Origin of the sequence: Absiella sp. AM09-50 (assembly GCF_003433845.1) — a bacterium.
GTDB lineage: Bacteria > Bacillota_I > Bacilli_A > Erysipelotrichales > Erysipelotrichaceae > Hoskinsella > Hoskinsella hominis.
Window position 1 is genome coordinate 1 of record NZ_QVFI01000017.1, and the last position, 57671, is coordinate 57671.

Annotated in this window: 49 protein-coding genes and 1 riboswitch (1 of these 50 running past the window's edge); of the genes, 33 read left to right on the plus strand and 16 right to left on the minus strand. The window is 34.6% G+C overall.

From position 1 onward, the window contains the following. Positions 1-69 precede the first annotated feature (69 nt). A complete protein-coding gene (locus DW114_RS13765; protein ID WP_117454315.1) occupies positions 70-1194 on the minus strand; it encodes a GntR family transcriptional regulator in 1125 nt (374 codons plus the stop codon). Between the two features lie 57 nt (positions 1195-1251). After that, complete coding sequence (locus DW114_RS13770; RefSeq protein ID WP_117454316.1) at positions 1252-2406, minus strand: iron-containing alcohol dehydrogenase; 1155 nt, start codon at positions 2404-2406, stop codon at positions 1252-1254. Between the two features lie 193 nt (positions 2407-2599). Here DW114_RS13770 and ilvD point away from each other — a divergent pair, with 193 nt between their 5' ends. From ilvD to DW114_RS13815, 9 genes are all read left to right on the plus strand, one after another. Then, positions 2600-4321, plus strand: a complete 1722-nt coding sequence (gene ilvD / locus DW114_RS13775; protein ID WP_117454394.1) for a dihydroxy-acid dehydratase — start codon at positions 2600-2602, stop codon at positions 4319-4321. Between the two features lie 79 nt (positions 4322-4400). Then, positions 4401-6356: a BglG family transcription antiterminator gene (locus DW114_RS13780; protein ID WP_117454317.1), complete on the plus strand. Its 1956-nt coding sequence runs from the start codon at positions 4401-4403 to the stop codon at positions 6354-6356. A 14-nt stretch (positions 6357-6370) separates the two neighbouring features. Further along, positions 6371-6814 (plus strand): PTS sugar transporter subunit IIA, encoded by a 444-nt coding sequence (locus DW114_RS13785; RefSeq protein ID WP_199483601.1) that lies wholly within the window; start codon positions 6371-6373, stop codon positions 6812-6814. Between the two features lie 16 nt (positions 6815-6830). Then, a complete protein-coding gene (locus DW114_RS13790; protein ID WP_117454319.1) occupies positions 6831-7145 on the plus strand; it encodes a PTS fructose transporter subunit IIB in 315 nt (104 codons plus the stop codon). 18 nt (positions 7146-7163) lie between these two features. After that, on the plus strand, positions 7164-8261 hold the full coding sequence (locus DW114_RS13795) for a PTS fructose transporter subunit IIC (protein WP_117454320.1): 1098 nt from the start codon (positions 7164-7166) through the stop codon (positions 8259-8261). Between the two features lie 39 nt (positions 8262-8300). Next, positions 8301-9164: a ketose-bisphosphate aldolase gene (locus tag DW114_RS13800; protein WP_117454321.1), complete on the plus strand. Its 864-nt coding sequence runs from the start codon at positions 8301-8303 to the stop codon at positions 9162-9164. Positions 9165-9177: 13 nt separating this feature from the next. After that, positions 9178-10353, plus strand: a complete 1176-nt coding sequence (locus DW114_RS13805) for an iron-containing alcohol dehydrogenase (protein ID WP_117454322.1) — start codon at positions 9178-9180, stop codon at positions 10351-10353. Between the two features lie 214 nt (positions 10354-10567). After that, positions 10568-11797 (plus strand): ATP-binding protein, encoded by a 1230-nt coding sequence (locus DW114_RS13810; RefSeq protein ID WP_117454323.1) that lies wholly within the window; start codon positions 10568-10570, stop codon positions 11795-11797. A 69-nt stretch (positions 11798-11866) separates the two neighbouring features. Continuing rightward, entirely contained in the window at positions 11867-12481 is a 615-nt protein-coding gene (locus DW114_RS13815) for an HD domain-containing protein (protein WP_117454324.1), read from the plus strand. Between the two features lie 89 nt (positions 12482-12570). Here the strand turns inward: DW114_RS13815 and DW114_RS13820 are convergent, their stop codons facing one another. Next, complete coding sequence (locus tag DW114_RS13820; RefSeq protein WP_147322636.1) at positions 12571-13302, minus strand: hypothetical protein; 732 nt, start codon at positions 13300-13302, stop codon at positions 12571-12573. Positions 13303-13417: 115 nt separating this feature from the next. Here DW114_RS13820 and DW114_RS13825 point away from each other — a divergent pair, with 115 nt between their 5' ends. The 17 genes from DW114_RS13825 to DW114_RS13905 all read left to right on the plus strand — a co-directional run bounded on the left by DW114_RS13825 (position 13418) and on the right by DW114_RS13905 (position 35042). Continuing rightward, positions 13418-13954, plus strand: a complete 537-nt coding sequence (locus tag DW114_RS13825) for a flavodoxin family protein (RefSeq protein WP_117454326.1) — start codon at positions 13418-13420, stop codon at positions 13952-13954. Positions 13955-14220: 266 nt separating this feature from the next. Beyond that, positions 14221-15654, plus strand: a complete 1434-nt coding sequence (locus DW114_RS13830; protein WP_117454327.1) for a PTS ascorbate transporter subunit IIC — start codon at positions 14221-14223, stop codon at positions 15652-15654. Positions 15655-15658: 4 nt separating this feature from the next. Further along, positions 15659-15943 carry a PTS sugar transporter subunit IIB gene (locus tag DW114_RS13835; RefSeq protein WP_117454328.1) on the plus strand — a complete coding sequence of 95 codons (285 nt, stop codon included), beginning with the start codon at positions 15659-15661 and terminating at the stop codon, positions 15941-15943. Beyond that, the gene (locus DW114_RS13840; RefSeq protein ID WP_117454329.1) at positions 15940-17298 is read left to right on the plus strand and encodes a sulfatase; all 1359 of its coding nucleotides are present in this window, start codon (positions 15940-15942) and stop codon (positions 17296-17298) included. The genes DW114_RS13835 and DW114_RS13840 overlap by 4 nt, the downstream gene beginning before the upstream one ends. Before the next feature lie 59 nt (positions 17299-17357). Then, positions 17358-18326, plus strand: coding sequence for a sugar-binding transcriptional regulator (locus DW114_RS13845; protein WP_158552282.1), 969 nt, complete (start codon positions 17358-17360; stop codon positions 18324-18326). 208 nt (positions 18327-18534) lie between these two features. After that, positions 18535-19620 (plus strand): bifunctional chorismate mutase/prephenate dehydratase, encoded by a 1086-nt coding sequence (locus tag DW114_RS13850; RefSeq protein ID WP_117454331.1) that lies wholly within the window; start codon positions 18535-18537, stop codon positions 19618-19620. Beyond that, positions 19617-20849, plus strand: coding sequence for a pyridoxal phosphate-dependent aminotransferase (locus DW114_RS13855; protein ID WP_117454332.1), 1233 nt, complete (start codon positions 19617-19619; stop codon positions 20847-20849). The genes DW114_RS13850 and DW114_RS13855 overlap by 4 nt, the downstream gene beginning before the upstream one ends. 142 nt (positions 20850-20991) lie before the next feature. Next, positions 20992-21453, plus strand: coding sequence for a hypothetical protein (locus DW114_RS13860; RefSeq protein WP_117454333.1), 462 nt, complete (start codon positions 20992-20994; stop codon positions 21451-21453). 165 nt (positions 21454-21618) lie between these two features. Next, positions 21619-22548: a DUF1848 domain-containing protein gene (locus tag DW114_RS13865; RefSeq protein ID WP_117454334.1), complete on the plus strand. Its 930-nt coding sequence runs from the start codon at positions 21619-21621 to the stop codon at positions 22546-22548. Positions 22549-22703: 155 nt separating this feature from the next. Then, positions 22704-23159: a DUF1307 domain-containing protein gene (locus DW114_RS13870; protein ID WP_158552281.1), complete on the plus strand. Its 456-nt coding sequence runs from the start codon at positions 22704-22706 to the stop codon at positions 23157-23159. Positions 23160-23212: 53 nt separating this feature from the next. Next, positions 23213-23692 (plus strand): hypothetical protein, encoded by a 480-nt coding sequence (locus DW114_RS13875; RefSeq protein ID WP_117454336.1) that lies wholly within the window; start codon positions 23213-23215, stop codon positions 23690-23692. Positions 23693-23708: 16 nt separating this feature from the next. Then, positions 23709-24155, plus strand: coding sequence for a hypothetical protein (locus tag DW114_RS13880; protein ID WP_117454337.1), 447 nt, complete (start codon positions 23709-23711; stop codon positions 24153-24155). Positions 24156-24279: 124 nt separating this feature from the next. After that, on the plus strand, positions 24280-25116 hold the full coding sequence (locus DW114_RS13885; protein ID WP_158552280.1) for a Cof-type HAD-IIB family hydrolase: 837 nt from the start codon (positions 24280-24282) through the stop codon (positions 25114-25116). Positions 25117-25347: 231 nt separating this feature from the next. Next, positions 25348-30660, plus strand: a complete 5313-nt coding sequence (locus DW114_RS13890) for a glycosyl hydrolase family 95 catalytic domain-containing protein (protein ID WP_117454339.1) — start codon at positions 25348-25350, stop codon at positions 30658-30660. Between the two features lie 271 nt (positions 30661-30931). Continuing rightward, the gene (locus DW114_RS13895; protein ID WP_117454340.1) at positions 30932-31774 is read left to right on the plus strand and encodes a PRD domain-containing protein; all 843 of its coding nucleotides are present in this window, start codon (positions 30932-30934) and stop codon (positions 31772-31774) included. A 5-nt stretch (positions 31775-31779) separates the two neighbouring features. Beyond that, complete coding sequence (locus DW114_RS13900; RefSeq protein WP_117454341.1) at positions 31780-33603, plus strand: beta-glucoside-specific PTS transporter subunit IIABC; 1824 nt, start codon at positions 31780-31782, stop codon at positions 33601-33603. An 11-nt stretch (positions 33604-33614) separates the two neighbouring features. Then, positions 33615-35042 (plus strand): glycoside hydrolase family 1 protein, encoded by a 1428-nt coding sequence (locus DW114_RS13905; RefSeq protein ID WP_117454342.1) that lies wholly within the window; start codon positions 33615-33617, stop codon positions 35040-35042. Positions 35043-35098: 56 nt separating this feature from the next. Here DW114_RS13905 and DW114_RS13910 read toward each other — a convergent pair whose 3' ends face one another. The 4 genes from DW114_RS13910 to DW114_RS13925 all read right to left on the minus strand — a co-directional run bounded on the left by DW114_RS13910 (position 35099) and on the right by DW114_RS13925 (position 39476). Beyond that, positions 35099-35896, minus strand: a complete 798-nt coding sequence (locus tag DW114_RS13910) for a hypothetical protein (protein ID WP_117454343.1) — start codon at positions 35894-35896, stop codon at positions 35099-35101. 160 nt (positions 35897-36056) lie between these two features. Further along, positions 36057-37526, minus strand: coding sequence for an RNA-guided endonuclease InsQ/TnpB family protein (locus DW114_RS21755; protein ID WP_233509575.1), 1470 nt, complete (start codon positions 37524-37526; stop codon positions 36057-36059). Positions 37527-37705: 179 nt separating this feature from the next. Next, entirely contained in the window at positions 37706-37933 is a 228-nt protein-coding gene (locus tag DW114_RS13920; RefSeq protein WP_117454344.1) for a hypothetical protein, read from the minus strand. 262 nt (positions 37934-38195) lie between these two features. After that, positions 38196-39476, minus strand: a complete 1281-nt coding sequence (locus tag DW114_RS13925; RefSeq protein ID WP_117454345.1) for an amidohydrolase family protein — start codon at positions 39474-39476, stop codon at positions 38196-38198. Between the two features lie 334 nt (positions 39477-39810). Beyond that, positions 39811-39912: riboswitch (purine riboswitch) on the plus strand. Between the two features lie 180 nt (positions 39913-40092). On the opposite strand from DW114_RS13925, the gene purE reads away from it, so the two are divergent. From purE to purH, 6 genes are read left to right on the plus strand one after another with little or no spacing between them, the layout of a single operon-like run. Further along, entirely contained in the window at positions 40093-40596 is a 504-nt protein-coding gene (gene purE / locus DW114_RS13930) for a 5-(carboxyamino)imidazole ribonucleotide mutase (protein ID WP_117454346.1), read from the plus strand. A 31-nt stretch (positions 40597-40627) separates the two neighbouring features. After that, complete coding sequence (locus tag DW114_RS13935; RefSeq protein WP_117454347.1) at positions 40628-44320, plus strand: phosphoribosylformylglycinamidine synthase; 3693 nt, start codon at positions 40628-40630, stop codon at positions 44318-44320. A 14-nt stretch (positions 44321-44334) separates the two neighbouring features. Then, positions 44335-45933: a flotillin family protein gene (locus tag DW114_RS13940; RefSeq protein ID WP_117454348.1), complete on the plus strand. Its 1599-nt coding sequence runs from the start codon at positions 44335-44337 to the stop codon at positions 45931-45933. Positions 45934-45958: 25 nt separating this feature from the next. Next, entirely contained in the window at positions 45959-46990 is a 1032-nt protein-coding gene (gene purM, locus DW114_RS13945; RefSeq protein WP_117454349.1) for a phosphoribosylformylglycinamidine cyclo-ligase, read from the plus strand. Continuing rightward, positions 46984-47577, plus strand: a complete 594-nt coding sequence (gene purN, locus DW114_RS13950; protein WP_117454350.1) for a phosphoribosylglycinamide formyltransferase — start codon at positions 46984-46986, stop codon at positions 47575-47577. The genes purM and purN overlap by 7 nt, the downstream gene beginning before the upstream one ends. Position 47578: 1 nt before the next feature. Further along, a complete protein-coding gene (gene purH, locus DW114_RS13955) occupies positions 47579-49111 on the plus strand; it encodes a bifunctional phosphoribosylaminoimidazolecarboxamide formyltransferase/IMP cyclohydrolase (protein WP_117454351.1) in 1533 nt (510 codons plus the stop codon). Between the two features lie 70 nt (positions 49112-49181). Here purH and DW114_RS13960 read toward each other — a convergent pair whose 3' ends face one another. Together DW114_RS13960 and DW114_RS13965 are read right to left on the minus strand one after the other, a co-directional pair. Continuing rightward, the gene (locus DW114_RS13960; RefSeq protein ID WP_117454352.1) at positions 49182-50639 is read right to left on the minus strand and encodes an ATP-binding protein; all 1458 of its coding nucleotides are present in this window, start codon (positions 50637-50639) and stop codon (positions 49182-49184) included. Positions 50640-50739: 100 nt separating this feature from the next. Continuing rightward, positions 50740-51399, minus strand: a complete 660-nt coding sequence (locus DW114_RS13965) for a YczE/YyaS/YitT family protein (protein WP_117454353.1) — start codon at positions 51397-51399, stop codon at positions 50740-50742. A 185-nt stretch (positions 51400-51584) separates the two neighbouring features. On the opposite strand from DW114_RS13965, the gene DW114_RS13970 reads away from it, so the two are divergent. Then, entirely contained in the window at positions 51585-52805 is a 1221-nt protein-coding gene (locus DW114_RS13970; RefSeq protein WP_117454354.1) for an AAA family ATPase, read from the plus strand. 126 nt (positions 52806-52931) lie between these two features. Here DW114_RS13970 and DW114_RS21200 read toward each other — a convergent pair whose 3' ends face one another. The 7 genes from DW114_RS21200 to celB all read right to left on the minus strand — a co-directional run. Then, a complete protein-coding gene (locus DW114_RS21200) occupies positions 52932-53282 on the minus strand; it encodes a hypothetical protein (RefSeq protein ID WP_147322635.1) in 351 nt (116 codons plus the stop codon). 137 nt (positions 53283-53419) lie between these two features. Further along, positions 53420-54208, minus strand: coding sequence for an alpha/beta fold hydrolase (locus tag DW114_RS13975; protein ID WP_117454355.1), 789 nt, complete (start codon positions 54206-54208; stop codon positions 53420-53422). After that, positions 54205-54744 (minus strand): PadR family transcriptional regulator, encoded by a 540-nt coding sequence (locus tag DW114_RS13980; protein ID WP_117454356.1) that lies wholly within the window; start codon positions 54742-54744, stop codon positions 54205-54207. Before DW114_RS13980 ends, DW114_RS13975 begins: the two co-directional genes overlap by 4 nt. Before the next feature lie 61 nt (positions 54745-54805). Next, on the minus strand, positions 54806-54958 hold the full coding sequence (locus DW114_RS22215; protein ID WP_158552838.1) for a hypothetical protein: 153 nt from the start codon (positions 54956-54958) through the stop codon (positions 54806-54808). Continuing rightward, positions 54955-55107, minus strand: coding sequence for a hypothetical protein (locus tag DW114_RS22220; RefSeq protein ID WP_158552279.1), 153 nt, complete (start codon positions 55105-55107; stop codon positions 54955-54957). Before DW114_RS22220 ends, DW114_RS22215 begins: the two co-directional genes overlap by 4 nt. Before the next feature lie 84 nt (positions 55108-55191). Further along, the gene (locus DW114_RS13985; protein WP_117454357.1) at positions 55192-56610 is read right to left on the minus strand and encodes a glycoside hydrolase family 1 protein; all 1419 of its coding nucleotides are present in this window, start codon (positions 56608-56610) and stop codon (positions 55192-55194) included. 59 nt (positions 56611-56669) lie between these two features. After that, positions 56670-57671, minus strand: the 3' portion of a protein-coding gene (gene celB / locus DW114_RS13990; protein WP_117454358.1) for a PTS cellobiose transporter subunit IIC. 360 nt of this gene lie beyond the right edge of the window; the window shows 1002 of its 1362 coding nt (coding positions 361-1362); its start codon lies off the right edge, out of view — the gene reads right to left on this strand; it ends in the stop codon at positions 56670-56672.

Sequence of the window (57671 nt, forward strand, 5' to 3'; positions counted from 1 at the left end):
TATTCAGTACGTTTTAATTATTTGTACTGTCTACTTTTGAGAATCGTATCAGTTAATGTGGCTTTTTAGTTAATTTATTTCTATAATAGACTCTCTTTCAATTAATTGAATAGGAATTAATATTTTAATTGGTAAAGATTGATAATAATTCATTTGTTGAAGTAATGTAAAGACGGAAGCGGATCCCATAATTGATACATTAATTTCTATTGAAGATAATCTAGGATAGATTAATTTAGATTGCTCTGAATTATCATAACCTATGATACTTATATCTTTAGGAACATTTAAGCCAGCTTGCTGAATAGCTTGCATAGCCCCTAAAGCTAATCGATCATTAAATGCAAAGACAGCAGTAGGAAGTTGATTTGCTGTTTGTAAAAAGTTTTTCATAACTTTAAAACCATCGTCAAATTCCCATGAGTTTTCACCTAGAATATAGGATGATTGAATTGGAATATTAAATTCTCTTAATGCAGAAAGACTTCCTCTTAGTCGTTCTTTATTTGTTGTGTAATTTTCTTCACCTTTAATAATTGCGATTTTTTTATGTCCTTTTTTTATCAATTCTTTACATGCTTGATATGCTCCTTGAAAATTATCTGATAATACAGAAGGCATTTCAGGATGAAAAGAGTTAATTAAAACAGCAGGTATTTTCTTCTCTATTGCATAGGAAAGATGCTGTTTGCTTACATTACTTACAAAGAAAACACCAGAAAACCTTCTGCTACTTAGTATTTTCTCTAAATCGTCATCTTCATCTAAAGTTAAATAGATGAGTGAAAAACCCAACTTTTGACATTCTTCTTGAATAACATAGAATAATTGAGAATAAAAAGGCTGCCGTATTCGATCACTGTTTTGAGCATTACGGGGAAGAAAAAATGCAATTTCTTTATCATATATGCTTGTTTTTGGTAAAGGATCTGGTATATTTTCTGATTCTTTTGTAGGAAATATGGTTGTATCATTTAAGTCTTTTACAACAGTTCCCTTTCCAGCTTTTTTTTCAACTAAGCTTTCATTTACCAGAACCTGTAGCGCTTTTCTTACAGTTGTTCTATCAACATTGTAAGTTTCACCTATTTCTCGCTCTGAAGGAAGTAGACTTCCTGGTGGATAGGTGCCATCAAAAATTTTTTCTTTGAGTTTTTTTGCCGTCATATCGTAAAGAAATACCTTTTTAGGCATAAAATCCCCCCTTGCTTTTTGCTTTTACATTATATCACGCTTTTTTGTCCTAAACAATTACTTGCTTTTATCACAAGCCATACGGAAGGCATCAAAGATTAATTGTTCGTTCAAAGGTTTAGGATTACATGTAATATGACCAGTTGTACGTTTCACTATGTCAATGATTTCATCTATTGTAGGACTGTTCTTTATATAAGGTGTTAAACAATTAGGTGCATCAATGGCGGCACGAATCTCTTTTACGCGTTGAATAGCGTTCATTGCATTTTTTTGATTAGATGCAGTAGAATCATAAACATGAAGGGCCTCTGCTATTTTGGCATATTTCTTTGTTGCATAAGGTAAATTAAGTTCCATTGCAATAGGTAAGAAAATAGAACAAGCATCCCCATGAGGAATATGATAAATAGCGCCAAGTGGCTGAGCCATAATATGAGCGATGCCTATACCAGCTGTTATAGCACATCCCCCTAAATAGCTGGCAAGCATCATTCCACCGCGTGCTTCTAAATTATCTGGTTTGTGATATGCTTTTTCCAAATACTGATTAATCAGTTCAATTGATTTTAAACCAAACATTTCAGTCATTGGAGATGCATTCAATGATACATAGGATTCAATAGCGTGGCTTAAGGCATCCATACCTGTTGCTGCTGTTAGTCTTTTTGGTAGACCTAAAGTTAAATTTGGATCTAATATGACGATATCGGCAATCATTGATGTGTGATATAAACTTTTTTTCAAACCATTATCATTATTTGTAACAACACTTGTTTTTGTTGCTTCTGCACCTGTTCCAGAAGTTGTAGGAATGGCAATAAATAAAGGTGGTTCTTTTTTTACTTCTTTACCATGCATCTGATAATCATCAACATTACCTTCATTTACTGCCAGCATACCAACAGTTTTAGCAGTGTCAATTACGCTACCTCCACCGATAGCAATGGTACAATCACAATTTTCAAGTTTAAAAAGATCACGACCTTCATGAATGATATGCATATCAGGTTCTTTACCTACTTTATAAAAACTAATTGATGCAATACCTTCTTCTTCAAGCAATGATTTGACTTTGTTATATACATGCTCACCTTCTGGATAAACAGCACAAAACGCTTTTTTACACCCATACCATTTTATAAGTTTTCCTACTTCATTGATCTTATTTTCTCCAAAAATAAGTTGACGGTTGTTAACTAATTCAAACATAATATATCCTCCTGTTTTGATATCCACTTTAAAAACCAACATGTTGTTTTCAAAAACAAGGATAATGCATACATGTTTAAATGTCAATAGTGAATTTAAAATAAAACATGTTGTATTTTAAATGTTGACAACTGGTTTCCTTAATGATATGTTTGAAATAAAGAAGCGTAAAGCGAAAGGAGAAAAAAGTAATATGCAATTTAAAAGTCAAACAATAAGGGCAATTGCCCCTGAAATGGATCCATTGAGAATTGGAATGGGGTGGACACTGGAAGATTTAGATAAACCACAGATTATGATAGAAAGCACATATGGACAAAGTCATCCCGGAAGTGCACATCTAAATTGGTTCGTAGAAGAAGCGGCATCAGGAATCAAAGAAAATGGCGGAAAAGAAGCACGATATTATGTAACAGATATTTGCGATGGAATGGCACAAGGACATGATGGCATCAATTATTCTTTACCAAGTCGTGACATGATAGCGAATATGATAGAAATACATGGAAATGCGACAACTTTTGATGCAGGGGTTTTTATTGCAAGTTGTGATAAAAGTATGCCAGCAATTTTGATGGGAATTGGAAGGCTAAATATTCCAAGTATCGTGATAACAGGGGGCGTTATGGAAGCTGGGCCTAATTTATTAACGTTAGAACAAATAGGCATGTATAGCGCTCAATATGAAAGAAATGAGATAACGAAAGAACAATTAGATTATTATAAACACCATGCTTGTCCTACATGTGGTGCATGCTCATTTATGGGAACAGCAAGTACTATGCAAATCATGGCTGAAGCATTAGGACTTATGATACCGGGTAGTGCATTAATGCCTGCAACAAGTCATGAATTAAAAGATATGGCTCATAAAGCAGGTATGCTTGCAGTAGAATTAGCGAAAAAAGGCATGAAAGCAAGCGATATTGTAACAAAAAGAAGTTTTGAAAATGCGATAATGGTGCATGCAGCAATCTCAGGATCAACTAATTCATTACTGCATTTACCTTCAATAGCAAAGGAATTTGGGATTCAGTTAGAAGCAGATGATTTTGATCGAATTCATCGAAATGCTCATTATTTATTGGATATTCGTCCAGCGGGGAAATGGCCAGCACAATTTTTCTATTATGCAGGTGGTGTACCTAGGGTAATGGAAGAAATTAGATCTATGCTTTATTTAGACGAAAAAACAGTTACTGGTAAAACAATTGGAGAAAATTTAGATGACTTAAAAGCTTCAGGATTTTATGAAAAATCTGAGTCTTATTTAGATAAATGGGGAATAAAAGCGATTGATGTGATTCGTCCATTTGATAATCCAATTGGTAAAAATGGAACTATTGCAATATTAAAGGGAAATTTAGCACCTGAAGGGGCAGTGGTAAAACATTCAGCTGTGGCAAAAGAGATGTTTCATGCGACACTATATGCAAAACCGTTTGATTGTGAAGAAGATGCAATATATGCTATTTTACATCATGAAATACATCCCAATGATGCAGTAATCATTCGTTATGAAGGACCAAAAGGAAGTGGAATGCCTGAAATGTTTTACACAACGGAAGCAATTTCTTCTGATGAAGAATTAAATAAATCAATTGCTCTAATTACAGATGGGCGTTTCTCAGGAGCTAGTAAAGGACCAGCGATTGGACATGTTTCACCAGAAGCAGCTGAGGGTGGACCAATCGCATTAATTGAAGAAGGCGATTTAATACGGTTTGATATAGAAAAAAGAGAAATTAATATCATTGGCTTTAAAGGTGAAGAAAAAAGCGATGAAGAAGTTAAAAAAGAACTTAAAAGAAGGAAAGAACTTTGGATACCTAAAAAACCAAAATATACAACAGGTGTTATATCATTGTATTCTAAACATGCAGTTTCGCCTATGAAAGGTGGATATATGGAATAAAAAAGTACCGTTATTAAATACCACATGTTTTTATTTGTAAAACTTACAATTACTATAAAATATAGTCAGGAGGTAAAACATGACACAGAAAGTTGATAGTAATAACAGAAAAATTTTGGAGTTACTTCTTAATACTGAAACGGTAACAGTGGCATGGTTATCTCAGGAAATAGGGATCTCCGAAAAAAGCGTTAGAACGAAAATCGATATTGTAGATGTATTCTTACAAGAAAATGGTTTAGGCACGATTCAGAAAAAAAGACATTTCGGTATTTGGTTAGAAGCAAATGAAGAACAAAGGTTTCAAATACATCAAATTATACAAAAAGATCAAGATGTAGAGACGAAAGTAGGTAAAGATCAACGTGTATACAATGTATTAAGAGTTCTTTTGAAAAATGCGGATAAAGCTTATATTAGTACAAAGGCTTTATCTGATCGATTATATTTGAGTTTACCAACTACTCTAAAAGTTGTTCAAGAAGTTAAAGAATGGCTATCTAAATACCATGTTCGTATGATTAGTAATCGCAATTTAGGATTAACCTTAGCTTTTGAAGAGGTTGATTATCGATTGGCAGTTAGAAACTTTATTTCAAAATATGCTGCAGCAAATTATCAAGCAGAACTAACATTTATTTGCCCTGGAATTGATGTAACTGTGATAACAGAGATTATTTTGCAAAGTGAACGTAAATGGAATTTTGAATTTGCTGAAGACTCATTCCAAGATGTAGCAATATATATTTCCTTAGCCCTTCATCGAAATGCATTTCAATCTATGCCAGTATTCAAGCAACACGACATAGAACAATTGCAAGAACATACAGAATATGAATTCGCAAAATATGTATTGGATAGTGTATTTACACATTTTCATCAAGTTGCTATAGAGGAGGATATTGCTTTTCTTACTATACAATTATTATGTTCTAGATTAACAGATATTGGAGATATTACAGACACACAAAAGTTCTTCTTTGAGTTTAATACAAAAGTTGAAGATTTTGTACATAAGATTATGGAAGTCTTAAGCGATGTTTTGGATATGGATTTAATGAAAGATGAAACATTATTTACAGCATTAAAATTACATTTAAAACCATGTTTATTTCGATTGAAATATAAACGTGAATCTGGATCCCGGATGACAGCATATCTGAAAAAAGAATTTCCTGATACATTCCGTGTGGTATGGATTGTAAGTATGTTGATAGAGGAATATTTCGATTTGAAAATTACTGAAGATGAATTGAGTTACATTGTAATTTATATTCAGGCGGCGATAGATAGAAATGCTGAAAATATCAATACAGTTTTGGTTTCTTCTAGTGGTTTTGGAATCAATATGATGTTAAAAGAAAAAATTATGCGAACATTTCCTAAAATTAACATCATAGATATTATTACTGTTCATGAGTTTCGATTTAAAAAATATAAAAATGTTGAGATGATCTTGACTCTTTCAAATCTTGAAAACGAAAGCAGAGCTGTAGAAATTGATGGATTATTATCAGAAAGTAGTATGAAAGCTATTAATACAAAGTTATTAGAAATTAATAGAAAAAAAGAAGAACAAGTTCATTTTGATAAAATTTGTCATCAATTATTTGATCCAGATTTAATATTTACTCGCGTCAAAGGAAAAAGTAAAAAAGAAGTATTACGACAAGTACATAAGCAATTAGTGAAAAAAGGATATGCGAAAGAGAACTTCTTAATGACTTTATTAGACAGAGAAGAAAAAACTCCAACTTCTATAGGGAATGGAGTCGCTATACCACATGGTTCACAAACTGAAATTTATATTTCAAAAGTATGTTTTGTGACATTAGAGACTCCCATCCAATGGGATGTTAAAGAAAAAGTAGATTTTATTGCAGTCTTAGTCTTAAAAGCTGATTGTGATATAGAAATCAGAAAAATGCGTTCGTTTTATAAGTCATTTTTAGAGCTGGTAGATACAAGAGAACGTGTTGAAAATCTTGTAGCACTACAAAGTCCTATGGACTTTTATAAGTGCCTGATTCAATAGGAGGAATGGGTAGTATGAAAATTTCAGATGTAATGGACGAATCAAGGATTGATTTAAAACTAAAAGGGAAAACAAAAGATGAAATCATTGAAGAAATGGTTGATTTATTTGACAGAAGCGGCGTTTTGTGTGATAGAGAACAATTTAAAAAAGATGTTTACTTTAGAGAATCTGAGGGTGTAACTGGAATGGGTGATGGCTTAGCTATACCACATGGAAAGTCTAAAGGTGTTGAGAAAACATGTATCGCTATTGGAAGATCACAAACGCCAATTGAATGGGAGTCTCTTGATGATAAACCAATTGAAGTATTCGTTATGATGGCAGTTAAAGATACAGATAAATCAGAGTTAGTATCACTGCTTTCACAAATAGCTATTGCACTATGTGATGAAAATGTTACAAAAAAATTATTTGTAACAGAAAGTCCTAGTGAAGTAATAGATTTATTTAAATAGGAAGGGAGGTGCCAAGATGAAGATTGTTGGTGTAGCAGCATGTACTGCAGGAATTGCGCATACTTACATGGCCAAAGAAAAACTTATGAAAGGAGCAAAGGCCCGTGGGCATGAAGTGAAAGTTGAAACTCAGGGAACAATAGGTATAGAAGACGAGTTAACAGAAGAAGACATTAGAAATGCAGATGTTGTGATTTTAGCAGTAGATGTGAAAATTTCAGGTGAGGAACGGTTTAAAGGAAAGCCCCTTATCAGAGTAGGTACAAATACTGTTTTGAAAAATCCAGTAGGTTTAATTGAAAAAGTGGAGAAAGCTTTAGCTAAAAAATAAAGCGGGAGAGGAAGAAATATGGAAAAGACAAGAAAAAAATTTGAGATTAAAAAACATATTCTAACAGGAATCAGCTACATGATTCCATTGGTAGTAGCAGCCGGTCTTTGTATGGCATTAGGGCAGGTTATCGATTCAGATGTTCGTAATTCAACTGCAGGTATTGGGTATTATTTGTATCAAGCTGGTAGCTTTGGTATGTCAGCTGTAGTTCCAGTAATTACAGCAGGTGTAGCTTATTCCATTGGTGATAGACCAGGAATTGCTCCAGGTTTGATTATTGGTTTTATCTGTTCAGCAATTAAAGCAGGATTTATTGGTGGTTTAGTTGGCGGTTTCTTAGTGGGTTATTTGGTATTAGCATGTAAAAAATATATTCGCGTACCAAAAGCTATTCAGGGATTAATGCCAATTATGATTATTCCTGTTTTAGTAACTGCAGTTAGTGCAATCTTAATGTATACATTGTTAGGACAACCATTTGTTTGGTTAATGAATGTCTTAACTGAGTGGATTACTGGTTTACAATCAGGAAGTAAATTTGTATTCGGTGCTGTTTTAGGTGGTATGGCTTGTTTCGATTTTGGAGGCCCTGTGAACAAAACAATGTCAACGTTCGTTAATGGTTTGATGATTGATGGTGTTATTGGCCCTGAATCAGTTAAATTCGTTGGTTCAATGATTCCACCATTTGGTATTGCAATTTCATGCTTATTAACAAGAAATAAATATACAAAAGCAGAAAAAGAACAATTAAAAGCAGCAGTTCCAATGGGCATTTGTATGATTACTGAAGGTGTTATACCTATTGCAGCTCGTGATTTATTCCGCGTAGTATTTGCATGCGTTTGCGGTTCAGCTGTAGCTGGTGGATTATGCATGGTTTGGGGTACAGGATCTCCAATTCCACATGGTGGAATGTTAACAGTTCCTTTATTTACGAATCCTATGATGTTCTGTGTGGCATTAGCTATTGGTTCTATAATTACTGGTGTTATTTTATCATTAATTAAAAAACCTGTAACTGAAGAAGATGAAATCGCTGATTTAAACGATATTGATTTTGGTGCGAATACAGATATTAATGATGATGAAATAAAGATTGAAAATATTTAATGGATAGATAACGGGAAGAATCGTGAAGGAGAAGATGATATGTTATTAACAATGAAAGAATTACTAGATGTAGCACATGAAAATGGTTTTGCAGTAGGAGCATATAATGCAACAGAAAGCTGTTTGTTTCGCGCGGTTGTAGAGGAAGCAGAACGTTTAAATGCACCAGCTATTATTCAAGTTTCACCAGGTGAATTTAATTTTGCTACACCTGAATTTTATGAATATGTGAGAATGCGTTTAGCGAACAGTAAAGTACCATTTGCCTTACATTTAGATCATGGAAAAACATTAGAGGAAATCATGAGAGCTATTAAAGCAGGTTTTACATCTGTAATGATTGATGGATCTATGTTGACATATGAAGAAAATGTAGCATTAAGTAAAAAAGTAACAGAATTAGCTCATGCAGCAAATGTTACTGTTGAAGGTGAAATCGGAACAATTGGAGCAATTGGAAATTCAGATGAAGGTGGCGTGGATAACATTACATATACTGATCCAAATGAAGTTGTAGATTTTGTCACAAAAACAGGTGTTGATTGTTTAGCAATTGCCATTGGAACTGCACATGGCATTTATCCAAAAGGATATGTTCCAAAATTACAATTAGAATTATTGAAAGAAATTAAGAAAGTTGCGCCTGTACCATTGGTATTACATGGTGGAAGTAATAATCCTGATGATGAAATTGCTGAATCTTGTAGAATCGGTATTTCTAAAATTAATATTTCAAGCGATTTTAAGAGTGCATATTTTGCTAAAGTAAAAGAGGTTTTGGATACAACAGGAGGATTTGTGCCTGCAAAAGTATTAGATCCAGCCATTCAAGAAGCCAAAAAGGTTATAGCACAAAAAATGGAATTATTCAGTTCCATTGATAAGGCAAAACTTTATTGGTAATTGAGGATAAAATATGGATAGATTTGAATTCTACGCTCCTACTAAAGTGTATTTTGGAAAGAAACAAGAAACAAAAGTAGGAGAAATATTAGAAAAAAGTTGTTATAAAAAAGTACTAGTACATTATGGAGGTAATAGTGCTAAAAAAAGTGGTTTATTAGACATTGTATGTAATTCATTAAAAGAACACAACGTTGATTATGTTACGTTAGGAGGAGTTGTATCCAATCCAGTATTATCTAAAGTAAGAGAAGGTATTTCAATATGTAAGGAAGAAAATATTGATTTTATTCTAGCTGTAGGTGGAGGAAGTGTTCTTGATTCCGCTAAAGCAATTGGATATGGCGTTATGAATGAAGGGGATGTATGGGATTATTATTTAGGCAAGAAAGAGCCAAAAGCATGTTTACCTGTTGGTGTTGTATTAACTATAGCTGCAACAGGAAGTGAAATGAGTAATTCTAGTGTGATCACAAATGAAGAAGGTGGCTATAAACGTGCATTAAACCATGAATTAGGTATTTGCAAGTTTGCTATACTTAATCCAGAATTGACATACACATTACCTAATTATCAAACAGAAAGTGGTTGTACCGATATTCTGATGCATACAATGGAAAGATATTTTAATAAAGTGAAAACATTAGAATTAAATGATCAATTTGCAGAAAGTTTGATGCGAGTAGTCATTATGAATGCTAAAATACTGAAAGATCATCCTAATGATTATGATGCACGAGCTGAGGTAATGTGGGCTGCAAGTTTATCTCATAATGACATAACAGGCAGCAGGACATATGGCGATTGGGCTTGTCATCAATTGGAACATGAATTAGGTGGGATGTTCCAGGTTGCACATGGAGCAGGATTAGCAGCAATTTGGGCAAGTTGGGCAAGATATGTATATCAAGAAAAACCTGAACGATTTGCTAGATACGCTAGAAATGTTTGGGATATTCGTGAAGCTGATGATATAAAGGCTGCTTTGGCTGGAATTGATGCTACCGAAAAATTCTTTAAAGAAATTGACATGCCAATTAATCTTCATGAACTTTTAAATAGAGATATTACTGATAAGGAAATCAAAGAGCTTTCATATAAATGTAGTTTTGAAGAAAATCGTACAATTGGAAAGTTTAAAGTGCTAACCATTGAAGATATGGAAAAGATTTATATGATGGCGAAATAAGGGATAGAAAATTTTCAATATACAAAAAGTGCTTATTTTTTAACTAAAGCACTTTTTTTGGCAGGTAATTAAAATTGAATTTTTATCTTATCACGATGAATCATGAAATAAAAGTGTGTGACTTTTTTTGGAAGAAAATATTAGTATACAAAGACCTAATAAAGTGTTAAAATGAAGTTGCACTTCATAATTGTATGAAAAGGAGGCGCTTTTTATGTATCAAAGAGCTATAAAAAAACAGGTAGAAATTGCATTAAATAATTATCCTGTTGTCATTATTACAGGAGCAAGACAAGTTGGAAAGTCAACTCTTGCATATGAATTTGTAAAAGACAAAAACTTCGATTATGTATCATTAGATAACATTGATCAAAGAAAAATAGCGATAAAAGATCCTAAATATTTCTTACAACAATTCCATTTTCCATTGATCATTGACGAGGTCCAATATGCTCCAATATTATTTGAAGTGATTGAAGAAATCGTCAACATGAAAAGATTAGAAACAGGCGAAGCAAATGGAATGTTTTTACTAACAGGTTCACAAGCATTCCACCTTATGAAAAATGTAACACAATCTTTAGCAGGTCGCGCTAGTATTATACAAATGGAGCCATTAGGGCTAGATGAAATAATGCAAAGAAAAACAGAAATTTACATTCCAACACAAAATAGGGCATGTTTATATCAAAATGATAATCCTTTAGACGTAAAAGAAATCTTTCAATTGATATGCAAGGGGATGTATCCTGAATTATATCGAAGTGAAAAAGTAATCAATGATTATTATGAGAATTATATCTCAACTTATGTGGATCGTGATATTACGGAATTCATCAATGTCAAAGATAAAATAAAATTCCACGATTTTCTTGAATATTTAGCCGCAATGACATCCCAGCAGGTTAATGCTGCTGATTTGGGAAGAAGACTTGGAATCAGTGGTAAAACAATTCAGAATTGGTTATCCATCTTGGAGGCTACAGGACTTATATATTTTTTACAGCCATATAATGATCATTCTATCGCAAAAAGAATTGTAAGAACGAGTAAGATGTATTTTAGTGATACAGGTTTAGCAACTTTTTTGATTAAAATGAACCATCCTGAAACTCTACGTATTTCAAATTTATCAGGGGCTTTTTTTGAAACGTTTGTGGTCAATGAAATAAGAAAAACATTTTTGAATAATAAGCAACCATTCCAGGCTTATTACTATCGTGATAATAATCAAAATGAAGTTGATCTGGTATTACTATATGAAGGGAAAATGTCTTTAATAGAAATTAAACAAGGTGTATCATTTCATCTGGGAAGTGTGAAAGGCTTTAAACAATTAGAGGGTTCTATGTATCCAATTGAAAATCGAGTGATTGTATGTAATACACTAAAAAGCTATCCTTTAAACAGAGATATACAAGTTGTGCCTGTATCAAGTATATAAACAATTCCTTCTTGATTATGTGGGAAATGTCGCCTATAATCAAACTAACAGTAAAAAGGAGTGTATCTCATGGATAAAGAAAGAATAGAGAAACAATTTGCATTTTGTAGAGAAATTGATAAAGAAAAATTTATTGGTCGTCAAACGTATTTGACTGGCGCAAAACGTAAAGAAAACGATGCGGAGCATGCCTGGCATATGGCAATCATGACACTGTTATTAAGCGAATATGCAAATGAAAAAATTGATGTATTAAAAACCATCAGTATGTTATTGATTCATGACTTAGTGGAAATTGATGCAGGTGATACCTTTGCATATGATGAAGAAGCAAAGAAAACACAGCGAGAACGTGAATTAATGGCGGCTGATCGTATTTTTGGTTTATTGCCAAGTGATCAAGGAGATAAGTTAAGAGCACTTTGGGATGAATTTGAGGAAGGTACTACACCGGAAGCAAAGTTTGCGCATACCATGGATAATATTCAACCTACCATGTTAAATGCCGCAACGAATGGCAAGTCCTGGAAAGAAAAAGGAGTGCAATTAAGCCAGATATTAAATAGAAACAGCAATACGGCAGATGGTTCTCAAACACTTTGGGAATATTCTTTACAACATTTTATTGAACCAAATATAGAAAAAGGAAATATCATAGAAGATACAGAAATAAAGAAAGTTTAAACATTATGAAAGTTATATCAATCAAATGAAAGGCACAATTTGAAGTGCCTTTTATTTACTATAAAGATATGCAATGATAATACGATTGTTTATTTTCTGTTTAATAGATTTTCAAAGAAAAATGGATTTTCTATTTGATTTTCCCATTTCAAACAACCTAATTTATACAAAGCCTTGGCATGAATTCGATCATGCCATATAAATCTTCTTAATATTTTAGATATGGTCCATGCTTCACCACGAACTGTTTTGACGATTCCATTGAAAGATTTAAAATTTTCATCTAATAGTTTCATTGCGAGAACACGATTAGTATACAGATCATGCTGATCATCAATTTGTAAATGAAATCCATTCAAATAAAAATTTGTGACACCATTTGTATGTTCATACATTTCTTTTGCAGTTCTTGGGACTAATCCATAAAATGTTTTCCTTACAGGATTACGATAATAATTTTTGTCAGGAATGCTTTCATATAATGTTTGAAAATCTTTTGCGGAACGAAGTACTAGCTCTTTCATATATTCATATTCTGCATATGTCAACGGTTCTAATTCCTTATGGAATAATATTTCAGTGTCACCATCACAGACTTTTGCATTACTTTTTTCTTTTTGTGTAACAATAATATTTTTCATTTGGATAGATTCAGTTAATTGTTGATGATCTCTCCACAATAGATAAGTATTAAGTTCTTTTTCTACTTTTTGTAAAGCCTCTGCAACATATTTCCCTCTTGTAAATGCACCTGTAAAATCCTCTAAAAATATCATGCAGCCATCTTGATGATGTTCAATTATAATATTTATATTCATCATGATCTCTCCTATTCCAAGTTAAGTATAACAATCTATTTCAGAAAATAAAAGAGATACCTTGTAAAGGAACTAAAAAATGTTATGATAAAATTAAGAAGAAAGGTAAGTGATACTTATGAAAATATTAATGATAAATGGCAGCCCTCATAAAATGGGCACCACCGCCTTAATGATGGAAAAATTTATGCAAGGTGCGAAGGAAGCAGGCCATGAAATCAACGTATATGATGCAGCAGAGGAACTGGTGCATCCATGTATTGCATGTGATGCATGTCGAAAAGGAAATGATGGATGTGTATTCAAAGATGGTATGGAAATATTAAATCCCATGTTGTTTCAATCAGATATTGTCGTGTTTGTGACACCATTATACTACTTTGGAATGAGTACACAAATCAAAGCCGTTATCGATCGTTTCTATGCCAATAATACCAAACTTAGAGAAATGCCTAAGAAAGTAATTGTTTTAGCATCTTGTGGGGATACGGATGATGATACCTTTGATGCACTGAAGCATCACTTTGAAGCGATATGGAAATATCTGCACTGGACACAAATTGGCAGTGTTTATGCATTGGGCATGTATTTGCGTGAAGATATAGAAGCATCAAATTATCCAGCACAGGCATACGAATTAGGAAAACGTTTATAAAAGCAAGAAGATCAGTTGCATAAACTGGTCTTTTTTAGTGCCGTCTAACCAGGATGTGCCAGCTGAAAAATTCAATTTCCTATAGGTATATCCTTCTTTATAAATGGGAATATTTGCAGTTATATATCCAATATAAGAAAAATTTCACGATAATAAAAACAGAAAATGAAATTAATTGCAAAAATTATAAAAATATTGCTTTATTTGAATTAAATTTTATAATTAGAATCAGATAAGCGCTTACAATATTGAAAGGAGAAATATCTATGTTAGATATCGTAAATCAAATCTGGGTGGTTATTTTTAACAACATCTTATCTCGCCCGGCAATCTTTATCGGATTGATCGTCATGATAGGATACATTCTGTTAAAGAGGAAATGGTATGAGGTGCTGGCAGGTTTCATTAAGGCAGTTGTTGGATATATGATCCTTCAAGTTGGAGCAAAAGCACTTGCAGGAACCATTACACCAATTCTTACAGGAATTCAACAAAAATTTGAACTAAAAGCAGCCGTTATAGATCCTAATATCGCATATATTGCCGCAAACAGCGCATTAGAAAGTATTGGAGTCGTTACATCATTCGCAATGTTGACATTGCTTGTCGCATTTATCTGGAATATCGTTCTGGTATTCTTCCGTAAATTCACAAAAGTCAGAACACTATTCACAACCGGACACATTATGGTTACACAAACTGCAGTAGCAACATGGATTGTATATTATCTAATTCCATCTCTGCAAAACTTTGTGGGTATTGTCGCAGTTGGATTATTAATTGGTACATATTGGGCAGTATTCTCTAATATGACAGTCGAAGCAACACAGGAATTAACCGAAAATGCAGGATTTGCCGTAGGTCACCAGCAGATGCTTGGTATCTGGATTGCACATAAATTTGGCGCAAAACTGGGTGATAAAAATAAAGGCGTTGACAGTATGAATATGGGAGGCGCCTTAAAGATTTTAGAAGATTATGTTGTATCCACAACACTGTTGATGTTGATCTTCTTTGGCATCATTCTATGTATCATTGGTGAGCCTTTATTGAGAAGTGTAGATACTGCCGCATTCCCGGCTAATATTTCCTTCATTGTGTATATCTTTGAAAAATGTGCATCCTTCGCAGTCAATCTGGTTATCCTTCGTACAGGTGTCAGAATGTTCGTTGGTGAAATGATTGAATCATTCAATGGTATCTCAAATTCAGTATTAAAAGGTTCTTTACCAGCAGTCGATTGTGCTGCCACATATGCATTCGGTTCACCAAATGCTGTTGTATTAGGCTTCTTATTTGGTGCAGTTGGACAGATGATTGCCATCGCAGGATTATTGATCTTTAAATCTCCATTGATGATTATTCCAGGCTTCGTTCCATTATTCTATGACAATGCAACGATTGGTTTATATGCGAATATGAAGGGTGGATACAAAGCGTTGATCATCCTTTGTGTAGGATCTGGATTACTACAAATCTTAGGAAGTGCCGGAGCTTTATATCTATTCGATATGGCAAAATTCGGTGGTTATGTAGGAAATCTTGACTGGGCAACCTTATGGCCTGCACTTGGTATCTTAATGAAATATTTAGCAGTTCCAGGATTGATCTTAGGCGTCGTATTGATGCTGGCAATTCCACAAATTCAATATAGAAAAAATAAAGAACATTACTTTGATTTAGAAGTAGAGGAGGAATAAACATATGTTAAAAGTTATGGTAGCGTGTGGCTGTGGTATGGGAACAAGTCAGATTATGAAAACCAGAGCACAACAGGTATTAAAAGAATTAGGTATACAGGCAACGATTCATCACACAAGTCTTGATGAAGCTCAATCAATCGCAAATGATTTTGATTTGATTATCATCAGTGAAGCATTTGTTAAAAACTTTAAAGTACGTGAAAAGACCAAAGTTGTCGGTTTAAAAAATCTTCTTTCAAAAACAGAATTAAAAGAGAAAATACAAGCATTAGGAATTAGTGAATGAGAAAGAATGTCCTATACATTCATACACATGACAGCGGTATCTATTTTCAACCCTATGATATCCATATCCATACACCAAACTTAGATGCCTTTGCGAAAGATGCCGTGTGCTTTGATGAAGCATATTGCTGTTCTCCAACATGTTCTCCAAGTCGTGCTTCTTTATTGACTGGTCGATATCCGCATACCAATGGTATGCTGGGGCTTGGAAATAGAGGATTTGAGATACACGATTATGGAAATCATATCGTACAACGTTTAAATCATGAAGGATATCATACAGTGTTGTGTGGTATCCAGCATGAATACGGCCGTTATAAAGATCATCAATTAGGTGCAGATAAAATTGGTTATCAGGAAAATATCACAACCAGCTGCAGCGAATATAAAGATAAAGATCTGGTGGAATGGGATGCCCATAATACAGATGCCTTATGCCAATGGCTGAAAACAGAAAAAAAAGAACCATTCTTTGTGTCCATGGGTTTCTTTAGTACACATCGTGAATATCCGGATATAGATATGAGTGAAGAAGAACTACGAGCACTTCATCTACCAGAGTTTTTAAAGGATACCATGGAAGTAAGGAAAGATTATGCAGGACATATGCGTTCAGTGGAAATGTTTGATCAAAACTTTGGGAAAATCATTCATATGTTGAAAGAAACAGGTCATTATGATGATACTCTGATTATGTTTACCACTGATCATGGGGTACCTTATCCATTCGCAAAATGTACACTGTTTGATTCAGGTATTCATGTGGCATTGATTATGCGAGATCCTAAACCTATAGTCAAAGGCGTACATATAAAGGGATTGGTATCTCAAATTGATGTTGCGCCAACGATATGTGACTTATTAGGAATAGAAAAAGATGATGGCTATCAGGGAAAAAGTTTTGCGAAAGTATTTTCCAATCTACATGAAGAAATGGATGAAGCAGTATTTGCGGAAATCAACTTCCATACATCCTATGAACCAGCAAGATGTGTTCGTACAAAAGATTATAAGCTGATTTGTTACTATGGAGATTATGAAAAAATTAATAGATCAAATATCGATAATTCTCCAACCAAACAGTATTATATGGAGCATGGCATGTTGGATAAGGAGAAATGTATGCTGGCATTATATGATTTAGCAAACGATCCGCTGGAGCAACACAATGTAATACAGGAAAAAGAATATCAGGAAGTTTATCAAATGATGAAACAAAAACTGGAAACATGGCGAAAGGAAACTGGCGATATGGCACTGCCATTAACAGAAGATAAATGGGAAAAAGCGTGGCAGGTCAATCAGCCGGCTTGTATTGATCCAAAAAGCAAACGAGAAGAAGATTTTATTCAATGAGAGGCAGCTGCCTCTTTTTGTGCTCGTTATGTTACAATATAACTAAAGGGGAAATCATTATGAAAGAGAAATATTCAGAAAGTGAAATGAACATGATTGCGGAAGTTGCACGTATGTATTATGAAGAAAATCTGCCACAAACAACCATTGCGAAACGTATGTTTTTTTCTAAATCAAAAGTGTGCCGCTATTTACAAAAAGCAAAGGAATTAAAGATTGTTGAGATACAAATCAATTATCCTTTGAAACAATCCACCACACTGGAAACGATGCTGAAGGAGAAATATCAGCTGAAAGATGCCATTGTCATTACAGATTCATCCAATGATGAAAATAAAGATTTTATTATCAAGCGTTTAGGAGAACAGGCTGCTAAATACATAGATGGATTGATTAAAGATGGTGATTCTGTAGGTATTTCCTGGGGAAGAACATTGAATCAGATGGTGCAGCAGATGAAACCTAAAACCAGTAAAAAGGTAAGATTTGTACAATTAACTGGAGGTTCTGCGGAGGGATATCATAATGGATTAGATACCGCTAATCTGGTACGTAAGATGACAGAAAAATATAATGGTACCCAGACGATGTTGTATGCCCCATTATATGTAGAAAGCGATATTGTAAGAGAAGAACTGATGAAAGAGCCTATCATACGTCAAGCATTTAAGGAAATTAATCATTTAAATTATATCATTACCGGAATTGCTAGTATCCGTGCAAAAGAATTATCTGGAACATGGGCAGGTTTTCTAAATGATCAGTCAAAAGAAGCGATGATTAAAAAAGGTGCGATTGGTTATATGTGTGGGCATTTCTTCGATGTGGCAGGCAACCCAATTGACGATCATCTTGAAAAAAATATCATTGGTATCCAGCTTGACCAGATACGAAAAAATCAGAATGTGATCGCAATTGCTGGTGGCGTAGATAAAGCAAGAGCGATTCATGCAGCTTTGGTAGGCGGTTATATTAACTATTTGATTACAGATAGCAAGATAGCGGAAAAGATATTATCATTTCATTAATGTAAAAGAAGTATAACGAAAAACTATTTCTCAGATCATCGGGAAATAGTTTTTTAGAATCGTAAAAGGTAAATATCAACTACACATATCCTATGTGTTTACAAGCCATTGAAATTTATCAAATATATTTTTCATAAATTTTCTGAAAATTGTATGAATACCCATGGAATTATTGTATAATAGGGTGGAAAAAAGGGAGTGAAGTATAATGAGCCTTCTGGATGATGCTAGAAAGCGAATCAATGAAGTAGATGCGCAAATGGCTGATCTTTTTGAACAGCGGATGCAGGCTGTAGAAGATGTCATACGATATAAAGTGGAGCATCAAATGGATGTTCTGGATACAGGCAGAGAAAAAGATGTATTAAAGCGTAATATGGGCCTGATCAAACAAGATAAATATAAGGATAGTTATTTAGCGTTCATGGAGGATATGTTGAAGATCAGTAAGGATTATCAAAAATCTGTCATCTACCATGATACAGTAGGATATCAGGGCGTACAGGGAGCATTTTCCCATATCGCCAGTGAAAAAGTATTTCCTTATCGAAAGAAAAGAAATTTTGCGTCTTTTGAAGATGTATTTCAGGCAGTATGTCAAAATGAAATAGCTTATGGTGTCATTCCTTTTGAAAATTCATTTACTGGAGAGGTTGGGGAAGTGCTGGATCTTTTACTTCGTTATGATGTGTATATCCAACAGATCTATGATTTGAAAATATCGCAAAATCTATTGGGTGTGAAAGGGGCTACCTTGCAGGATATCAAACAAGTATATTCTAAAGATCAGGCAATTTACCAGTCTAAACAGTTTTTAGAGGGACGTGGATATGAGTTGATTCCATATCCAAACACAGCACTTGCGGCAGAATATGTCGCAAAGCAAAATGATAAAACCAAAGCAGCAATCGCCGCTAAAGAAAATGCGGAATTATATGGGCTGGATATATTAGCTGAGGATATCAATACCAGTGAACAAAATACAACAAGGTTTATTATTATTGGAAAAAAACTTGTGAAAGAGGGAAATCGTTTCTCCATGATCTTTACCGCAAAGCATGAAGCCGGTGCACTTGTAAAGGCAATGGAAGTGATTTCCAAACATGGATTCAATATGGAAAGCATCAAATCCAGATCCATCAAAAACAAGCCATGGGCTTATTATTTCTATGTGGAAATTGACGGCAATTTACAGGATACGAAAGTAGTGGAGCTGTTGATGGAAATGAATGAAGTTTGTGAAGATGTTAAATTATTAGGCGCATATACAAAAGAAAGCAGGGATGAAAAATGAGTTTTGTGAAAAGTAAGGTAAACACAACACCAATCGAGGATACAGTATTTGCGATTGTGAAAAAAGCGAAAGAAGCAAAAGCAGCCGTAGGAGCTGAAAATGTAGTGGATGCGACCATTGGTTCTTTATATAACGAAGAAGGAACAATTGTTGCATTTGACAGTGTATTTACACCATACAACAATATTCCAAAAGAAACTAAAGCCGCATATGCTGGTAGTTTTGTAGGAAATGACAGTTTCCGTGATCAGGTATATAACTGGGTGGTAAAACCTAGTGGATGCAGCTTAGCACATAGTGTCATCGCAACACCTGGAGGAACTGGTGCTGTCGCAATCACGTTGAGTGAAATTCTGGATGAAGGAGAAACTGTAATCCTTCCAGAAATCGCATGGGGTTCTTATAAATTAATGGCAACCATGGATAATCTGAATGTAAAAACTTATTCATTATTTGAAGGAGATCATTTTAATCTAACAAGCTTCAAAGAAACTTGTAAGGAAGTCATGAAAACACAGAAGAAACTTTTAATGATCATCAATGATCCATGTCACAATCCTACAGGGTATTCACTCACGATAGAGGAATGGAAAGAAGTTGTGGCATTCTTAAATGAATGTGGAAAACAGGTACCAGTGGTATTATTAAATGATATCGCATATATCGATTATGCATATGATTTACCTCATTCAAGAGATTATATGGCAACATTTGATGCATTCAGCGAAAATGTAATGGCAGTCATTGCGTTCAGTTGTAGTAAGGCGTTAACATCTTATGGCTTGCGTTGTGGTGCGGCAGTATTGTTGGGAAAAACCCAGGAAATTGTCAGAGGTGTAGAAATCGTATTTGAAAAAGCAGCTCGTGCAACATGGAGTAATGTTCCAAATGCTGCTATGGACAACTTCACATATGTCACAACAGAGAACTATGATACGTATATGAAGGAAAAAGCATATTATGTGGACTTACTGAAACAAAGAAGTGATATCTTTACATCAGAAGCAGATGCTTGTGGACTGGCATATTATCCTTATAAGGAAGGATTCTTTGTTACCGTGAAGATTGAAGATAATGCATTACGTGATCGTTATCATGAAGCATTGATGGCACAGCATATTTATACTGTAAAAGTCAATAAAGGTATTCGTGTTGCGGTATGCTCCTTAAGCGTTGATAAGACAAAAGGTCTTGCGAAACGTATGAAAGATATTCTTAATTCATTATAAAATAGAAATTGGGTCTAAAAATGGTACGAATTGTACAGTTTTTAGACCCTTTTTACAAAGTTTCCTCTAACTGATATGTGATACGCATTCTAAAACTATTTATGGTATAATGCATACGTAGTAAAGAAAGAGAGGAACCTAAATGAAAAGAGTTTTTAAGAATTTATTTTTCTGTATGCTTATTCTGGCAGGACTAAGTGCATGTGATGTGACAACAAGTTTTTGTTATACGTTTAACATCGATAATGGTGATAAAGTTGATGTCACATTGGATACGTCAGATGGACATAAAATAAGCCAAAAAGACGGTGAGTTCTTTATCAAAAAAGATGATAAAACGTTATTAAAGGGAAATTTTATGAGGCAATCGGATTATGAAAATTTTCGTGATCGTGCATTAAATATGGAGGGCGTAACCATTAAAGAGGATCATTCTAAAGATGAAGTACCATCTATTCGTTTTAACGCAAATTCTGATGGAGATAAGGTATTCTTTATCCAAAAAGTAAAAGATACCAACACTTTTATTGGAATTTCCAGTCCTCTATCCGATGATGAGGCAGTAAAGGCATTTTCTTATCTGACATTTCAAAAGCATGAGTGATTTATAAAAGGGATACACCTGCCAGATATCCCTTCTCATTATAAAATAAACATATTATAAGGCTCTCTCTTTCAGCATCACATTCGAGATGCTTTTCTCTTTTTTATAATCCAATCATTTGTATTCTGTATCAAACTTTTGTATAGTAATACCAGAGGTGATGATATGATTTTATTCGTAAGTGGACGATGTGACATCCCGGCATATTTTAGTAACTGGTTTTTTAACCGCTTAAAAGAAGGCTATGTGGATGTAAGAAACCCATTTAATCCACATCAGATATCCAGAATCATATTGAATGAAGCCAATATTGATGTCATTATTTTCTGTACAAAGAATCCTTTGCCTATGTTGCCAAGATTAAAAGAAATCCCTTTTCCCTATATATTTCATGTCACATTAACTGGATATCATAAGGATATTGAACAGGCAGTACCTGATAAAAAAGCGATTATCGAAGGTATAAAGAAGATGTCAAGTCAACTGGGCTCTAAACGTGTAATTGTCAGATATGATCCCATCTTATTAAACGATGTATATACCATAGAGTATCATTGCCGTGCATTTGAACGATTGTGTAAACAATTAGAAGGCTATGTAGAAACGGTGATTATCTCCTTTGTGGATATGTATAAAAATACGCGTAAGAACATGGCTAAAATGAAGCTTCAGCCATTAGAAGAAGCACAGATGAAGATGATTGGAAAAGCTTTTGGGGAAATTGCCCATAAGTATCATATGCATATACAAAGCTGTGCAGAAAAAGTAGATTTATCCATGTACGGCATTGAAGCAAGACCGTGTATGAATATGGAAGATATTACCCAGGCAATCGGATATTCATTTGAAAAGCCAAAAGGTAAAGGTGTCAGAGAACAAGTCTGTGGCTGTATTGCCAGTGTAGATATCGGGGATTATAATTGTTGTCCTCATGAGTGTTTATATTGTTACGCCAATTATGATGCAAAATCAATTAAAGAGAGAATCAAATTGCATGATGAACATAGCAGTGTTTTATTAGGCCATTTGACAGAAGAGGACCATATTACTATTAGAGGTAATAAAAACGTGACACAAAAGGCATTTAATTTATAGAAAAAAATAGAAAAGACGTATATGTGACAGCATTTTTTACCACTTTTTGATATGGATTTCCAATTTTCGACAATTTTGAAGATATTTCAAGAGCCCTTTGGTATAATAAATGTGTATAGAAAGGGACAGATTAAAATACTGTCAGAGGGATGGTTATGAAAAAGTTTTTAGCATTCGCATGTGCAGCAGTTTTATTAGCAGGTTGTGGTTCATCTGAACCAAAAAAAGAAACAAAAACATGTTCCATGGAAGAAGCAGGAATGAAAATGTCTATTAAGATGGATGCAGAAGATGATGTAATTAAAAAGATGGAAATGTCTTATGTTTTCCCTGGATCTATGTTAGGTGGAGATGTTTCTAAATTAAAAGAAGATGATTTAAAAACAATGGGAGATGCTGTATTATCTCAATTAGGCATTAAGGAAGGTGAAGGTATTGCCGCAGTATTCAAAGCTGATGGAAAAGATTTAAAAGCGACAATCAATATTGACCTAACAAAAGCAGATACTGATATTTTGAAGAAACAATTCAAGATGGAAGGCAACACAAAAAATATTAAGTTAAGTGAAACAGTTAAAAGTGGAGAAGCAGACGGCGCTACATGTAAATAAGTTTCATGATTATAAATGAAAAATATTATATTTAGAAGATGGAGAAATACATAATGAAACATAAACAAATAATGGCATTTCTTTTTGCGGCAGTTTTATTAACCGGTTGTGGTTCTAGCTCAAAAGAAGTAAAAAAAGAAACTAAAACATGTACAACCGAATATCAGGGCATGCGCATGTCTATGAAAATGAATGCGGAAGATGATGTCATTAAAACAATGGATATCCAATATCTTTATTCAGAAGAAATGCTTGGTTTTGATGCTTCCAAAGTAGATAAAGACCAGTTAAAAGTGATGGAAGATACCGTGATGACACAGTTAGGCTTAAGCGGTGATGAAGAAGGCGTTAAAGCAACCGTGAAAGTTGATGGTACCGGCATGAAAATGGATATCCATGTCGATTTGATGAAAGCTGATTCTAAAGTGCTAAACAAATTCAGTATCACAGGAAATACGAAAAACGTAAAACTTAGTGAAACGGTAGAAAACGCAGAAAAGGGTCAGGAAGGTATTAAATTTACTTGTAAATAAATGAGGAGAGAAAACTATGAAAAAATTATTCGCAATCGCATGTGCTGCTTTATTATTGGCAGGATGCTCATCAGAACCTAAAAAAGAATCAAAAACCTGTTCTATGGAAGTTTATGGAATGAAAGCAAGTATCAAACTTGATGCAACAGATAACAAAATTACCGCAATGGAATTGGTATATGATGTTCCAGAAAGTGTATCACAAAAAGATGCTTCTCAAATGACACAGGAAGATTTGGACAAAGAAGGAAAAGCAATGTTAAGCAGAATGGGCGTTGATGGTAAAAAAGGTGTTAGCGCAGAATATAAAGCAAATGGAAAAGATTTAAAAGTAGTTGTTAAAATTGATATGGCAACGGTAGAAGGTTCTACACTTAGTACATTAGGCTTTGGTGATTCTAAAGATGCACCATTTGATAAAACAATCGAATTATCAGAAAAACAGGGAATGACTTGTAAATAAGCAAACAGAAAACGTATTGGCATCATACTGATACGTTTTTTTGTATGGAATTTTCTTCCTTTTGAAAATAATATTATATAGAAAAGTGATATAATTGCTCTGAATGAAAAGGAGGAAGGATGTTATGGTAAAGCTTTTTGCGTGCGATTTAGATGGCACTTTACTAAATAAATATCATGAAACAGATGATGTGATTTTGGATGCTGTGGATCAAGTTATAAAAAATAACCGCTATTTTGCGATTGCGACAGGTCGTCATATGCATGAAAATCAGAAAGAAAAATTAGGAATGTATCATCGAGGTGTATATACGATTTGTATGAATGGGGCGTTGATATTTGATCCAAAAGGGAACTCTATTTATGAAAATTATCTCAATCAGGATTTTCTAGCAAAGGTATTAAAGACATTTCCTACCATTGATTTTGAGTGTATCGGAAAAGATCATACATTTCTTAGAATCTCCAAGGACCAACATATAAAAGAATTCGAGAAGCGCAGTATCTGGAAAAAGGTGTTACGTAAAACAGATATTCATGAATTTATGAAAGATTGTTTATATGAACAAAGTGATGAGGAAATCTTAAAACAGGGGATTATGAAAATCAATTGTCGGGTAGAGGATGAAGCGTTGCATCATGATTTAACTGCATTTATCCAAGCGCATAGCGATATCGTCGTCAACGCACCTTTTCAGGATGAAATCTTTGAAATCACAGATAAAAGTGTAAATAAAGGCGAAGCAGTCGCAAAGCTTGCCCAGCTTTTGAATATCGCAGAAGATGAAGTTGCTGTTTATGGTGATGGAGGAAATGACTTGGAAATGTTAAGTAGATTTACCCATGCGTACGCAACAGAAAATGCAAGTGATGCTGCGAAGAAAGCCGCAGGGAATGTGATTGGACATTGTGATGATCATGCAGTGCCAAAACATATTTTAGAGATAATATATAAATCTTAAGATGAATCCAGGCTTTATATGTAGTCTGCTTTAGATACATAGAAGGCTGGGATTTTTATAATATATTGTTATATTGTGCGATAAATATATATAAAAAATAATATTAATATTTTAGAGATATAGTTTTATTTTACATATGGATTGCTTAATCATATCAGAAATACATACAAGTATTCTTTCATTTGTTATAATCCAATTTGAGAACGGTTACATTTAAGAGAGGAGAACATAATGAAAGGTATAACAAGATATGTAAAAAAAGCAGCGCCAAGTTTTTTATTGGCTTGTGCCATGGTATGCACATATATACCAGTAAGCAGTATGCGAATACTTGCAACAGATAATCAGACTACACCGGATTTAAAAATCAATTTTGATGAACCAGTGAGTGAGGGAACACTCATACCCGGAAGAAGCGGTGGTTTTAACACAACAGAGGAAAATGATCGATGGCAACAGTTATCTTTACCGATTGGCAATTCCAGAATGGGCGCCAATGTGTATGGTGAAATTAGCAAAGAGCACTTAACATTTAACCAAAAAACATTATGGACAGGCGGACCAAGTGATTCTCGCAAAGATTACAATGGTGGAAATGTCACAACCGTTGATGGAATGCCAATGGCAGACTATGTGAAAAAAGTCCAGGATATGTTTTTAAATGGTGACCCGGATGCTGCAAATGCTTGTGGAAAAATCGTTGGTAGTCATGATGGATATGGCTCTTATCAGGCATTTGGCGATATCTATTTAGATTTCGGTTTAAATGGGACACCATCTGATTATGAACGTGCATTGGATTTAAATGATGCGTTGGCAACTGTGGACTTTACATTAAATGGCACAGATTATCATCGTGAATATCTGGCAAGTTATCCAGATGATGTAATTGCGATGAAAGTAAGCGCAAAAGGTAATGATAAACTAAACTTTCATGTATCATTTCCTGTAAAAAATGAAACAAGCGAGAATTTACAAAAAGATGTTGTCACAACAGTGAAAGATAATACCATTGTCGTTCAAGGAAAAATGAAAGACAATCAGCTGAAGCTAAATGGACAATTAGCTGTAACAACACAGGATGGAAGTATAGAAGCAGCAGATGATCAATTATATGTAAAAAATGCATCAGAAGCAACGATTTTTGTAAGTGCATCAACGGACTATAAAAACGATTATCCTGCATATCGTACAGGAGAAAGTGATGATCAATTAAATCAACGTGTAAAAAATGTAATTGATGCAGCCGTAAAAAAAGGCTATGCTCAAGTCAAACAAACAGGAATAGAAGATTATCAGAATATATTCCAACGTGTTCATCTTGACTTAGGACAGACAATGCCAGATTTAACTACAGATGAACTATTGACTGCCTACAACAATGGAAATGCAGATGCAGGAAATCGCCGTTATATAGAAACTTTATTATTTCAATATGGCCGATATTTACAGATTTCTTCATCCAGAGGAGATGATTTACCTGCCAATTTACAAGGTGTATGGAATGATCGTGTAGGAAATGAAAACGAAGTTCCATGGGGCTCTGATTATCATATGAATGTAAATCTGCAAATGAATTATTGGCCAACGTATGTTACCAATATGGCAGAATGTGGCATACCTTTAATAAAATATGTGGATAGTCTTCGTGAACCAGGTAGAGTAACGGCTGAAACTTATTTTGGCGTAAAAAGTGACGCAGAACATCCGGAAAATGGATTTAGTGCACATACCCAGAATACACCATTTGGCTGGACATGTCCGGGCTGGGCATTCAGCTGGGGATGGTCACCAGCGGCAGTTCCTTGGATTCTTCAAAATTGTTACGAATACTACGAATACACGCAGGATAAAGAATTCTTACATAATGAAATTTATCCAATGTTGAAAGAAGAAGCTACATTATATAAACAAATATTACGGGAAGATCCTGAAACAGGCAGACTTGTGACAGTACCAGCGTATTCACCTGAACAAGGTCCATATACAGCAGGAAATACCTATGAACAATCACTGATCTGGCAATTATATAAAGACAGCATTGAAGCCGCAGAGGCATTGGATGTTGATCAGGATTTAGTAAAAGAATGGAAAGATATCCAGTCAAAATTAAACCCAATCGAAATCGGCGATAGTGGACAAATTAAAGAATGGTATAGTGAAACAACACTGGGAAGTGTTCCTAATACGGATTTACACCACCGTCATATGTCACATCTATTAGGCTTATTTCCTGGAGATTTGATCAATGTAGATAATGAAAAGTACCTGGATGCTGCCATTGTTTCTTTAACATCAAGAGGTGATGATGCGACTGGCTGGGGAATGGAACAACGATTAAATTCATGGGCACGTGTTGGTGATGGCAATCATGCATATGAAATTATCAAAGCATTCTTTAAAGCAGGTGCATATCAAAATCTTTGGGATGCACATCCACCATTTCAGATTGATGGAAACTTTGGCTATACTTCTGGTGTAGCGGAGATGCTCATACAAAGCAATATGGGATATATCAATTTATTGCCTGCATTAGCTGATGAATGGCAGGATGGACATGTGGATGGATTAGTTGCTCGTGGCAACTTTGAAGTAAGTATGGATTGGAAATCTTCCAATCTGTATAGTGCTTCCATCTTATCAAAGAGTGGAAACGAATGTACAATTGCATATCCAAATATTGATCAGGCAGTGGTAAAACATAATGGAGATATCGTAAAAACAACACAAAAAGATGGAAAAATCAGTTTCCAAACAGTCGCAAATGAAACATATACTATCGAAAATATTCCTAATCGACCTTTAAAAGCTGTGGAAAATGTAAAAGCTTATACAGATGGGAATAAAATACTCATTGACTTTGATGAAATGCCATCCGCAACACGTTATGATATTTATCAAAAAGATGAGAACGAACAATATAAAAAAATTGGTGAAACAGCACATGCACCATATCAAATGGATGGAAACAGTGGCTTTTATAAAGTCGCTGCTGTGGATACTGATGGTAGAAGTGGTACATTAAGCAAAGAAATAAAACCAGAGGATATCTATCATATCGTAAAAATGGATGATCGTGATCCAATGATAAATTATTCCTCTGGCTGGGGTGATTGGACAGATGGTGGACAGTATATGTCCACAGAAAAATACACAGACCAGGATGGAAGCTCTTTAGATTTCTATTTCTCAGGAAATGGTTTAAAAGTCATAGGCATGAAAGCTGGGAATACCCATACGTTTGACTTATATATCGATGGTAAAAAAGTAGGAGAAAACATAGATACCAATAGTACAGAAACATTGCGTCAACAAGTGTTTTATGAAGTGAAAAATCTTCCAGAAGGCATTCATCATGCACAGCTTGTAGTCACAAAAGCGAAGATTTCCTTAGATGCATTTGAAATACTCCGTCAAGGAAACCCAACAAATATGAGTATCATAAGTGATGATCAAATAGATCTATCTAAACAAACAAGTATTCCATTAAGCGTAATGACAACACCATCAGGAACAAGTGCAGGGGATATCACCTGGTCTGTGGAAAATGATTTAAAACTGCCTAGCAATATCGCAACCATCGATGAAAAGGGAGTATTAACATGTACACATCCAGGAACAATTATCGTCAAAGCGGAAGATAAAGAGCATCATTTATATGCACAGAAAACGATAGAAATCGTTATGCCACAGAATTGTGTAAAAGTAGATGATCGTGATCAAAGTATTACATATTCTGATGGCTGGACAACATGGGATGAAGGAAAACATGAGTTTGGCACAATCAGTGAAACAATCCAAAAAGGCAGCAGCTTCTCATTTGAATTTACGGGAAATAAACTTGCCTTATATTTCATGAAATTAGAAGCATCAGGTGGTTATGCTGGTGCGAATATCGATGTCATCATAGATGGTGTAAATCAAGGAACATTCTCTACTTTTACCAAAGTCAGTGGCAGTGAACCAAAAAGTAAAGTGTTTGAAAGTAAGCCATTATCTAATGAGAAACATAAAGTAGAAGTGGTTGTGAAAGATTGTCCAAGTGATGCTCCTGAAGGCAGTAAACCTAAAGTATCATTTGATTATTATGAGATTACGACAGAACCACAAAAAGCATTAAGTTATGATGCATTGAAGAAAGAAATGGAAACGTATTTGAATATGAATCTTGATGCTTATCAAGAAGAAAGTGTAAAGGCATATCAAGCAGCATTCCAAAATGCCTCTAAAATTTATGAAATCGCAGATACACAACAACAAATTGATGATGCGACATCTTTACTGGAAAAGGCAAAAAATGCACTACAGTTAGTGATTGATAAAACAAAACTGGCTGCGGAAATTGCGGAAGGCATAAAGCTTCAGGAAGATGATTATACACCAGACAGCTGGATAGAATTTAAAAAAGTACTTGAATCAGCACAGGGTGTATTGAAAAATGAACAGGCAGATCAAACATTGATCAATGATACATTAACAAGCCTTCAGAAGGCAAAAACATTACTTGAACCAAAACATACGCCCGTTCTTGATAAAACAAAATTACAAAAAGCACTACAATCCGCACTTGAAAAAGAAGCACAGGGTTATACAAAAAACAGTGTCACAAAGATGAGCTGGGAGCCTTATAAGAAAGCATATGAGGACGCAGATGCGCTGCTTCAAACAACAGAGGTTGAACAAAAAGTCATAGATGATACTGTTGAAAAACTTCTACAAGCTATGGATCAGTTAGAAAAACGAGCATCTTCAAATAGCTTATCAAAGCTTGGACAGATCACAAAAGAAGTAAAAGATTTAAATCAATCAAAAGATGAAGCAATAAATACAATGATTACATCAGCATATCAATTGAGCGCAAATCCAGAAAATGCCAGCGAACAGGCAGTATCTGATTTATACAAACAGCTACAACAGGCTCGCTCACAACTATTGATTCAACAGGCGAAAGCACAGGCTCAAGAGTTATTGCCATCATTATCTTCTCTTGTGAAAAATCAATACACAGTGGATAGCTGGAATGCACTAGAAGAAGCAAAAACACAGCTAGATAGCATTCTACAATCAGATAAAGCAACGCTAGATGAAATCAATACTGCTTATCAAAGACTATTTGATGCGAAAGAAAATCTGAAAGTAAAGGAGCTTAAGCCAGATACAGATAAACATGAATTGAATACAATCATTAAACAGGCACAAGAGCTTATCAAGAACCCTTCTATTTATACAGAAAAATCTTTAAAAGAATTACAGAATGCATTATCACAAGCTATCTTAATATCTCAAAATAATAAAACAAATGATGCTGAGGTAAAAACAGCTGTTACTAATTTACGACAGGCAATCAAACAACTTCAAAAACAAGAAGCAAATGCGGTTATGGATAAGGAACAAAAGAATGATAAACAAACAGAAGATAAAAATTCATCTTCCGTTGATACAAGCGATCATAGTCATGTTGTATTCTTCTCTTTCTTAACATGTGTAACAGGATTTGTTGTAATCAAAGGTATTAGAAAAAGTAAAAAAACGAAAAAATCTTAAAACAATATTGTGAAGGCTAATGATATATTAATTGTATGATTAGCCTTTCTTTTAGTATTTTATATCCATAAAAATACCATGGTAAATGGTAAATTAATTATGTAAGCGCTTGAAATAGAGCTTTTGTTTGATATAATGGATTTAGAAAAAAACTTCTATAGCAAGCTGCTATAGATTGAGTATGTTACTGATATGCAGGCAGAACTCAAATTACTTGGAATGGCTTTTCCTATGTAATTTGAGTTTTTTTCTGGAAAGGAGGAGCTGCAATATGAAAATCAGCCAGATATTGAACAATAATGTTGCTATCGTAAAGAGAGGATCAAATGAGATTATTGTATATTCCAAAGGCGTCGCATTTAAAAAGAAACCAGGACAGGAAATCACCAGTGAAGAAATACAGAAAACCTATGTACTGGATTCCCACGATAAACTGGAACACTTTAGCTTTCTTTTATCCAATACCAAAGATGAGTACTTGCAAATGGTAAATCAAATCATTGCCTATGGAGAAGAAAAACTAAAAACATGTGTATCTGATTATCTTTACTTAACATTATTGGATCATTTAGATTTCACAATTAAGCGCATCAAAAAGAATCAGTTTATTAAAAGTCCGCTTAGCTGGGAAGTCAAAAAGTTTTATCCAGAGCATTATCAAATTGGTTTATATGCAGTATCCATTATTCAGAAAACGATGGATATCGAGTGTCCTACAGATGAAGCTGTCGCAATTGCGCTTCATTTCATCAATCTGCAAAATGACACAAACAACGCAAATCATCAGATAAAAGCAATGGAAACAGTAAGAGATATTCTGGCAATTATCAAGTATCATTTTCATATAAACTTCGATGAAGATTCTATGAACTATATACGCTTAGTCACACACTTACAATACTTTGTGACAAGGTTGTTAAAACATGATGTATACGATTCAGATGAGCAAGAATTAAATAATCAAATCAGAAGTTTATATCCAGAAGCGTACAGTTGTGTAAACAAAATCAGAGTTTATGTACGCGATGCATTTCAAAGTGAATTAACAAATGATGAAGAAACATATCTTATGCTTCATATTCATCGTGTAACCCAAAGAGAAGAAAGGAATTAATTTATATGAAATATAAAGAATTTTGTGAACAGATCATTGAATTGGTTGGTGGAAAAAATAATATTGAAGCAGTTGTCCACTGTATGACACGTTTACGTTTTACATTAAAAGACAGAAATAAAGCAAAAACAGAAGATATCAAAGCATTGAAAGATGTCATTGATGTTGTATCCAATGAAGTAGCTTATCAGATTATCATAGGAACACAAGTAGCACAGATTCATGAAGAATTATTACAATTATTAGGAATGGAAACAAGCGTAGAAAAAAAGGTAAAAAAGAATCCTGTCAAAGCTGTACTTGATGTACTGTCAGAATGTATGAATCCAATTCTTGAACCTATGATGGCCGCAGGTATTATCGCAGGACTACTTTCTATTGTTTCATTAACTGGGTTAATTTCTCCGGAAAGTTCTACCTACTTCATTTATGATACACTTAGACAAGCTGTTTTCTATTTCTTGCCTGTTTATATGGCAATGGCTTTCGCAAAAAGATTACATGCAAGTCCTTATTTGGCAGTAACAATTGCTGTTACCTTATTATCAGTTGGTATCAATGGTGTTGAAGGGTTAAATGTATTTGGTATAAATCTTCCAACAATTACATATTCTAATTCATTCTTTCCAATATTGCTTGGCGTATGGTTTATGGGATATGTAACAAAAGCATTAGAAAAATTGATGCCACAAGCCTTACAATATTTCTTTAATCCAGTTTTAACACTTGTTATTTGTCTGCCTATTACTTTGGCTTTATTTGGACCTATTGGCACATGGTTAAGTGATTTATTGAATCTGGTATTCCAGTTCTTGATGAATACATTTGGAAATTGGAGCGCAGTCATGTTATATGCCGCATGCCAGCCATTCTTGATTATGATGGGCGCTGGAAACTTTATCATACCAATCTATATGAATTTCTATGCAACGCAAGGATATGATCCAATATTTACTTTAGCATGGATTGTATCAGATATTGCAGTGTGTGGTGCTGTACTTGGATACTTTTTCAAAGCAAAAGATGCAAAACAAAAACAATTATTTGGAACGACAGCTTTTAGTGCATTCATGGGAATTACAGAACCTGCTGTTTATGGAGTATTTGTGAAATATAGAAGACCATTTGTTGCTGTCATGATTGGTGGTGGTCTTGGAGGATTATTTGGTGGATTAATGGGCGTCAAATCCTATGCACCAGTAACATTATTTGGGATTACTTCTTTTATTGGAAACAATGAATATATGAATTTCTATTGTGCAGTAGGGGCAGTAATTATTGGCTTTATTGGGGCATTTATTGCTGCTTATCTATTGGGTATTCCACAAGAAGAACATGTGCAAGAAGAACCAAAACGTATGAACTCTACATTCACAAAAACCGAAATTGGTGTACCTGTCAAAGGCAGAGCGGTTGCATTGGCACAGGTAAATGATAAAGCATTCTCCACAGGCGCATTAGGTAAAGGCATTGCCATTCAACCAGAAGAAAATATCATTCATTCACCAGTAGAAGGAGAAGTTGTTAGCTTATTTCCTACAAACCATGCCATTGGTATCAAGACGTCTTATGGGATAGAAGTATTGATTCATATTGGTATTGATACCGTAGAATTAGAAGGAAAATATTTTGAAGGAATGGTAAAACAAGGAGATCATGTAAAGGTTGGAGAACCATTAATTAAAGCGGATTTTGAAGCAATTACAAAAGAAGGTTATGACACAACGGTGATTATGGTTATCACAAATACAGCAGATTATCTGGATGTGTTACCATCTACTGAAACGATATTTACAGGAAAGGAAAACTGTTTAACAGTGATTGTATAGAGGTGAATCATATGGAATTAAATGAAAACTTTTTATGGGGTGGCAGTATTGCGGCTCATCAATGTGAAGGCGCATGGAATGAAGATGGCAAAGGCTTGGCCATGATGGATGTTGCGACATCAGGTGATGTACACCATGACCGTTTGATTCATGATGAAAAACTCCCTGGATACACATATCCATCAGAAACAGGTATTGATTTTTATCATCGCTATAAAGAAGATATTGCGTTATTTAAAGAAATGGGATTTAAAACATTGCGAATATCTGTGGACTGGTCAAGAATCTATCCAAACGGGGACGATGAACAGCCTAATGAGAAAGGTATCCAATATTATCAAAACGTTGTCGATACATTATTGGAGAATGATATTGAACCAATTGTGACATTATATCATTTTGAAATGCCACTTGCGATTGTGAGAAAGTATGGCTCTTGGACAAATCGTAAAACCATTGATTTATATTTACGTTATTGTAAGACGATGTTTGAAGCATTAAAAGGCAAAGTACACTATTGGGTAACATTTAATGAAATGAATCATATTGATTCACAAATGGCATTATCAGATTTCTTTACATACTTTGTGGCAGGCATTAAATATTCTGAATTAGAAAATGCACCGCAAACACTTGCGACATGTGCTTACTATATGACAGTAGCAAGTGTCAAAGCGGTAAAACTAGCTCGTGAAATTGATGCGGACAATAAAATCGGGTGTGTGTTTGGATTAACACCTAATTATCCATACTCCTGTAACCCTGAAGATGTGATGTTATCTTTTAAACGAATGACACGTGATTTGTATCAGATAGATGCAATGTGTTATGGAAAATTTCCAGAATATAAATTGCATGAATATCAGCGTTTAGGTATACAGCTAGATGTAACTGAAGATGATAAAATGGCATTTAAAGAAGGTGTTTTAGACTTCCTTGGTATTAATTATTATGCATCTGAAGTCAGCATTGCCAAAGAAAAAGAAGACATGGAAAAAGCATTCTTTGGTGGTGTGAAAAATCCATATCTAAAAGATAGTGACTGGGGATGGTCGATTGATCCTACTGGACTTCGTTATTTATTAAATTTTATTGATAGAAGATATCAACTTCCTATCATGATTACAGAAAATGGGCTAGGTGCTGTAGATGTTGTTAGTGAGGATGGCAAGGTACATGATGATTATCGTATAGATTATTTAAAACAGCATTTGTCAGCTTTGAAAAAAGCAGTGATAGAAGATGATGTTAACTGTATCGGATACCTTATGTGGGGACCAATTGATTTAGTTAGTGCAACAACAGGTGAAATGAAAAAACGTTATGGTTTTATTTATGTAGATAAACACGATGATGGCACAGGTTCTTATGAGAGAATGCCAAAAGATTCTTTCTATTGGTATCAGCAAGTCATTCAAACAAACGGAAAAGATTTATAATGTAAATAAGAGCATGCTTGTAAATAACGCTAACAAACATGCTCTTATTCTATTCGTCAATTAAATAACAGGTTATCGTTGATTTTTCTTTCATCAGATGTTTTTAAAACATCATGCAAGTCAATGTTTTTAGAGGTATTGAAGTACTTCGCTTGATTCTGTACTTTTTGAATATTCATTAGGACTTTACTTATATCGGAGGAAGTAAGGTCTTTTTTTATAATATAGAGAAAAACAAGCTTTAAGCCTGATTTTCTCAGATTAATATCCTTAATATCGGATTGATTTACTAATTTTATGTTTTTAAGAACTTTTTCAAATAATCGTGTTGCAATATATGTTTGATCTGATTGATTAAGATTATTGATATAGGCGATAACATCATCGTTTTTACAGCCAAGACGCAATGTAGAGTTATCATAAATACCAATTATTTGGAATAAAATGATAAAGAAATCTTTCATCTGCAAGTGGATATGTATTTTTTCACAAAACGGTGTGATTACGTCAGCATAAGATTCTAAAGGCTGATTGAAAATTTGAAAGGTTGATAGGCTTAATAATAATTGTGCGCATTCTTTTTGGTAAGCATTATATTGTCGATAAAAATATGTTGCGGATTCTTGATTGTGACTGTTGATTTTGAGAACAGGTACTTGAGTAGCATTTAACTTGGCAATGACAGTTTCTGGCAATAAAGAAAAAGTAAGTCTAGTAACTACATTGCTTTGTATATATCTACTGTAAATTTTTTTACATGCATTTTTTTCACTATGTTTAAACTCATCTAAATATGTCAAAATGATTTTATTAGAAGTGATATTTCTTAATTTGATTTCATCATTATAAAACATGAATAAAGTTTTTAAACGTTGATAGCCATCGATGATTTCATAATGATCATCTTCATGATAAGTGGTGAACTACTCCCAGCTATAGAGCAGGGAGCTTCTGGCTTATCCATTATTTGTACAAGCTAGAATTTTTCGTATCTGTATCTGATCGTGTTTACGTTTAGATACACATGACTGGTACGTTCACTGTACCTCTATACCATCGCTCTTTGAGTTTTGGCTTACATGGATATACTTTTCTTATGATATTGCTTGCGCCATTGATATCTGCATTCATCAAGATACCTTCTTTACTTCTGTACAAGCCTCGTTTTATTCGCTTTCCACTGAATGTATATTCTTTTTCTTCTTCGCCATAACAAGGTATTTGATCCTCGTCTATACTGCTGGCTTTGGATGTATAGCTTTCTTCTGTTATCATTACTTTGATACCGACTGCTTCTGCTTTATACTTGATCATTTTGATGAATTTCTGAAATGGCATCTGTACAAAATTCTGATTGTTTTTCTTGCCTAGATTGATGTTCTGTTTCCAATCCGTATTGTTTCCGATCACGATGACTTCAACGTTTTCTTCCATACATGTATCAACGATCTTTCTTGATTTCTTATGCATGAAATCATCCATTTGATTGTTGCGTCTTCTTGTTTCGCGTTTCATCCTTTTTGTTCTGATATGAGTTTCCTGTTTCTTGCCTTTCAACTGTTCAGACTGTAAATGTGCCATGACTTTATTGTATCTTTGATTTACTGACTTTGCTTTACCGCCTTTTACGATGACTGGCTGATGCCCTGTAGTGAAAGCGATACTTGCTAAGTTGTTGACACCGATATCGATACCTGCAATTCTTTCTGCTGTTTCTACATCTACAGTATCTTCTACAGCTTTGATCTCATATACGATCTCCATAACGATATGATCTTCTTCTGGCACCAAACGTATCTGTTTAAAGTCCTTGTCCATCATATCTAATTTCCCGATATAGAATCTATCACTTGGAAAGCCATACTTTTTCACTATTTTAGGGAATTGGACATAACCACCTTTCTTATCTTTTCTGATATAACAGGATTGATTGGTAAAGGTCGCAGTTTTATAACCATTTTTATCAGCATAATTTGGTATATGTGGTTTAGCTTTTAAGCTTGTTGGATCGTTACGATATTTCTTTTGATTTTTGAAAAAACTATTCCAGTCACGCATCAACATCCTCAATACTTGTTGAGCTACATGAGAGTGCAATGCACGATAGTCTACTTGATTCATTACTTTGAACAGACCATCCAAAAGCTCATAGAAAACGAATCTATTTCCCTCATTGATTTTCGAGAACATTTTACCTGGCTTTTTCTTCTTCTGTTTCGTTTTCTTATCGTACAATCGTATTTCATTTAATTGATCAATGACACTGTTGAGATCATTGATTACTTCTACTTCATTAGGAAACCTATCCTGAGGAGATTTGATAGCGCCACTATAAGCATTACGGATATAAAACATTCCAATATTATAGAGGTTTTTCGCAAGATGAGTCACAAGTAGAAATGGTTCATAAAACGTATGAGTAGGCTTTATAATACAGCGAAAGACACGGTAATTCTTATCATCATGTTCTTTTTCTTTAACCATGTAAGCACCTCTTTTCTATTTTGTAATTAAGCTAATAATAGCACAAAAAGAGGAGAAATGCTTACAAAGATTATGTGGAATATTGTGATAGAAAAAAAGCAGAAACAAGAAGAAAAAAAGACAAGAACTTTTTATATTGCTGCATTCACGCCCAAAGGGTGCACAGCGTGTATTCCAACTTACTTGTCGCCATTGAAGTTGGAGTCTTTTGCCTGTTTTTGGATAAAAAGATTGAAAGATAGACCTTGTAAAAGGGCTTGAAGGAATTCTTCTACCATGGCAGAAGTCCAGCAATATGGGCGATGATAATTTGCATCTAAGTCACATGTTCCTTGCACAATATCCTCTATTAGATTCTTTAGTGGAAGTATTGTTGTAAAAACCTGTGTAGTATCGACTTTACTCATTTCTTATGACACGTCCTTTCTTTTGGGAGAAGTCTAAGTTTACTGTTTTATAATTAGCTAGTTTAGTTATATCACTTTTGTTTAAATCATCAAAGGAATATTTGATTGAAAATTAGAGTTTATTTATTTTATCACGATTTATTTTTTAGAATCTAAAAATTTTACAAAAATATCGAATGTTTTTTTAGAATCTAATTTTCAAAATGAAAAAAAGGTAATTTAAGTAGTCCTATAAAATAAAAGAACGGCATTCACCGTTCTCCTATAAAAACTTATCCAATTCCTGTTCGATTTCAGGATCTTTTTTGACTTTTGGCTGATCAATGATCTTGCCTTGCGTCACAACCATTTCAATATCTCTCAACGCTGTTAAATCATCTAGTGGATTATTTGCTGTTACAACAAAATCAGCACACTTACCTGGTTCAATAGAGCCAGTTATATTTCCTATGCCCGCAATCTGTGCGTTTCGTTTTGTGGCAGTATATAACGCAAATGTATTCGATACATCACAATATTTATGGAAGTAATATAGTTCTCTCCACATATCATAATGCGTAACGTAAGGACATCCAGTATCTGTACCTAATCCTACAGGAATATCGTTTTCTAAACATGCCTTTGCACAGTTGATGATACCCTCAAATACAATATTTCCATTATATTGTTCCATCTCTGTAGCATGAGAAATAGAACGATCGAATAATGCATAAGGCAAGGCAGGTGATAAGGTTGCGACCTGACATGCGTGGCGTTCTTTAAACAAGGAAAGGATTGTTTCATCTGGCTGTGCACCATGTTCAATGGTATCAACACCATTTTCTAATGCAACACGTACCCCTTCAGGGCTTTCAACGTGGGCGGCGACTTTTAAACCAAGATGATGTGCTTCCTCACAGGCAGCCTTTACATATTCTGCTGGCATTTTTAATTCACCAGGTTCACCTTTTGCTTTCGCATCCAAAACACCACCGGTAATCATTAATTTGATTAAATCAGGATGATCCTCTGCTATTTTTCTAACATATTGTACAGCTTCATCAGCGCTATTTGCGATATAGGCCAAAGAACCAGCCATATGACCATCAGGTACGGATATCGCATAATTACTTGCCAATACACGAGGACCAATCATTTTACCAGCGTTGATTTTATTTCTGATTTCTGTATCATAATTCTTTGCGCCACCAACAGTACGAATGGTTGTGACGCCACTCATCAATTCCATTTTGGCATATTTTTCACAGATTTTTTTGATAGCAATTAATACAATTGGATTTTTCGCAAGCTTTTTGATACGTTCACCATTATCTACACCTTCTTTTACAGGTTTTCCACTGCCAGGTAAGTGTACATGTAAATTAATTAATCCAGGCATGATATATTTACCTTTTAAATCAATTTTCTGATAGGTGTTTAGATCAGTATCTTTATCTACAATTCCCAATATTTTATCATTTTCTGTAAGAATGACTTTTCCTTTTTGAGGTACCATATCTTCGCTGCCATCCAGGATAATTCCATTGATATAAGCATATTTCATTTTAACTCCTCCTTACATGTATCTTTTTATTATTGTAACCCTTTTCATTGACTGAGGCAATGTATACTTGCATGTAGAAAATTAATTTTATGAATATATGCATTTTTTTAGATATGATATTTTTTAAGAAGTGATACAACAAATTGGCGAGAAGGATGTTTATTGGTAGATATAATTTTTGATGAAAAGATGAAAATTGTACTTGTATGATTTGAAAAAAACGATAATATATAAGGAAAAGTTGTAAAAATAGAAAAGAACAGAAAAAGAATAGAGAAATTCCAAAGAAATGTAACTTTTATGCTTGTAATAAAACAGGAAGTTTAGTACAATACTTATGTATTGACTATTAGCTTGTATATATGCCGTAATATGGACGGCAAGTTTCTAGCCGCTAACCGTAAATCTGCGGGCTACAAGCAAACAATTACTCTTTCTTTTTGTTCGAAGGCGTATTTGTTTGCGTATGCAGGCAAATACGTCTTTATTATTATAGGAGGTCTTACTTATGGTCTTAAGAAGATGCGCTATATTAATACAATTAAATAACTGTTTTTAGTGTACATATTGGTAAGATAGGCAATATGTATTTTTTATTTTATAGGAGGAAAAGCAAATGAGCGAAAACAGAAAACCAATCGTCAGTATCGTCATGGGAAGTCGTAGTGACTTACCTACAATGGAAGCTTGCTTCAATCAGTTAAAGGAATTTGATATTCCATTTGAAGCACATGCATTAAGTGCACACCGTACACCAGATGAAGTCATTAAATTAAGTGAAGGTGCGAAAGAACGTGGAATCAAGGTGATCATCGCAGCTGCAGGTGGTGCTGCTCACTTAGGTGGTGTATTAGCTAGTTCTACAACACTTCCAGTTATTGGTGTTCCTATTCAGACAAGTGCTTTAGGTGGTATGGATTCATTATTATCTACTGTACAGATGCCTGGTGGAATTCCTGTCGCAACTGTTGCGATTGGTAAAGCTGGGGCTAAAAATGCCGCAATTCTTGCTGCCCAGATGATTGCATTAAGTGATGAAACATTAGCTGAAAAACTAGATGCATTCAAAAAATCTATGGCAGATAAAGTAAAAGCTGATTCTGTAATTGAAGTTGAATAATATATATCCAATATATAGAAAGGTGAAAAAGATGGACTATCGTGTATTTGTAAAGAAAAAAGAAGCCTTCCGTGTTGAAGCAAAGTCTTTATTTCATGAATTAAAACAGAACCTGAATCTGAATGGATTAACAGGTGTAGAACTGTACAATGTGTATGATGTATTCCATGGGGATGATCATGATATGGCATTGTTGAAGGAAAAAGTATTGAGTGAAGTTGTTACCGATGAAGTTTATGATGATGTTGATTTAACAGGTAAAACTTATATAGCTTATGAATGTTTACCAGGTCAATATGATCAGCGTGCAGATAGTGCACAACAGTGTTTAATGCTGTTAAATAACAAGCAGGACGTAGTGATTAAGAGTGGACGTATTGTTATTCTTGAGGGTAATGTAAGTGAAGAAGAAATCATCGGTATTAAAAAATATCTGATTAACCCTGTGGAAATGCGTGAAAAAGATTTAAATATCTTAGGTTATGAAGAAGATGTTGAAATTGAAGCAGTTCCTGTCATTACAGGTTTCTGTGATATGGATGATGCAGCATTACAGGCATTGATGGATAAAGAAGGCCTTGCAATGACACTGGCTGATTTAAAGCACGTACAAAATTACTTCAAGAATGAAGAAAAACGTGATTTAACAATGACAGAATTAAAAGTATTGGATACATACTGGTCTGATCACTGCCGTCATACAACATTTGAAACCATCTTACAAAATGTGAAGTTTGAAGCTGGTTCTTTACAGGAAACCATTCAGAAATCATACGATTTATATTTGAAATTAAGAAATGATGTACATGGTGGAAAGAAAGTCATGACATTGATGGATATGGCAACCATTGCTGGTAAATACCTGCGTAAAAACGGGAAACTGGATGATATGGAAGTCAGTGATGAAATCAATGCTTGTTCTATCGAAATCACAGTCGATGTTGATGGTGAAGATCAGACATGGTTATTGATGTTTAAGAATGAAACACACAATCACCCTACTGAAATTGAACCATTTGGTGGTGCCAGCACATGTATTGGTGGTGCAATCCGTGACCCATTGTCAGGTCGTAGTTATGTATATCAGGCAATGCGTATCACTGGTGCAGGTGATATCACAAAAGATATCAAGGATGCACTTCCTAACAAACTGCCTCAATCAAGAATTTCAAAAGGTGCTGCTGCCGGTTATTCTTCTTATGGTAACCAGATAGGTTTGGCAACAACTTATGTAAAAGAAATTTATAATGATGGATATGTCGCAAAACGTATGGAGGTTGGTGCTGTTGTTGGTGCCGCTCCAAAAGAAAATGTTATCCGTAAATCTCCTGAAAAAGGCGATATCGTTGTATTGATTGGTGGCGCTACTGGACGTGATGGTGTTGGTGGAGCGACTGGTTCTAGTAAAGAACACAATGATACATCTTTAACAAAATGTTCTAGTGAGGTGCAGAAAGGTAATGCACCTATGGAAAGAAGATTACAGCGTTTATTCCGTAATCCAGAGGCTACTCGCCTGATCAAAAAGGCAAATGACTTTGGTGCAGGTGGTGTCAGCGTTGCTGTTGGTGAGCTTGCGGATGGATTAAAAATTGACTTAGATAAAGTACCTGTAAAATACAATGGGTTATCAGGTACAGAGCTTGCGATTTCTGAATCTCAAGAACGTATGGCAGTTTTAATCGAAGCAGATAAATTTGAAGAATTTAAACAATTAGCATATGAAGAAAACTTAGATAGTGTAATCGTAGCGGAAGTAACTGATGAAAATCGTTTGGTTATGAGTTTCCATGGAGAAGAAATCGTGAATATCTCACGTGATTTCTTAAATACCAATGGTGTTCGTGGTTTACAGGATGTTCTTGTGAAAGAAGGTCTTGTGGATAATAACCCATTTAAATCAAACGTGAACAATATTAAAGATGATTTGAAACAGCCAAATGTTGCTTCACAGATTGGTTTAGCTGAAATGTTTGATGCATCAATTGGTAAATCAACGGTATTGATGCCATTTGGTGGTAAATATCAGTTAACAGAAACAGAAGGTAGTGTACAGAAACTTCCAGTCTTTGGTTTTACAAATACATGTTCTATCATGACACATGGATATAACCCTGAAGTATCTTTATATTCTCCTTATTTAGGGGCTGCTTATTCTGTAGTAGAAGCACTTGCCAGAGTCACTGCATTGGGTGGTAACTGGGCAACTTGTCGTTTAACAAACCAGGAATACTTTGAACGTTTACATACAGATCCTGAAAAATGGGGTAAACCTATGCAGGCATTGTTGGGATTGATTGAAGCAGAAATGGCATTTGAAACACCAGCCATTGGTGGAAAAGACTCTATGTCAGGTACCTTCAATGAAATTTGTGTACCTCCAACATTGATTACGTTTGCAGTCACAACTGATAAGACAGAGAATATTATTTCTTCAGAATTAAAGGGTGAAGGCAACTATCTGTATTTGGTAAAACATACACCAAAAGAAAATATGGTGCCAGATTATGAACAGTTGAAAAACAACTTCAATAAAGTGCGTGCACACATCCTGAATAAGGATATCGTATCTGCTGCAACTGTGAAGTTTGGTGGTATTGCTGAAGCATTATGTAAGATGAGTTTTGGTAATAAAATTGGTGTAGATGTCACAAGTGATGAAGATATGTTCTCCATTTCTATTGGTTCTATTATCGTGGAAACAAGTGCGCCAATCGAAGATGCTGATTTCATTCTGTTAGGAAAAACTACTGCAGATCACAACATTCATATCAATGAAGAAACGATTGATATTGATGAAGCAATTGATGTATGGTGTGAACGTTACAACAAGATTTATCCAATGACTGTAGATCAGGATGGTGAAAAAATCACAACACCTGAATACAATAGTGAAACACATGCAAAAGCTCATCAAACATATGATAAGCCAAAAGTTATCATTCCTGTATTCCCTGGGCAAAACTGTGAATACGACACAAAACAACAATTTGAACGTGCAGGCGCAGAAGTAGAAATTGTTGTATTCAATAACCTGAATGTAGAAAGCATTGAACATTCTTTGAATGTATTAAGTGAAAAGATTGCCACAGCACAGATCTTGATGATCGTTGGTGGATTCTCTAGTGGAGATGAACCAGATGGCAGTGGTAAGTTTATCGCAAATGTATTAAGCAATCCAAAAGTGAACAATGCCGTACAGACACTGCTTAAAAATGATGGATTGATCTTAGGTATCTGTAATGGATTCCAGGCATTGATTAAATCTGGTTTATTACCATATGGTGATATCGAAAGCCTGAATGCAGATTCTCCAACATTGTTTAGAAACAATATTAACCGTCACGTATCACACATCGCAACTACAAAAGTCACAAGCAATAAATCACCTTGGTTATCAAGCTTTAAACCAGGAGATTGCCACAGTATTGCGGTATCTCATGGAGAAGGTAAGTTTGTCGCAAGTGATGAAGTGATCGCAAAACTGTTTGAAAATGGTCAGGTCGCAACACAGTATGTTGACTTAGATGGTGATCCTACTATGAATGGCGCATATAACTTAAATGGTAGTTCTTATGCAATCGAAGGTATCACAAGTCCTGATGGACGAATCTTCGGTAAGATGGGACACAGTGAACGTTATGAAGAGGGATTGTTTAAAAACATCGAAGGTGAAAAACTTCAGAATATCTTCAAGAACGGTGTAGATTACTTCAAAAAATAAGGAGGTAAATTCTTATGGATTTACAAGCATTATTGCCATATATTGCTGGCGCAATTGTGCTGATCCTATTGATTTTGATTATTACGATCGGATATGTAAAGGCACCACCTGATACTGCCTATATCATATCCGGTCTTCGTAAAAAAATTATTGTGGGAAAAGCCAGTATTAAAATTCCATTCTTAGAACGTTTGGATAAATTAAGCTTAAAGCTGATTCCGATTGATGTAAAAACAAGCAGCATGGTACCAACCGCTGATTATATCAATATTCAGGTAGATGCCGCAGTCAATGTAAAAGTTGGCACGGATGGCGATAAGTTAGAGCTTGCTGCACAAAACTTCTTAAATCAGACACCTGATTATATGGCACGTGTGGCAAGAGAAGTTTTAGAAGGTAACATGCGTGAAATTGTTGGACGTATGCGCCTAGAAGAAATGGTTTCTGATCGTCAGAAATTTGCAGAGCTGGTAAAAGAAAATGCCATGCCGGATTTAGCCGCAATGGGTTTAAATATCGTTAGTTTCAATGTACAGAATTTCACAGATGCCAATGGCGTTATTGATGATCTTGGTATTGATAATATATCACAGATTAAGAAAAAAGCTGCTATTGCCAAAGCAGAAGCGGATAAAGAAATCGCAGTTGCGAAAGCCGATGCCGATCGTCAGGCAAATGATGCAAGAGTTATCGCAGAGCGTGAAATTGCTATCAAAAACAACGATTTAGCAATGCAGAAAGCAGAATTAAAACGTATCGCAGATATGAAACAGGCAACAGCCGATGCTGCTTATCAGATTGAAAAAGAAAACCAGCGTAAAACCATTGAAGTTACTACAGCCGATGCGGATATCGCAAAACAGGAACGTGAAGTTCTATTAAAAGCGAAGGAAGTAGAAGTTAAGGAAAAAGCACTGGAAGCAGAGGTAAAGAAGCAGGCCGAAGCGGAAAAATTTGCGAAGCAGCAAAGAGCGGATGCAGAATTGTATACTCGCCAAAAAGAAGCAGAAGCCAAGAAATTTGAAATTCAGCAAGAAGCGGAAGCACAGAAAGCCAAAGCCGATGCTGATCGTTATAGCCGTGAACGTGAAGCACAAGGTATTCAGCTCGTCGGTGAAGCCGAAGCGGAAGCTATTCGTGCAAAAGGTGTTGCGGAAGCAGAAGCAATGGATAAAAAAGCCGAAGCATATCAGAAATATACCGGCGCTGCAGTAGCGGAAATGTTAATCAAAGTATTGCCAGATGTTGCTGGTAAAATCGCAGAACCATTATCGAAGATCGATAAGATTACCGTGATTGGCGGCAACGAAGGAAATGCCATAGATCCAGTCGCAGGCAATGTACCAGGTGTGATGATGAAATTGTTTGAATCCATGAAAGAAACAACCGGCATTGATTTAGGCGAAATCGTAAAAGCAAATACGTATGATGCCAAAGTCACAAGAAATGTAAATCTTTCTGGCATTCCAAACAACGAAACCAATGTGTATGTCACACCAGAAAAAGCAAAAGAAACAAAACCAAAAACAATTGTAAAACCTCAGCCTCTAAAGAAAGAGCCTGAAAAACAACCAGAACCTGTGAAAGATGAAAAACTTTCTTGGGAAAAATAGTTTGAAAAGGAGAATATAAAATAACATGAGTGATAAATATAGAGAAGCCGGTGTCAACCTGGAAGCCGGATACGAATCCGTACGTCTGATCAAAAGCCATGTCGCAAGAACAAAAATCAAAGGTGCAATGGATTCCATTGGTGCATTCGGAGGAATGTTTGACTTATCTACATTAGGTATGAAAGAACCAGTATTGGTAAGTGGTACCGATGGTGTAGGAACTAAATTAATGATCGCATTTGAAATGGATAAACACGATACAGTTGGTATTGATGCTGTCGCTATGTGTGTCAACGATGTATTAGTACAGGGTGCTGCGCCAATCTTCTTCCTTGACTACCTTGCAGTAGGAAAAAATGAACCAACAAAAATCGAACAGCTTGTCAAAGGTGTTGCGGATGGATGTGTTCAATCAGAATGTGCATTGATTGGTGGAGAAACAGCAGAAATGCCAGATATGTATGATGTAAAACACTATGATATCGCAGGCTTCTGTGTTGGTGCTGTTGAAAAAAGCAAATTATTAGATGGACAGAAAATTGAAGCAGGCAACGTATTAATTGGTTTACCTAGTTCAGGTGTTCATTCTAATGGTTTCTCATTGATTCGTAAAATCTTATTAAAAGACGCAAAACTTGATCTTCACAAAGAATATGATGAAATCGGTGGAGAAAAATTAGGTAATGTTTTATTAACACCTACAAAAATCTATGTAAAAGCAATTAAACACTTATTAGATAAAGTAGATATCAAAGGTATGTCACATATCACTGGTGGAGGCTTCTATGAAAACGTTCCACGTATGTTGAAGGAAGGACAGGGTGTTGTGATTGATACCAACGCTTATCCTAGAAAACCAATCTTTGATATGATCGCAAAATATGGTGAAGTACCAATGGAAGAAATGTGTAACGTATTCAACATGGGTATTGGTTTCATGATGGCAGTTGATAAAGCTGATGTAGAAAAAGTTCAAAGCTTATTAGCAGAAATCAATGAGCCAAGCTATGTGATTGGTGAAGTCACAAACAGTGGAAAGGTAGAAGTGAAATGGTAAATATTGCCATCTTCGCTAGTGGAAATGGTTCCAATTTTGAAAATATCGTCAATGCAATTCAAAATGGCACAATCAAAGATACAAACTGTGCCATTCTGATTGTGGATAAACCACAGGCATATGCCATTGAACGAGCAAAAAAACTTGGAATTCCTTATCGTTATGTAGACCCAAAAGCATATGGTGGAAAAGCTGGATACGAAACAGAAATCATGAAAACCTTAAAGGAAAATCATGTAGAACTGATTGTTTTAGCTGGATATATGCGTTTTATTGGTGAAGTGTTACTTACAAACTATCCAAACCGCATCATCAATATTCACCCTGCTTATCTTCCAAATTTCCCAGGAGCACATGGCATCTTAGATGCATATGAAGCAAAAGCAGAATTTACAGGTGTTACCGTACATTATGTAGATGAAGGCGTTGATACTGGAGAAATCATCGCACAGGAAAAAATCATGATTGATCCTGCATGGTCATTAGAAACACTGGAAGAACATGTACATGGCATGGAATATCAATTATTCCCTAAAGTCATTGCGCAGATTACAGAAAACTTAAACAAAGAGAAAGAGGTAATGTAAAGTGAAAAGAGCATTGGTAAGTGTATCAGATAAAACCAATCTTGTGGAATTCGTTTCTGGTTTAGTTGATTTAGGCTATGAAATTATTTCTACAGGGGGTACAAAAAAGACACTGGAAGCTGCTGGTATCAAAACCATCGGTATTTCTGATGTCACAGGTTTCCCTGAAATTATGGATGGGCGTGTAAAAACATTACATCCAAAGGTACATGGTGCATTGTTATGTGTACGTGATAATCCTGATCATGTAAGACAGATCAAAGAATTAGGTATTGAATACATCGATTTGGTATGTGTAAACTTATACCCATTCAAACAAACAGTACAGAAACCAGGCGTCAGCCACGAAGAAATCATTGAGAATATCGATATTGGCGGACCAAGTATGTTACGTAGTGCTTCTAAAAACTATAAATTTATTCCTGTCATCTGTGATCCTAATGATTATGATGCAGTTTTAAATGAAATCAAGGAAAACGGGGAAACAAGTTTAAAGACTCGTGAATTATTAGCCGCAAAAGTATTCCGTCACACAGCACAGTATGACGCAATGATCGCCAATTATCTAACAGAAAGAACAGGCGAAAAATATCCTGAAAAATTAACGTTAACATTTGATAAGGTACAGGAGCTTCGTTATGGAGAAAACCCTCACCAGAGTGCTGCTTTCTATAAGGGAATGCACCCACAATATTCATTAGCAAATGCAAAACAGCTTCATGGGAAAGAACTTTCCTATAATAACATTCAGGATGGTAATGCTGCTATCGAAATCCTGAAAGACTTTGAAGGAAAACCAGCTGCTGTTGGATTAAAACACATGAATCCATGTGGTGTTGGCATTGGTGAAACAATTGAAGAAGCATGGGATAAAGCGTATGAAGCTGATCCAGTTTCTATCTTTGGTGGTATTGTCGCATTCAACGAACCAGTCAATAAAGCTGTCGCAGAAAAACTTGCGAACATCTTCTTAGAAATCATCATTGCGCCAAGCTTTGATGCGGATGCATTTGATATTTTGTCAAAGAAGAAAAACATTCGTTTAATGACGTTAGATACAACACTTCCAGTAGATACAACATATAAATTTACAAATGTAAATGATGGATTGCTTGTACAAGATATCGATGATAAGAAAATAAGTGAAGAAGAATTGCGTTGTGTCACAAACCGTAAACCTACAGCTGAAGAAATGGAACAGTTATTGTTCGCATGGAAAGTTGTAAAACATGTAAAATCTAATGCTATCGTACTTGCGAAAGACAATATGACTATTGGTGTTGGCGCAGGACAGATGAATCGTGTAGGAGCCGCAAGAATCGCTATCGAACAGGCTGGCGAAAAAGCCAAAGGTTCTGTTATGTCATCTGATGCATTCTTCCCAATGCCAGATACAGTGGAAGAAGCTGTAAAAGCAGGTGTGACTGCCATCATTCAGCCAGGTGGATCCATCAAAGATCAGTTGTCTATTGATGTATGTAATGAACATGGGATTGCCATGGTCTACACAGGATGCCGTCACTTTAAACACTAATTATATAAATGCATATTATAAAAGATCGTTTCTATAGGGAACGATCTTTTTAACGTCTAGATTGTTATTGCTATGATTCTAAAATCAGCCAATATCCTTTTGTACTACCAATTCTTTTGATATAACCTTTATCTGCAAGAGCTTTTGTGTTACGTTTCACTGTCGCTATGGATAAACAGGTAATATCCGCAAGTTGTTTTTGCGTAATATGAGGATTTTCAATTATCAATTTCAAAATATGATATTCATTTTGGGTTAAATGTTGATTGGTATCATTGGTATCACAATTGGTATCAAATTTGATACCAAAGTCATGTTCATGAATCTTTGTATCAATATCAGGATAATGATATTCTTCATATTGTATCATATCTTGGTAATTTAGATTTGGTAAGATAACACGAAACTGTGTACGATCAGAATAGAAAACAGGTCTTTTTTCTTCTTTGAAGTTTTTCTGATGCTCATATTCGTGAATGATTTTGCTTAATCCACTTCCTTGACGTTCCATAAATCCAAGACGATTAAAAATATCCGCAAGTACAGGATTTCTTCTTTTAGAAGCAATATAGCGAATATCTAAATCCTGAATAGAACTTCCATTTAACATTCCACCAGGGGAGTAAATCTCCATGCGATCATCAAAAATATCCACATGTACTTCACTTCCAATTGTCATGTAGTCACGATGGATTAGTGCGTTCACAAGAGCTTCAGATGTACTTTGGTATACGTATTCAGGCATTTCAATACGGGAAAAAGGAGATTTTTTCCACATGGTTTTTGTGTTTCTTTTGATAAAATCTTCACCATCACGAAGTAAAGAGATGATGCTGCCATGATATTCATCACTATCGAATGCATCAATGATCCCGCCAGCTTTTGTAAGACCATTCCATCTTGTACAAAACAATCTGTTTTGATAGATTGGAGATTCATCTGCGATGATGGCACCTGCATTTGTCAAATAACCATTTGCATCCACAATATGAAAGGAATAAAACATTTTGTCTTCAAAACTTTTTTGTGTCCACTGTTTAAACCGTTCTTTAAGTTTTGAAAATGCAAAATCATCAAATCTATAAACAGAACTTAAGGAATCAAAAGAGCTGTTTTTTCCTCTTAATACGAGTCTTTTCAATTCTGTGGCATTCGCCACAACACTTTCATTGTCAATACGAAGATAGGCTTCCATGACATTATCACCTGCATAATAATATGGAGTTTCCTCACCTTTAAATACTTCTAATAATAAGATGTTTTTATCATTTATTTGTTTTATATGCATGTTAGTTTGTGGTATTGGATCAATTCGTTCTTTGATTTTTTGACTAATAAACTCTGAATCTTTTTTCACATTTTCCAAGCCAATTACTTGGTCTTCATCATCAATTCCAAAGATTAGTATTCCTCCCAATGTATTCGCAAAAGCACTTACACTTTTCAGCCAACTTTTTACTTTTCTTTTTTCAACTGCCTGTTTTTTATCATAAGTTGTGACTTCACCAATTAGATTTTCTATATCCATATAATCAACTCCCTTTTGCTTATTATAACGTTTTATAGTGCAAAAAGAAACCATATATTTAAAAAAATTTATTATTTAAAATTAAACCCAAAGTCCGCTATTAAGTTGTCTCAAATTGCCTTTCCACAACTTTGTCTATCAGATCATAATGCAAAAATATAGGATGAAGAATCTTCATGAATACACCAAGTGTAGGGCCAAAAATAATCATACCGATGATAGTCCCCAAACCAACAGATAAAGGTATATGGCATATGAAAGTAAGTAAAAAAACTATAAGAATACTTAGCACATCTACAAGTTGTCTTAACTTATGGAATTCAATTGGAAAAATACGAGATACCACCATGCATAATCCTTCTAATGCCATGGTCACTTTGTTTACTAACATGACCATAGAGACTCCTAGAGCACATATCGTGTTTGCGATAAGATATAAAACGATTCCACCAAGCAAGGAAGATGTTTCAAATGTAAAGACTATATCTGTCGCAAAATTCACGATAAGGCCTAGTAACATACAGAAAGGAACCTGTAAGAGATGACGAAGTGTAAAGTCTTTCCTTAATATACATAACTGTCCAAATACGCATATACAGTTGCATAGGATACCAGCAGTACCAATTTCAATATTCATGATATTCGCAATAGATTTCCCCATAGCATCCCATGCGCCCATACCAACGTTTGCTTTTATTGTTAATGCACATCCAAATCCTACAATTATGAATCCAAACATAATTACTATATATTTCTTCATCCTAATCCCTCTCGTTTCTATAGGATAAGTATAATGTTGAAAATAGGGGATTTGGTTATATAAATTTGCCGTATTGACATAGCTTATCAGGTAATTTTTATAAGAGAAAATACTACACTGTTCAACTTTTTAAGAGTGATGTATGTTATAATAGCTATATAAAGATAAAGAAAGTCAGGGATTAGATGAAAAAAACAATAAGAATAGATATTGAAGATTATCGTAACTTCATAGAAAAAAATCACTATTCTATAGATAAAACATTATTGATCAAAGATTTTCTTGATGATGGCGATAAAGTCACATTAATCACTCGCCCAAGATGCTTTGGGAAAACCTTAAATATGTCCATGATGGCAGAATTTTTAGATATCACAAAAGATAGTAAGAATATATTCAAAGACACAAATATTATGAGATCAGATAAAGCAGAGCTTATAAACAAAATTCCTGTGATTTTTATAAGTTTCAAAGATGTAAAAGGTAGTAAAAAGAATTTTGTAAGAATGTTGAAAAAAACAATATTAGAAGAATATCGCAAGTACTATTTTATAATCGAACAATTGAATAAGCTGGATAAATCAACTATTGAATTTACAATAAAGGAATTAAAGAAAACAACGGATGAAAATCTTATCGGAATCAATGATTCTATTCAATTACTATGCCAATTATTATATGACTATTTTGGTAAAAGAGTTATCTTGTTTATCGATGAATATGACACACCATTTATGGAAGCAAACAGTCAAGGATATTATGAGGATATACACAATGCTTTATCTACCTTATTATCCACTGCACTAAAAGGAAATAAGTATTTAGACAAAGCATTTCTAACGGGTATACAAGGAATTCCAAGAGCAAATATTTTTGGAGGATTGAATAATATTAGTGTATATGGTGTTGATAAAAAACTATATGGACAGTATTTTGGTTTTGTTGAATCAGAAACAAAAGCTTTATTAGCATATTACAATCTACAACTCACAAAGGAAGTAAAAGAAATGTATGGTGGTTATAGAATTGGTGGATATGATGTATATAATCCATTGTCCATTAGTAAATACGTAAACGACAGGGTGTTGAATCCTTATTGGATAAATACAATAAGCGACACAACGATAAAGAAGCTAATGAATGCTTGTACGGAATATGTTAGGGCTGATTATGAAACATTAATCACAAAGGGCAGTATTCATGTGCATACAGATTTAGAAACTTCATATCTTGAGGAGATGAAGGATCAAACGTTTTGGGCATTATTTATCCATTTAGGCTACTTAACAATAGTAGAGAAAATAGATATGGATTATTATAAAGTACGTATTTCAAATAACGAAATGAAGAAAGCATTAAAGGATTTAGAGGTATATATCTTAGCCAATAAAAATATTAAAATATAAATATAAAAAAAATGCCAACCTTATGCAGATTGGCATTTTATAAACTAATCACTTAAATCAGAACCATTGCTGGCAATGATTTTCTTATATCAGTAGAAAGAATCTTTACCATAACGATCTAATGTTTTAAATCGAAAACTTATAAGGAATCATTTTTTTATAAAGAGATTTCACAGCGGATATAGAGTAATCCTTTTTCCATGAGGTATTAAATTTTTGGGAAATGCTTTCCTTTAAATTTGTAAAATGCCTATAAATCCTCCTTTTTTTAACACGATTAGAAGCAATATATTCCAACATATCCCTCGCTCCTAAATTATAAGATATTGGCATTGTAGCACCAACCTTTGATACTGGTAGGAAATATTTATATACACGGTGCCCTCTTTGAGTATTCAAGTTACTATCAAATCCAGAAATAATTTCAAAATCAGAGGTTGCATTAAATCTATCACTTTCGTTTTGTAATACCCACAAAAATTCTTATAAATTGAGTCTTTTATGTGCGAGTAATGTTGCCATGTTCATGTGCAGATTCAAGAATATTTGGAAATCCCTTTGATAGGGACAGCCGATAACAGACGGGGTATAATATGAATTTACAATCAGTTTTTTTATTCTGCGCTTGTCCAAAAATTCTCCATAGTTTCATTAAACTCCTGTGGCACATCCATATTGGCACAGTGTCCCGCATTTTCAAAAACAACTACTCTGCAATTTGGCTCATTTATTTTCCATTGTTTGATTGCCTCTAATTCCATTGGAATATCAAAGCTTCCGCATCCTATCAACAAAGGGTAATTTCGTTTTCCGGTTTCATGTTTATTTACCATACTATTGAGTGTTCTCAAAAACATAAATGACTTTTTCGGAAAAAGTATGTTCATATCAAAAAACTCATTTTGCGCCTGTGAAGTATAGGCAGAAATTTTCTTATTTGTTTTTGCAAACCATTTAATGGAAAAAACGGCTTTTAACATCATTAACATCTGTTTTGCACCATTATCCTTTTGCATTTTATTATCAAAATTATTGATGTCATATCCTCCAAAGCAAGCCAATGAGCGCACTAAGTTTGGGTAACGATTAGCAAAATCCTGCGCCAAGATTGCTCCTAACGAAACACCTATAATATGTATTTTTTCAATATTTTCTACCTTTAAGATGTCGAATATCCATTCTGACATCTTATCTATACTATCTCCTTTTCGGGTATCCGTTGACTGTCCGTGACCAATGATGTCAATAGCCATAACATTATATTTGTTCTGAAAGTACTCAAACTGTGCCTTAAACATATTATGATTGACAAAAGCGGCGTGAATAAAAAGTATCCATTCAGTATGCTCTGTTCCACTGATAAAATATGTAATTGGCGAATTAGCTAACTTTATTGATTTCATATTTTGTTTCCTCTTATTTCATCAAGAAGTTTTTGATACCAATCAATATTGAATTTCATAAAATCTTTGCCATATAGGGCAGCGGTAAGCTGATAATGGAGAATATCCTTGTTTTCATCAGGAACTTTGACATTTTCTGCTTCCTTGCAAATAGCATTCAATATGTCATACTGTTCTTTTAACTTTGAAACATACTCTTGTAACACTGCTTCACGCTTTTCTTTTGTTGAAAAACCCATAAAATACAATTTAGCTAATTCAGGATTTTTGCTACTGTGTATTTCCATTGGTGTGGATAACCACTGAATAAAATTTTGTTTTCCGCTATCCGTTATGGAATAAATCTTTTTATACTTTCCATTCTCAACGACCTCTTCATACTGAATATATTCACAATTAAGCAATTTCTTTATAGCAGCCTGTATACTTCCCATACTGCTGCTGTACATCATATTAAGCCCTTTATCTATTCTCTCACGCAACTGATAAATGGTTCTGCTGTTCAACAGCAAAAGACCAAGAATAATGTTATCCATACGCTCCTCCTTTATATTACTATTAGTAACATTTCTATTGTATTTGATTTTCCTAACGATGTCAATAGATAATAAAGGAGGTAGGAAATAAAGTCAAAACAGAACCTCCTATTTTTTTTGGCTGTCCTTGCTGATTATTATTCTGTGGATTTTCTGCTGGCTGATCGCCTTTGCTTTTTAATACAATGTCATCTGCCTTAATGAACCAGTTCATGTCTGTACCTTGAGAGGTAATATTTGCCACGTATTAGCAATCAATATTGATAGTTCTACTTCCGCATCATATTCAGATTTCTTTAATGAAACAGTAGCAGGAATGGACACTTGTACCATGCGTTTTTTGTCCTCGTCATTTGAGGTCATAGGTTCTTTCCTTGATTTCATTAGATACTATTAAAATAAGTATAAAAAGAAAATGCCAACCTTATGCAGGTTGACATTTTTAAACTAATCGCTTAAATCAGAACCATTGCTGGCAATAACTTTCTTGTACCAGTAGAAAGAATCTTTACGATAACGATCTAATGTTTTTAAATCAAATTCATCACGATCAACATAGATGAAACCATAACGTTTCACCATACCTTCGTGTGTAGAAATTAAATCTAATGCAGACCATGGACAATAACCTAACATTTCACAGCCATCAGTAATTGCTAATTGTACTTGTTCAATGTGATCCCTTAAATATTTGATACGGTAAGAATCATGTACTTTGCCATCTTCTGTTAATTTATCATAAGCACCCAGACCATTTTCTGTCACAATCATAGGCAGACGATAGCGGGAATACATTTCACGAATGGTAGCGCGGAATCCCATAGGATCAATTTCCCATCCAAATTCTGTTTTTGGAAGATTTGGATTACGGAAAGCACGATATAGTCCAGCAATACCCTGCGCATTTTGCTGATCAGCATGTACATCACTGATTTCTGTGCCATCACTAGCAGCGACTGTTGCCGTGTTATAGTAATTAAAACCAATAAAATCTGGGTGTCCACTCTTTAGTGCTTCTTCATCACCTGGCATAAATTCAGGACATGCATCATGTTCTTCTAAATAAGCCCATACTAGATTATTGTATACACCATATACAGACATATCCAGATATAGCCAGTTTCTTAAGGCATTGAAGTTTTGGGCAGCCTGTACATCTTCTGGTTTACAGCTTGCTGGATATACCAAAGAAATATTTGGCGCAGGTCCGATTTTCGCATCTGGCAATAATTCATGACATAAAGCCATTGCTTTTGCTTGTGCCACTAACATGTGATGATTCTGTTGGTAGATTTCTTTTAACTCATTTGTACATCCTTCCGGAATATGAAGTGTTCCAATCACAGGACCAGATAATGTTAAAACATTTTGTTCATTGATGGTTAACCAGTATTTTACACGATCGCCATAGTTTTCAAACAAGATTCTCGCAAAGTTCACGAACCAATCCACGGATTCACGATTTGACCAAGAGCCACGTTCATCAAGTTTCGCAGGCATATCAAAGTGAAACATTGTAATAATTGGCTGGATGTTATGAGATAAACATTCATTAATCAGGTTATTATAGAATTCTATTCCTTTTGGATTCACATCACCTGTACCTTCTGGAAGAATTCTTGACCATGAGATAGAGAAACGGTAAGCTTTAAATCCCATTTCAGCCATTAAAGCGATATCTTCTTTATAACGATGGTAATGATCAGCACATACGGTTAAATCGGATGTGCCTTCTGGTACTTGTTTGACATCCTGACAAGATGGACCCTTGCCATCGATCAGATTGGCACCTTCTACCTGATAGGCAGAAGTGCTGGCACCCCATAAAAAGGTTTGCGGAAAGGGTTTTAAGTTTTTATGTAACATACAATTTTCTCCTTTATTTTACTTTGATAGGAGGATATATGCTATCCTCCTGATATTATTTATTCAGCACTTGTTTGTCCCTGTTCTTCTTTATATAACTTTTTATCATAAGCTTTGAAGAATGGGAAGTAAATGATGGTAGCGACTGTAATACAGACTAAGGCAAGAATGACTGCTTTGAAATCACCAGCTGTACCTAAGAATGCGCCGATACCAACAGGTGTTGGCCAAGGTACCTGTGCAATCATTGGAGCGACAAGTCCTGTATCGATTGCGAAGAATGCGATCAAAGAACTAACGATTGGCGCAAGGATAAATGGAATCAATAAACTTGGGTTATAAATCATTGGTGTACCAAAGATGATTGGTTCATTGATATTGAAGAATGCAGGTACGATAGAAGCTCTTCCTAATACTTTTAACTGTTCAGATTTTGCCATAAATACCATGAAGATAACCAGTCCAAGAGTTGCGCCTGAACCACCAATCGTAACATAACAGTTATTGAATTCACCAGCATATGCATAAATCTGTCCGCTACCAGATTGTACAGCATCGAAGTTGTGTGCCATATTTGCTAATACGATAGGATTTGTGAAAGAAGTGATGATAGTAGCACCATGGATACCAACACACCATAATGCACCAATTAAGAAGTAAATGATAATCATACCATACCATGTATTTGTGACATTGGTTACGAAACTAAATGGAATCTGAATGATTTTATAAATATCATAGCCAGTTAATACCAATAATGCATTGATGATTAATACCACAAATGCGACAACGAAAGCTGGAATTAATGCAGTAAATGATTTACTAACACCAGCAGGTACAGCTTCTGGCATACGAATTGTCCAGTTCTTTTTCACACATAGAGAATACAACCATACAGCTAAGGCTGCCATCAGGATACCGGTAAAGATACCTTCTGTACCTAAACGTGTAGCGAAGTCACCTAAACGGATACCATTGAATACATGTTCAGAATCAGTAATACTTTGTACAAGCTTCATCATACCACCATCAATGGTAAGTTCAGGAATTGTGAATAAGAA

Excerpts from the sequence above, each read along its gene's own strand:
- DW114_RS13935 (WP_117454347.1), top strand. The coding sequence starts at position 40,628 with ATGGACTATCGTGTATTTGTAAAGAAAAAAGAAGCCTTCCGTGTTGAA.
- DW114_RS13765 (WP_117454315.1), bottom strand. The coding sequence starts at position 1,194 with ATGCCTAAAAAGGTATTTCTTTACGATATGACGGCAAAAAAACTCAAA.
- DW114_RS13920 (WP_117454344.1), bottom strand. The coding sequence starts at position 37,933 with ATGAGTAAAGTCGATACTACACAGGTTTTTACAACAATACTTCCACTA.
- DW114_RS13840 (WP_117454329.1), top strand. The coding sequence starts at position 15,940 with ATGAGAAAGAATGTCCTATACATTCATACACATGACAGCGGTATCTAT.
- DW114_RS22220 (WP_158552279.1), bottom strand. The coding sequence starts at position 55,107 with ATGACCTCAAATGACGAGGACAAAAAACGCATGGTACAAGTGTCCATT.
- DW114_RS13790 (WP_117454319.1), top strand. The coding sequence starts at position 6,831 with ATGAAGATTGTTGGTGTAGCAGCATGTACTGCAGGAATTGCGCATACT.
- DW114_RS13780 (WP_117454317.1), top strand. The coding sequence starts at position 4,401 with ATGACACAGAAAGTTGATAGTAATAACAGAAAAATTTTGGAGTTACTT.
- DW114_RS13770 (WP_117454316.1), bottom strand. The coding sequence starts at position 2,406 with ATGTTTGAATTAGTTAACAACCGTCAACTTATTTTTGGAGAAAATAAG.
- purE (WP_117454346.1), top strand. The coding sequence starts at position 40,093 with ATGAGCGAAAACAGAAAACCAATCGTCAGTATCGTCATGGGAAGTCGT.
- purM (WP_117454349.1), top strand. The coding sequence starts at position 45,959 with ATGAGTGATAAATATAGAGAAGCCGGTGTCAACCTGGAAGCCGGATAC.
- DW114_RS13880 (WP_117454337.1), top strand. The coding sequence starts at position 23,709 with ATGAAAAAATTATTCGCAATCGCATGTGCTGCTTTATTATTGGCAGGA.
- DW114_RS13960 (WP_117454352.1), bottom strand. The coding sequence starts at position 50,639 with ATGGATATAGAAAATCTAATTGGTGAAGTCACAACTTATGATAAAAAA.
- DW114_RS13900 (WP_117454341.1), top strand. The coding sequence starts at position 31,780 with ATGAAATATAAAGAATTTTGTGAACAGATCATTGAATTGGTTGGTGGA.
- DW114_RS13820 (WP_147322636.1), bottom strand. The coding sequence starts at position 13,302 with ATGATGAATATAAATATTATAATTGAACATCATCAAGATGGCTGCATG.
- DW114_RS13875 (WP_117454336.1), top strand. The coding sequence starts at position 23,213 with ATGAAACATAAACAAATAATGGCATTTCTTTTTGCGGCAGTTTTATTA.
- DW114_RS13825 (WP_117454326.1), top strand. The coding sequence starts at position 13,418 with ATGAAAATATTAATGATAAATGGCAGCCCTCATAAAATGGGCACCACC.
- DW114_RS13815 (WP_117454324.1), top strand. The coding sequence starts at position 11,867 with ATGGATAAAGAAAGAATAGAGAAACAATTTGCATTTTGTAGAGAAATT.
- DW114_RS13980 (WP_117454356.1), bottom strand. The coding sequence starts at position 54,744 with ATGGATAACATTATTCTTGGTCTTTTGCTGTTGAACAGCAGAACCATT.
- DW114_RS13890 (WP_117454339.1), top strand. The coding sequence starts at position 25,348 with ATGAAAGGTATAACAAGATATGTAAAAAAAGCAGCGCCAAGTTTTTTA.
- DW114_RS13965 (WP_117454353.1), bottom strand. The coding sequence starts at position 51,399 with ATGAAGAAATATATAGTAATTATGTTTGGATTCATAATTGTAGGATTT.
- DW114_RS13985 (WP_117454357.1), bottom strand. The coding sequence starts at position 56,610 with ATGTTACATAAAAACTTAAAACCCTTTCCGCAAACCTTTTTATGGGGT.
- DW114_RS13865 (WP_117454334.1), top strand. The coding sequence starts at position 21,619 with ATGATTTTATTCGTAAGTGGACGATGTGACATCCCGGCATATTTTAGT.
- DW114_RS13940 (WP_117454348.1), top strand. The coding sequence starts at position 44,335 with ATGGATTTACAAGCATTATTGCCATATATTGCTGGCGCAATTGTGCTG.
- DW114_RS13835 (WP_117454328.1), top strand. The coding sequence starts at position 15,659 with ATGTTAAAAGTTATGGTAGCGTGTGGCTGTGGTATGGGAACAAGTCAG.
- DW114_RS13975 (WP_117454355.1), bottom strand. The coding sequence starts at position 54,208 with ATGAAATCAATAAAGTTAGCTAATTCGCCAATTACATATTTTATCAGT.
- DW114_RS13925 (WP_117454345.1), bottom strand. The coding sequence starts at position 39,476 with ATGAAATATGCTTATATCAATGGAATTATCCTGGATGGCAGCGAAGAT.
- DW114_RS13805 (WP_117454322.1), top strand. The coding sequence starts at position 9,178 with ATGGATAGATTTGAATTCTACGCTCCTACTAAAGTGTATTTTGGAAAG.
- DW114_RS13895 (WP_117454340.1), top strand. The coding sequence starts at position 30,932 with ATGAAAATCAGCCAGATATTGAACAATAATGTTGCTATCGTAAAGAGA.
- DW114_RS13850 (WP_117454331.1), top strand. The coding sequence starts at position 18,535 with ATGAGCCTTCTGGATGATGCTAGAAAGCGAATCAATGAAGTAGATGCG.
- DW114_RS13970 (WP_117454354.1), top strand. The coding sequence starts at position 51,585 with ATGAAAAAAACAATAAGAATAGATATTGAAGATTATCGTAACTTCATA.
- DW114_RS13800 (WP_117454321.1), top strand. The coding sequence starts at position 8,301 with ATGTTATTAACAATGAAAGAATTACTAGATGTAGCACATGAAAATGGT.
- DW114_RS13795 (WP_117454320.1), top strand. The coding sequence starts at position 7,164 with ATGGAAAAGACAAGAAAAAAATTTGAGATTAAAAAACATATTCTAACA.
- DW114_RS13785 (WP_199483601.1), top strand. The coding sequence starts at position 6,371 with ATGAAAATTTCAGATGTAATGGACGAATCAAGGATTGATTTAAAACTA.
- DW114_RS13855 (WP_117454332.1), top strand. The coding sequence starts at position 19,617 with ATGAGTTTTGTGAAAAGTAAGGTAAACACAACACCAATCGAGGATACA.
- purN (WP_117454350.1), top strand. The coding sequence starts at position 46,984 with ATGGTAAATATTGCCATCTTCGCTAGTGGAAATGGTTCCAATTTTGAA.
- ilvD (WP_117454394.1), top strand. The coding sequence starts at position 2,600 with ATGCAATTTAAAAGTCAAACAATAAGGGCAATTGCCCCTGAAATGGAT.
- DW114_RS13905 (WP_117454342.1), top strand. The coding sequence starts at position 33,615 with ATGGAATTAAATGAAAACTTTTTATGGGGTGGCAGTATTGCGGCTCAT.
- DW114_RS13810 (WP_117454323.1), top strand. The coding sequence starts at position 10,568 with ATGTATCAAAGAGCTATAAAAAAACAGGTAGAAATTGCATTAAATAAT.
- DW114_RS13885 (WP_158552280.1), top strand. The coding sequence starts at position 24,280 with ATGGTAAAGCTTTTTGCGTGCGATTTAGATGGCACTTTACTAAATAAA.
- DW114_RS21755 (WP_233509575.1), bottom strand. The coding sequence starts at position 37,526 with ATGGTTAAAGAAAAAGAACATGATGATAAGAATTACCGTGTCTTTCGC.
- DW114_RS13870 (WP_158552281.1), top strand. The coding sequence starts at position 22,704 with ATGAAAAAGTTTTTAGCATTCGCATGTGCAGCAGTTTTATTAGCAGGT.
- DW114_RS13910 (WP_117454343.1), bottom strand. The coding sequence starts at position 35,896 with ATGTTTTATAATGATGAAATCAAATTAAGAAATATCACTTCTAATAAA.
- DW114_RS13860 (WP_117454333.1), top strand. The coding sequence starts at position 20,992 with ATGAAAAGAGTTTTTAAGAATTTATTTTTCTGTATGCTTATTCTGGCA.
- DW114_RS22215 (WP_158552838.1), bottom strand. The coding sequence starts at position 54,958 with ATGAACTGGTTCATTAAGGCAGATGACATTGTATTAAAAAGCAAAGGC.
- DW114_RS13830 (WP_117454327.1), top strand. The coding sequence starts at position 14,221 with ATGTTAGATATCGTAAATCAAATCTGGGTGGTTATTTTTAACAACATC.
- DW114_RS13845 (WP_158552282.1), top strand. The coding sequence starts at position 17,358 with ATGAAAGAGAAATATTCAGAAAGTGAAATGAACATGATTGCGGAAGTT.